Origin of the sequence: Shinella sp. BE166, assembly GCF_051201095.1 — a bacterium.
Classification (GTDB): domain Bacteria; phylum Pseudomonadota; class Alphaproteobacteria; order Rhizobiales; family Rhizobiaceae; genus Shinella; species Shinella lacus.
Map to the genome: position 1 here is coordinate 1 of NZ_JBPEHL010000022.1, position 56,084 is coordinate 56,084.

The following is a 56,084-nucleotide window of genomic DNA, read 5'->3' on the forward strand; positions in this document are numbered from 1 at the left end:
TCACATTCGAAAGCTCGACACCCGAACCATCCGCCTTCACGCGAATTTTGACGTTGTAATCAACGACCCGCTTTACAGGGACCAAGATCTTCATGCGTTTGAACACTCCTATGCTCATGAATTCCGCTGACCGGCACCGCTTCCTTCAACCGGGATCAGGCGACCCAAAGACCCTTTGCAAGAGGTCGAGCACGCCGTACCGGGTCAGCAGCGCGTAATAGTGCGAGGCCAGGCTGTTGACGAGGATGCCACGCACGACCTGAAACCCGACGACGGTCGGAACGGCGAGGTGCAGGATTTCAGCCGTGACCGTCATTTCGGACAGGCCGCCCGGCGAGCTCGCCAGGATCGCGGCCGGATAGGTCAAGCCGGTCGCAAAAGACAAAAGCAGGGCGAAACCGACCATCACGGTGCCCAGCCCGAAAATGGAGATGACGCTGAAGAACGCCACCCGCGGGAGCTTCGCCAGGATATCCCGGCGAAAGCGGCAACCCACAGCAAAACCGATCATCAACTGGGCAACGGCAAAGAGCGGGTGATACATCTTGCCCGCGACGAGGCCCCTGGAGGCAAAGATTGCGGTGAACAGGATCGCACCGATCATATAGGGGTTGTTGAGCCGGATGCGCCCGAGAAAATAGGCAAAGGCCGCCCCTCCGACGATCAGGCCCACCGTCCAGTATGGATCGACGATCCGGGTGCCGGGCGCCACCGCGAAATCGGGCGTGCCGAATGCGAGCAGGATCGACGGGATGGTGAGGGCGACGATCGTGACGCGCAATGTATGGACGATGGCGATTGGCTCGGCCTGGGCGCCCATCTGCACGCCGATGTTCCCCATCTCCGCAAGACCGCCCGGCAGGCTGGCAAAAAACGCCGTTTTCTGGTCGAGCCGGGCCTGCCGCGCAAGAATGACCCCCGCCACGCAAGACATCATTACGGAAACAAGCGCACTCAGCACCATGAGCGGCAGCCAGCCGCCGAGTTCCGCCAGAACACTCGCCGTCATCGTCAGGCCAACGGCCGTTCCGATCGTGAGCTGGCCGAATTTGCGCACATTCTCGTTGGGCCGCAGATCGAACCCGGCAGCCGAGAGGCAGGCCGCCACGAGCAGCGGCCCCAGCATCCAGGCCAGGGGAATATGATAGGCCGCACCCGAAAAGCCCGCGAGCGCTGCGAGCGCGAAGGCCAGGGTGGTCGTGCTCAGCCTTTTCCAGGCTTTCAACGATGGAATTGCACCACTCCTTGAGATGTGCGGAATGTTTTCAGAATGCGCGCCACGGACCCCATTGGAAAAGGCCCGCGACGCCCAATACCTTGGGCGCTACTTGGAATCCAGTTCCTTCAGCACCTCGCGGCCAATCCGGAAGCTGTCGACCATCGCGGGCACGCCGCAATAGATGCCGACCTGAAGAAAGACCTCCTTGATCTCGTCCCGGGTCAGGCCATTGTTTATGGCGCCGCGCACGTGCGCTGCAAGCTCATGCGGACGGTTGAGCGCGCTGATCATCGCCAGATTGATGATCGAGCGGGTTTTCCGGTCCAGTCCCTCGCGGCCCCAGACTTCGCCCCAGCAATAGGTGGTGACGAGCTGCTGCAGGTCCTGCGTGAAATCGTCGGCCTGGGCGAGCGCCTTGTCCACATAGGCGTCCCCGAGCGTTGCACGGCGGATGGCGAGACCCTTGTCGTAGGTTTCCTGGTCCATGTACATGTCCTTTCATGAGGCAGTTGGTTTTAGGTCGGGCCGTCAGGAGGCAGCGCGCATGCGCTCCGCCTCGATCGTCAGTTCGCTGAGGATGTAGGGCATGACCCCGCCGCTGCGCGCATATTCGACCTCGACAGGCGTATCGAGGCGCAGGATCAACGGCACTTGCGTGCTCGTTCCATCGGCCCGGTGGATGACGAGCGTCAGGGACTGGCCGAGTTCCACGTCATCGCCGAGACCGAGGATATCGAAGCGTTCCGAGCCATCGAGGTCGAGGTCGGCGGTCCGGGTTCCCCCGGCGAGCTGGCACGGAAGCACGCCCATGCCGACGAGGTTGCTGCGGTGGATGCGCTCGAAGCTTTCGGCCACGATGGCGCGCACGCCCAGAAGCCGCGTGGCCTTCGCCGCCCAGTCCCGCGCGCTGCCGGTGCCATACTCCTGGCCAGCCACCACAATCAGCGGCACGTCGTCGGCCTTGTAGCGAAGCGAGGCGTCGTAGATGCTCATCATCTCGCCGCCGGGCTGGTGTGCGGTCACGCCGCCCTCCACGCCGGGAACCATGCGGTTGCTGAGCCGCTGGTTGCCGAACCCGCCACGCACCATCACCTCATGGTTCATCCGCCGTGCACCAAAATTGTTGAAATCGAGCGGCGCGACGCCGAGGCTGCCGAGATAAGTCCCGGCTGGGGAACTCGCCTTTATGTTGCCGATCGGGCTGATGTGATCGGTGGTAACCGAATCCCCCAGGATCGCCAGCGCCCTTGCGCCGATGATCGGCGTCAGGACGGAGACCAGGAATTCGGGCGCCAGGAAGGGCGGCTCCTTCAGGTAGGTTGATTGCTCGTCCCATGCATAGAGCTTGCCCGTCGTCTGCGGAATGGTCTTCCAGTTCGGATCGCGCGCGGCAATATCGCCCGCATAGGTCTCGCGGTAGAATTCCGGATTGGCCGCAATCGCCTGGGCTTCCGCGAGCTCTTCGGAGGATGGCCAGATATCGCTGAGATAGACGGGCTTGCCATTCGTCCCCGTTCCGAGCGGCTCGTTCAGCAGGTCGATATCCATCCGCCCCGTCAGCGCGAACGCCACCACGAGGGGCGGGCTTGCGAGGAAGGAAGCACGCACGGCCGGGTGGATGCGCGCCTCGAAATTGCGGTTTCCCGACAGCACGGCACAGGCGACGACGTCGCGCGCGGCAATCTGTTCCTCCAGCTCGGGATCAATCGGCCCGGAGGCGCCGACGCAGGTGGCACAACTGTAGCCGGCGACGGCGAAGCCGAGCGTGTCGAGCGCGCCCTGAAGGCCGGTCGCTTCGAGATAGCGGCTGACCACCATCGAGCCCGGCGTCAGCGACGCCTTCACCCAGGGCTTGGTGCGAAGGCCGAGGGCGACGGCATTGCGGGCGACGAGCCCCGCCGTCAGCATGACAACCGGATTGGACGTGTTGGTGCAGGAGGTGATGGCCGCGATCACGACGTCGCCGTCGCGCACCTTGCGCGCGGTCTCGTCCGCATCGGCGGGAGCGGCCGGCGTCTTTCCGTAGCCGCCTTGCGCAACCGGCGCCGCGAGCACATCCGCGAACCGTTCCTTCAATCCGTCGAGCGGGATGCGGTCCTGCGGCCGCTTCGGGCCGGCAAGATTGGGCACGACGATCGACAGGTCGAGCTCGATCACCCCGGAATAATCGATGTCGCCGGATTTCGGCGCGCCGAAGAACCCTTGCGCGCGGTAGAGCTTTTCGGCCGCCTGCACGGTCTCCTCCGAGCGTCCCGTCTGGCGAAGATAGGAGCAGGTCTGCTCGTCGACGGGGAAATATCCGATGGTCGCGCCGTATTCGACGGCCATGTTGGCGATGGTTGCGCGATCGGGCACGCTCAGCGTCGCGACGCCTTCGCCGAAGAACTCGACGAACTTGCCGACGACCTTCGCCTTGCGCAGCATTTCGGTGACATGCAGGACGAGATCGGTGGCCGTCACGCCCTCGCGCAGCCTGTTGGAAACGTGCACGCCCACCACGTCCGGCGTGAGGAAGAAGAGCGGTTGCCCCAGCACGGCGGCCTGCGCCTCGATGCCCCCGACGCCCCAGCCGACAGTGCCGAGGCCTGCAATCATGCAGGTGTGGGAATCCGTCCCGACGAGGGTGTCGGGATAACAGATGCCGTCCTTTTCGAGGTAGCCGGGCGCCAGAAGTTCGAGATTGAGTTGGTGCAGGATGCCGGCACCCGGCGGGAAAAGACGAACGCCACCATAGGCCTGCATGGCCCATTTGACGAAACGATAGCGCTCTGCGTTGCGACGGATGTCGAGTGCGGTATTGAGCTTCAGCGCGTCCGGCCGGGCGTTGTAGTCGACCGTCAGCGTATGATCGAGCGCCATGTCGACCGGCACCTTGGGGCCGACGATTTCTGCAGGATAACCACGACGCATCATCGCGCTGCGAATGGCCGTCAGGTCGCCAAGCAGCGGAATGCCGGCCGCGCAGTTCAGCACGATACGCCCGACCGTGAAGGGAATTTCCGTCTCGCGCGGCGCATTCGGCTGCCAGTTGGCGAGAGATTCGACGTGGCTGCGCAGGACCTTCTTGCCGTCGCAATTGCGCAGGACCGATTCCAGCACGATGCGCAGCGAAACGGGCATACGCGAGACCTTGCCGATGCCGTTTTCCTCCAGCGCGGGCACGGAAAAGTATTTGCGGCCGGACCCAAGGTTGATGTCGCGACAGGTCTTATCCTTGAGATCGGATGTCATTGGGAACTCGCTGATGAAAGGGTTTCCATGAACGTGCGAACCGACGCGAGGTCGGCCAGGGTTCGAACATGCTCCGTAAGGGTTTCGGCATGCGCCTCGGACAGCCGTCCACGCGTCAAAAGCTTGAACTTTTCACGGCTTTCGGCCTGCGTGCAGGGATCGACCGGCGTGCCGTGGCAATCCAGCACCGTGCCTTCGAACGATCGTCCGTCGGCAAGTGTCAGCGAGACGCAGGCGCCGTACTGGCTGGGATAGACGGCATCGATGCGGGGATCTACGACGATCTCGATGCGCGCTGCCAGCTCCCGGATATCCGCGCGGTTGACCACGGCGGCGGAGAACATGTCCGGGTCGCGCGGGTCGCCCATCAGGGAGAGCGCGGCGCAATAGGGAATGCTGTACTGGGCGCCCATCGTGTCGATCGGCGCCGGCTCGCTGTTGTTCTGGGCGGCATATTTGCTGACGCCGACGCGCACATGGGCGATATCGGCGGATGTGAGCGGCTGGGGGCCGCGCATTTGCGAAAGCAGCTGCACGGTGGACTGGATCCATCCGCAGATCGGGTAGACCTTGAACCAGGTCTTCGAGATCGCCCATTGCGAGCCCAGCCCCTCGCTCAGCCGGGCCGCATCCGCGCTGCTGCCGCCGAACACTTCGACGAGGCCGAAGCGGCTGTCGATGGCGAAGGGCGGGCCGAGGAAGCCGCGCCGGGCAAGCTGGGCGGCACGCACGCCGGCCTCTGCCGCGCGGCCAAGATGCAGCCGCTTCACCATGCCGCCGCCCTTGCCGATGGCAAAACTCTTGACGCCGCCCGCGGCCGAGCAGCTGAGCCCGATGGCAGAGAGAAGCTCGTCACGCGTCAGGCCCATGACGATGCCGGCAGCAATCGCACAGCCGGCCGGAGCCGAAAGGCTCGCGACATGAAACCCGCGCCGGGACGGTTCGGCGCCGAGCGCCAGGCCGATACGGTGCGTCACCTCGTAACCGGCGACGATGGCTTCCAGAAGCCTGGCGCCGCTGGCTTCGACGGCCTCGGCGGCGGCAAGGGCTGCCGGTATGACCGCCGCACCGGGATGCACGACGGATTCGGCGATCAGGTCGTCAAGCTCGTAGCCGTGGATTGCCGTGCCATTGCAAAGGGCGGCGGCGGGTGCCGCGAGCCTTCCCCGGCCGATGACGGTGCTGAAGCCCTGCGTTCCTTCCGCGATCATCTCGTCGGCCAGGATGCGCGACCATGGCTGCGAGGCGCCGAAGACACCGCAACCCAGCGCTTCCAGAAGGCAGATCCTGGCCTGTTCCACGACGGCCGGCGGCAGCGTATCAACGGATATCTGGCGGACGAGGTCGATCAAGTCGTGGGCGTGGCTGTTCGTCGTCATGGTGTCCATGGGTATTCCTCTGCTGGCGTATGGGATGCGGCGTGTCCGTCAGAGCCGGATGATGCCGACACCCTTCTCGATGTCGATCCGTGTGCCAAGCGGCTCGGACAGGGATTTGAGGCGTTGAAGAACCGCCTCGCCGGTTTCCTTGTCGGCCAGGAAGGGGCGGCCTTCCGTCAGGGCATGCGCGCCCTTGCCCGTCTGGCGCGTGATGACCGTTCCGTCCGGCGTCGTGCGGCGCCCCATCTCGACCGGGTGCAGCCGGATCTCCTTCAGGGCGTCGCCATCGTACTCCAGCTCGAACACGGCGGAACTCCACCAGGGTGCGAGATCGAGGCCGGGATGGAGCGGATAGGCGGCGGCGTTCAATGTCGTCAGGCGATCGACATCGTGATCCCAGGCCTCGTAGCTGTCATAGGGCACACGGCGGACGAATTCCGACTGCGCGATGAAATTGCCGACGCCGTAGAAGATCGGCTTGCCGTCATGGATCTCGATGCCGAGCGTCTTGTGCCAGCCGTGGCCGATATAGATGTCCGCGCCCGCGTCGATGGCGGCATGGGCGAACTGGCGGGCGAAGCGCGGAGGATTGTCGCTGCGCGGGCCTTCCGAGACGTTGTAATGATGGGCGACCATGACGAGGTCGGCCATCGTCGCCGCCTCTTTGATCGATCGCAGATTGCCTTCGAGATCGCGCGGATGGCACTCGCTGAACACACCGAACTTCTCGCCGGCGACGAAGGCGGGCGACGTGCGGGTCGACTGGTCGCCGGGGAAATTCAGCGCGATTTCTTCGGCACCCGCGGCGTTTTTGCGCCGGCTGCCGATGCCGAGCCGGCTGGCGAGCCTTTCCAGTTCGGCGGCGGCAGCACCATCGACCTCGTATTTCATCGACACGCGCAGGGGATTGACGCCGGGCCGGCCGCGCAGCTGCGCCTTGGGATGGCTTGCCCATTCGTAGGCCTTGTTGCCCGAACTCGTCGAAACGAGCGCCACGCGGCCCTTCCGCGTCTCGAAGAAGGCCGGCTCGCGCGCCTCCTCCAGATCGCGGCCCGTGCCGGCGCAGGCGAATCCCGCGTCCCGGCAATGGCGGGCGGTTGACAGGAGGCCGGACGGGCCGAAATCGAAACTGTGGTTATGGGCGAGCGACAGAATATCGATCCCGGCCGACTTCAGTTCCGCGGCAAGGTCCGGCTCCGCAATCATGTAGCTTGCAACCCAGTCGCCGCGCGACGCCCATTCCAGATCGTCCGCATCGCCGAAGTTCATTTCGAGATGGGCATAGGTGACATCGGAGTTCGCGAGCAGATCGAGCACTGCAAGAAATTCCGGCTCCTTATAGGCGGTGAAGGGCCGGGCAATCATGCACTCGCCTGCCAGGACGACTTTCCAATCCCGCTTGCGAGACATGTTTTCTCCCCCGATTCTTTCGATTGATTGGCATGGCCGGCGCCCACCCCTCTCGATGGGCGCCCTTGGGACGCCGTGGCGTCCGGTGTCGCGCTCAGTAATAGGCGCGTTCGGCTCCGAGAAGGTTTTCGCGGAAGCGGTCCTTCAGGTGCACGCCGTCGCGCACGCGGATCGACATGGGATAGCGCTGCGTGTTCACCTTGATGGCCGCAAAGAATGGGCCATCGCCTTCGAAGAGCTTCGGCACGACCGCGTTGAGCTCGGCCTCTGTGTAGACCGTCTCGGCACCGGCGAAGCCGCATTCGCGCGCAACGCCGGCCAGGCTGACGCCCCGCCGCGTATGGGTCGGCTGCATGCCGGTCTCGCTGTAGTGCTCGTTGTCGATGACGGCGATGGCGAGGTTCTTAGGACGCTGCGCGCCGATCGTCGCAAAGGCGCCGATGCCCATCAGCATTTCACCGTCGCCGGTCATGACAAGCACGCGGCGGTCGGGCTGGGCAAGCGCAAGGCCGAGGCCCATCATCGCGGCAGCACCCATCCCGCCCCACAGGCAGAACGTGTTGAGGTGGTCGACCGTGCCGGCATCGTAGGTCGCCGACCCGAGGCCCGTGACCATCAGCGCGTCTCCACGCTGTGCGACGATCGCTCTCAACACCTCGCGGCGATCCATCGTACCTTTTTTCGTGTCGCTCATTGTTACTTGCTCCAGTCCTTGAAGCCGAGAAGCCGCTGGCTGAGGAGCACTGCGACGACGCAATTGGAAGAAAAGGCGAGCTGCGCGCCGGCGTAGACGATCTGTCCCACCTCTTCGGCATGGCTCGCGCGCTGAACGTAGACGCCCATGTCCTGCAGGACGCGCTCGGCATTCTGCCCCATCGGCAGCTGCCAGGGATTGAACTCGCCCCACTCGCCGCGCATGGTGACGACCATCAGCAGCGGCATGCGGCAGTGGAGCGGAACGCTCAGCATGTTGATACAGTTGCCGACACCGGACGATTGCATGAGGAGCGCGCCGCGATCACCCCCGAGCCATGCACCGGAAAGCATGGCAACGCCCTCTTCCTCGGTCGTCAGCGAGACTGCGGTCATGTCGGCGTCCGCCTCGCAGTTCGAGATCAGCTCGATATGGCCGGCATCCGGAACGTAGGCGACTTGTTTGACATCGCTCCGCTTGAGTGCCTGGAATATCTCGCCGGGCCAAAGTCGGGGGGTAGGTTCTTGTTTCACGTCGACTCCCATTGAAAGGCTTGAACAGAATTTGGAAAAGGCGGGGCCTGGCTGCGCGGCCACAGGCCGCGCAGAGGATGGTTTTCAGGTTGGTTTTCAGCGATCAGAGCTGTTCGGCTACGCCGGATTCCTTGACGACCGTGGCCCATTTCTTGATGTCACTGGCCACCTGCTTGGCGAACTCGTCGGGCTTGTTGCCCACGAGCACGGCACCGGTCGGCTCGAAGCGGCCGCGGAAGCCGGGATCGTCGATGAGCGCCTTGACGCCCTCGTAGACCTTCTGGACGATCTTCGGATCCGTGCCGGTGGGAACGAGAAGACCATACCAGAGATCGGATTCGAACCCGTCGAGGCCCGGCAGTTCGGCGACCGCCGGAACGTCCGGCAGGGACGAGTTGCGGTCGAGGCTGCTCACGGCCAGAGCGCGCAGCTGACCCTGCTTGATATAGGGCGACGCGCTGAGGATGGAGACGAAGAGGCAGTCGATATGGTCGCCGAGAAGGGCGGTGATCGACGAGCCCGTTCCCTTGTAGGGAATGTGCGTGATGTCGACGCCCGCGCGTGACTTCAGCATTTCGAGCGCCAGATGCGCACCGCCGCCGACGCCCGACGAGCCGCAGCTCAGCGTGCCCGGGCTTTTCTTCGCAAGTTCGAGGAACTCTTCCATGGTCTTTGCCGGCGATGCCGGCGGCACCAGGAAGACGAAGGGCAGGCTCGACAGCATCGAGACCGGCGTAAAGTCCTTGATCGGATCATACTTCACGCGGTCGCCGAAGAGCTGCGGATTGATGGCGATCGTGGCATTGGTCGTCAGAAGCAGCGAGTAGCCGTCCGGCTTCGATTTCGCGACGATGTCCGTTCCCAGATTGCCGTTTGCACCCGGCTTGTTTTCGACGATCACCGCGTTGTTGTTCCAGAGACCCTGCAGCTTGTTGGCGAGTTCGCGCGAAACGATGTCCGTGCCCCCGCCCGCCTCGAAGGGCGTGATGATCCGAACCGTCTGGTTCGGATAGTCCTCCGCGGACTGCGCAAAGGCCGGAACGCTTTGCAGGGCGAGTAAGGATATTGCTAGTCCGGCAATCTTCTGACGATATGAAAACATGACTTTCCTCCCTTTATGCTGGGGAGTTTAGTAAGCGGGTCATGCAGGCGCAAAGCGTCATTTTCGATAGTAGTATGCGATACAGGCATACTGGGATCTGACGCGCAAACAAGCGCTCTCCCCTCGCGCGAGGGCGCGCTTTATCGCTCAACCAGGCGGATTGGCTCTACTTCGCAGCGCGCTCGCGCTCACGCGCCCGCAGCGTCGCGCGAACATGGTCCGGCGTCAGCGTCGGCGTCAGAAGTTCGATGAAATCGAAGATGAAGCGGCGGATATAGGTGTCGGTCCGCAGGGTGACATAACTGGTGCTCGCCTCGAAGAGATGGCTGGCATCGCGCGCGCGCAACGCCCTGTCATGAGCCGGGTCAAAGGCATCGGTCGCCATGACGGCGATGCCGATGCCCATCTCGACATAGGTCTTGCCGACATCCGCATCCACGGCATTGAACAGGATGGTCGGCGTAATGCCCTTTTTCTCGAAGGCGTCGAGGATCTTCCATCGGCCGCTGCGGTGCGGATCATGCGCGATCATCGGATATTTTGCGATGGCCTCCAGCGTCAGCGTCTTCACCCGGAAAATGGGGTGGCCCTTCGGAGCGATCAGGCTTCGGGTGATCTGGTAGCAGGGCAGGCGCAGCAGGTGGGGAAAGGGCCGCATCGTCTCCGTGCCGACGGCAATGTCGGCCTTGCCGGTCTCCACCGCCTCGCAGATTTCCGTCGGATTGCCCTGCAAGAGCCCGATCCGCACATGCGGATGGCGCTGGACGAAGCTCTTGATGACGCGGGGCAGGATATATCTGGCATGGGTATGGGTGGTCGCGATCGTCAGCGTGCCGCCTTCCTGGGCGCCGTAGTCCTCGCGGATGTTCTTGAGGCTCTGGACTTCGTTGAGGATGCGCTGGGCGATTTCGACGACTTCGCGGCCCGGATCCGTCAGGCCGGTCACCCGGTTCCTGCTGCGCTGGAAGATCGAGAAGCCGAGTTCGAGCTCCAGTTCCTGGATCTGCTTGCTCATGCCGGGCTGGGAGGTGTTCAACGCATCGGCGGCGGCGGAAATATGGTTGCCCTGCCGGTTGACCTCGATGACATAGCGGAGTTGGCGAAGCTGGACCATGGGCATTTCCTGCGGTGATGACCTCAGGCCTAGTCTATGCGGCTTATGTCCGCTTCGTCATGAAAAATATCAGGTTTTCCGTAAAACAGCGATCATCGGGCAATCGCGGCAAGGTCGCTTTCATCCTGCGGCCAGAATTCGCCGGGCGTGCAGACCCATCCCTCCATCAGCCGCCGTGCCGAGCGGCTCATGGCGAGCCGATCGGCGGTGAACGTTCCCGCCGTTTGAGAAACGTCCGCTTCGACCGTCAGGATACCCGATGCGTGGCCGAGCCTGACTTTCGGACTGCGGGTTTGCGCGAGGCGATAAGGCACCGTGCCCGGCACCTGCAAGGCCGCCGCAATCGCGGCAGCGCCCGTGCCGGTGATCGCGTGGTGCAGTTTTCCCATCGATATGATCCGCGCCACCAGATCGATCGAGGATGCGCCGATGACCTGTCCGTTCGATGCCCGGTAGTCGATCGAAGGAGAGACGAAGGCGAGTTTCGGCATGTGCGGTCGCGTCTGTGTCGCTTCCTGCGGTGTTTTCGCCAGCCCCATGGCGACGGCGCAGGCGGCGCGGATCATCTCCAGGCGCTCCAGCAGTTCGTCATCGCCGTTGATGTGCTCGGGCAGCTCCGTTCCGGCCAGTCCGAGCACGCGCGCCTCGACGATTGCCGTTGCCATTCCGGCCTGGACGAGCGTGACATCGAACCGTCCGATGCCCGGCACCTCCACCCTGTCCAGAACTCGGCCCGTGGGGAAAAGCCCGCCGTCCGCGTTGTCCTGCGGCGGATATTCGATCAGGATTTCGGCGCCGGCAAATGCGACCCCATCCATCTCGAACGAACCGGTCTCGGCGGTCTGGCCGGCCTGCACGGGCACGCGGGCTACGATCTGCTGGCCGAGATTGACCTGCCAGATCCGGACGGTCGCAAGGCCTTCGGACGGCACGTCGACGAAGCCTTCGTCGATGGCGAAGGATGCAGCCGCACTCAGGAGATTGCCGCAGCTTCCGGACCAGTCGATCAGGGCGCGATCAACCGCGACCTGACCGAAGAGATAGTCGATATCGCAGCCGGGGCGCGTCGACCGGGAGATGACCGCGACCTTGCTTGCGCTGGAATGGCCGCCGCCGACGCCGTCCATCTGGCGACCATAGGGGTCAGGGCTCCCAAAGGCCCGCAGCAGCACGCGGTCACGCACCGCCAGGTCCGAAGGCAAGTCCTCCAGCCGGACGAACAGGCCCTTGCTGGTGCCGCCCCTCATGAGGACGGCGGGGATACGGCGTCGCGTCATGGCTCAGCCTTCCGCGATCGCCTGATCCTTCTGCTTGCGAACCAGAGGAACAACCATCAGGATCATGAGGCCAAGCGCGATCGCCAGGAAAACGGCGCTGAGCGGCGACGAGACGAAGACCTCAAGGTTGCCGTGCGACTGCAACATGGCGCGGCGGAAGTTCTCCTCGATCATCGGGCCGAGCAGGAAGCCGAGGATGAACGGCGCCGGCTCACAGTCGAGCTTGAGGAAGACATAGCCGAGCAAGCCGAAGAAGGCGGCAAAGGCGATGTCGCTGGCGCTCATATTGACCGTGTAGATGCCGATGCACGAGAAGACGAGGATGAGCGGATAGAGCCAGCGATAGGGAACCTTGAGAAAGGCCACCCAGAGGCCGACCAGCGGCAGGTTGAGGATGACGAGCATCACATTGCCGATCCACATGCTGGCGACCAGGCCCCAGAAGAGTTCCGGATGCGACGTCATCACCTGGGGACCGGGCGTGATGCCGTGGATCATCAGCGCGCCGAGCAGCAGCGCCATGGTCGCGCTGCTGGGAATGCCGAGGGTCAGCGTGGGGATGAAGTGCGTCTGCGCGGCCGCATTGTTGGCCGATTCCGGGCCGGCAACGCCTTCGATCGCGCCCTTGCCGAAGCGGGACGGATCCTTGGCGAGCTTCCGTTCAAGCGCGTAGGACGCGAAGGAGGCGATGGTCTGCCCCGTTCCCGGCAGGACGCCCAGGATGGAGCCGATGCCGGTGCCGCGCAAAATGGGTTTCCAGGATGCCTTCAGGTCTTCGCGGGTCGGCATGAGGTTGGTCACGCGCCCGGTCAGGACTTCGCGCTTCAGCGAGACGCCGAGATTGACGACGATTTCCGAGAAGGCAAACAGGCCGGCGGCAACGACGACGAAATCAAAACCCTCGGCAAGGCCATCCATGCCGAAGGTGAAGCGGTCGATGCCGGAATTGACGTCCGTGCCCGCCAGACCGAAGATCGCGCCGCAAAACGCCATGCCCATGCCCTTGACGAGAGACCCGCGCACGAGGGCGGATGAACAGATCAGGGCCATGAACATCAGGGAGAAATATTCCGCCGCGCCGAACTTCAGCGCCACGGCGCCAAGCGGCGGCCCGACGAAGGCGATGAGCAGCGTGCCGATGCAGCCGGCAATGACCGAGCCGATGGCGGCGATGGCCAGAGCCGGTCCCGCCCGCCCCTGCCGCGCCATCTGATATCCATCGATGCAGGTGACCGCCGAGGAGGATTCGCCCGGAAGATTGACCAGGATCGCGGTGGTCGAGCCGCCATAGGCCGCACCGTAGTAGATGCCGGCAAGCATGATCATCGCGCCTTCGGGCGGAAGACCGAAGGTCAGCGGCAAGAGCACGGCGATCGTCACCAGCGGCCCGACGCCCGGCAGCACGCCGATGAAGGTGCCGAGCAGCACGCCGGCAAAACAATAGGCAAGGTTCATCGGCGACAGGGCGACGCCGAAACCCAGCGAAAGATGCTGAATAAGTTCCATCACCAGGGCCTCAGTTTGAGGGGAATGTTCAGTCCGTAGACGAAGATGCCCACCGCGATCAGCGTCATCGCGAGAACCATGATGGCGAGTTCGCGCATGCTGCCTTCGCGTCCTGCCAGCCGGCTGATCAACACGAGGGCCACCACCGCGACGATGAGGCCGCGCGATTCGATGAGCAGGCTGAAGGTGAAGACGGCGACGAGGATGAAGACGAGCGGCCGGATTTCCCAGCTCGTCACGCTTTCGGAGGTCTCCGGATGCAGGCTCGAGCGGACGACCATCGTGAGCCCGATCAGCGTCATGATGGTTCCCAGGATGACCGGGAAATAACCCGGACCCATATTGCCCGCCGTTCCCATGTCGTAGCTCTGGCCCAACACAATGGTGCCAAGCCCGATCGCGCCGAAAAGAGCTCCGCTCAGGAAATCTTTTGTGATGTGAATCTTCATTCTTCCTCCCCGTCCTCCGACATGTCGATGCCGGTGCGTCCTCCCGCCCGGCGCCGCTGTCATACAGCGCTTTGTCCGCATCCTGCGCCGGCCTTTGGCCGCCACGGGACGATTCAGCTCATTTTCCGGCGGCTGTCACCGCTGCACGAACGGATTGGCCGACGGCGCACCGTAGTTCATCCAGACGCTCTTCACCTGCAAGTATTCTTTGATCATTTCCGCACCGTTCTCCCGGCCGACGCCGCTCTGGCGGTAACCGCCGAACGGCGACATGTAGCTCGTTGCGCGATAGGTATTCACCCAGACGGTGCCGGCTTTCAACACCTCCGTCATGCGCACCGCCCGGCCGATATCCCGTGTCCAGACGCCGGCGGCAAGCCCGTACATCGTATCGTTGGCAATCCGCACGGCATCCGCCTCGTCCTTGAAGCGGATGACGGAAAGGATCGGGCCGAACACCTCTTCCTGCGCGATGCGCATGCCGTTGTGCACGTCCTTGAAGATCGTCGGCTCGACGAACCAGCCGTCGCCGCATTCCGGCCGCTTGCCGGGCTCTCCGCCCATCACAAGCGTCGCCCCCTCGCCGCGGGCGACGTCGATATAGTTCAGCACCTTCTCGTATTGCGGCATGGTCGTGATGGGGCCGACCTGCGTCTGCATATCGGCGGGATCACCCATGCGGGCCGCCTTCACCGTCTCGACAAGGCGCTCAAGGAAAGCATCGTGGATGGAATCCTCGACCAGAAGGCGGGAGCCTGCGAGACAGGTCTGGCCGGTCGCCGCAAAGATACCCGCGATCGCGCCGTTCACCGCTTCGTCCAGGTCCGCATCGGCAAAGACGATATTGGGCGATTTTCCGCCGAGCTCCATCGTCACATGTTTCATGGTCTGCGCCGCCGAGGCATAGATCCGCTTTCCGGTCGCATCCGATCCCGTGAAGGCGACCTTGGCGACCTTTGGATGCTCCACCAGCGGCGTGCCGACCTCGTTGCCAAACCCCGTGACGACATTGACGAGGCCGCTCGGCGCGCCGGCTTCCTCGATGATCTTGACGAATTCCAGCACGGAGGCGGATGTGAATTCGGACGGCTTGATGACCACCGCATTGCCGGCCGCCAGCGCCGGCGCCAGCTTCCACGCCGTCAGCATGAGCGGCGAATTCCAGGGCGTGATGACGGCCACGACACCGAGCGGCTCATAGCGCGTATAGTTGAGATATCCGCGTTTATCGAGCGGGATGACGGAGCCTTCGACCTTGTCGGCGAGCCCGCCATAATAGTGATACCAGTTCGGCATGTAGCGCATCTGCGCCAGCATCTCGGCCATCAGCTTGCCGTTGTCGCGCACCTCGATGGCTGCCAGCTGTTCGGCGCGCTGCGCGGCAAGATCACCGATGCGACGCAACAGCGCGCCGCGCTCGCTTGCCGTGCTGGCGGCCCAGGGGCCGGTGGTCACCGCCGCGTGGGCGGCTTCGACGGCGCGCTCCACATCCGCAGCATTGCCTCGTGCGACCCGCGCCCAGGGCTTGCCGGTGAAGGGATTGAACGTGTCGAACCATTCTCCGCCATTGGGACCAACGAACTTGCCGTCTATATAGTGCTGAAAATCCTGCATTCCGGTCTCTCCCGTCATCGTCATGCGCCCGGCTCGTTCGGCGAAATCCACGTCGCGTGCTCCACGACCTTGCCCTTGAGCAGCCTGTCCATATCGAGCGCTCCGTGGGCAGGATCGGGCAGCAATTCGTTCAGATTGCCGTTCTCCATCGACAAGGCTTCCGCGCCCTCGCGCTGCATCGCCTTGGCGATAATCTGCTCGGCCAGCAGGCGCGGCACCACGGTAATGCCGTCATCATCGCCGACCACGATATCGCCGGGCGAAACGACGACCCCGCCGACCTGCACCGGAACGTTGATCGAGCCGGGCGTGTTCTTCTGCGGCGCGCGCGGCGACACGCCCCTGGAAAAGACGGGAAACCGGTCGCGGCGTAACAGGGCCACGTCGCGCACCGTTCCGCTAGCAACGACACCGACGCCACCGCGACCGCGCACCTGCAAGGCGCTGCGATGGCCGAAACAACCGCTGTCGGAATCGCCAGCGTCAATGACGAGCACATCGCCCGGCTGCATCATCTGTACCGCCTTGTGCGTCATGATGTTGTCGCCGGGGAAACAAAGCACCGTGAAGGCGGACCCCACCATGGTGATGTTCTCGAAGATCGGGCGGATATCGGCTTTCATCGCGCCATGGCGGCCCATCGCGTCGCTCAGGGTGGATGTCGGCACACCCTTGAACGCCTCGATCAACTCGGACGGCGCCCGCTGGAAATCGTGATAGATATGGCCGTACATGGCCTCTCCTCCTAAAAGTCCTTCATGTCGTTCGCTCAGGCGCGCTCCACCACGCGCGTTTCGCGAACACCATCGAGAAAGGTCCGCGCCGGACCGGCGACGAACGTCTTGACGTGAACGTTGATCCAGCGCAGCCCCAGGCGGCGGTAATGCTCGACCATGTGCAGATCGCCCTGGACATTCATCCCCGCCACGCGCCCGGCCCGTTCGATCATGCCGATGGCATCCTCGACCGCCTGCCGCACCTTGGGATGTTCAGGTTGCCCCTTCAGGCCCATCGACTGGGCGAGGTCCAGCGCGCCGATATAGAAGACGTCGACCGCCTCGGATGTCAGCATCTTCGGCAGATTGACCAGCGCAGCCTTCGACTCGATCATCGCCACGAAAAGCTTCTTGGTATGGTCGCCTTCCCATTGGGTGATGCCATGGGCGATCGCCGCAAGTTCGACGGGCGTGTCGACATGGGGCGCCTGGATGCCGTCCACGCCGCAGCTCAGATAGCGGTTGATCAACCCGATCTCGTTGGACCAGGGACGCACGATGGACGCCATTCCCGACGCGCGCGCCGCCCGGGCCAAATCCTCTACCTCTTTGAAATCGGTGCTCGCATGTTCGCAATCGATGAAAACCGCATCGAAGCCGAGACCGCCGACAAACTCGACGAGGCGCGGCGTCGGAAAGTCCGTGTTGCAGACCGCAACCGTCCCGCCACTCTTCAGCCGGTTTTTCAGGTCGTGGCTCATCGGCTTGCCTTGGCAGGGCTTGCGGTCGCCGCACTTTCGGTGACGAAGCGCGCAAATTCCGTGTGGTCGGCATTGGGGCCGTTCCACGCGCGCGCGTCCTCCCAGAGATGAAGGCAGGCATGACCGAGCGTGGCGGGAACCTCGCAGGCATCGGCCACGTCCATGGCGAGCTTCAGGTCCTTGACCATCAGCTCCAGCGCGAAGCCGGAATCATAGGCATTGTTGAGAACATACTGCTTGAACTTGTTTTCCGTGCTGTTGTTTCGCCCGGTCGAGGCATTCAGCACATCGATGAGAACCTCGCCGTCGACGCCGAAGCGTTGCGCGACGAGAAGCGCTTCGGCCGCCGCCGCCAGACCGGCGGCCGAAACGTAATTGTTGAGAACCTTGACCGCATGGCCCGAGCCGAGCGGCCCGATGTGGAAGCGCTTGCCCATCGTCGCGAGAAGCGGATCGAGGTGATCGGCCAGCGCCCGATCGCCACCGACCATGATCGACAACTTGGCGGCAATCGCGCCCTTCATGCCGCCGGAGACCGGAGCATCGAGCAGGGCAACGCCGAGCGCATGGAGATCCTCTCCAAGTGCGCGCGTGCCCACCGGTGCGGACGAACTCATGTCGACGATCGTCGTGCCCGCCCGCAAACCGCGCACCAGGCAATCGCTCCCGGCACCGTCGCCGAGCGCGACGTTGCGCACGATCCTGCCATCCGGCAGCATCAACACGACCACGTCCGACCGCTCGCCAAGCTCGGCGAGCGAATGGGCGCTGCCGCATCCGTGCTCCGCCGCGAAGGCATCCGCCTTCTCACGGTCCACGTCATAAACCGTGAGCTGCCAGCCGCCGGCAATCTGATTGGCCGCCATAGGCCGGCCCATGTTTCCGATGCCGACGAAACCAACCTTCGTCGTGCCCTTTGAAGCGGTCAACGTTTTCCTCCCTTTCACAAGCTTTTGCCGGCGGGCCAATGCCGGAATTACATGGCCGAGACCTTTGCTGCCCTGATGCTTTCCTTGCTGGCCTGCGCCGCGATGGCGGCGTTGCGCCCCGCGATGCGGCCGAAGACCGCGCCGCTCATGAGGCCCGTCGCGCCGGGATAGTTGAAGTAGAACAGGCCGCCGACCAGCTCGCCCGCCACATAGAGGCCGGGGATCACCTGCTCGCCGCCATCGATCGCCTGGGCGTCGGTGGAGATGCGCAGGCCGCCGAAGGTGAAGGTGATGCCGCAGGTCACGGCATAGGCTTCGAACGGGCCGGTCTCGATGGGGTTCGCCCAGTTGGACTTGGGAATATCCAGGCCGTCGGTGCGCCGCCCATCCTTCACGGTCGGATCGAACGGCACGTCGCGCGTGATCGACGCATTATAGTCGCGCACCGTCTTCAGGAAGGTTTCCCGATCGACATCCCCCATCTTGTCGACCAGTTCCTCCAGCGTATTGGCGACCACGCGGGTCACGCGGCGGGTCTTGTATTCCGGCCGCAGGAGATGAACGACGGTGGAATCGAAGATCTGCCAGGCAAACTGCCCGGGCTGTTCGAGAATAACCTTGCCGTATTTGGCATAGGTGTAGTTGCGGATGTCCGCGCCCTCGTCGAGGAAGCGCTTGCCGGTGGCGTTCACCATGATCGACCAGGGATAGCTGTCGCGCTCATAGTCTCCTGTGACGGAGAGGTCGCCGAAATCCTCGGCATAACGCTCCCAGCCGACGGCATGGCAGCCGGACCAGTTGCCCTTGGGCTGCGCGCCGACCTTCAGCGCCATGTCGAGCCCGTCGCCGGTGTTGAACTTGCTGCCGCGCACCTTGGCGAGATCCCAGCCCGGGCCGAGATATTTGGTGCGCCATTCGCTGTTCGCCTCGAAGCCGCCGCAGGCCAGAACCACCGACTTCGCCCGTACCTGCTGCGTCACGCCGTCGAGCTTGACGACGACGCCCTCGACGCCGGCATCCGAGCTGATGAGTTCGCGGACCCACGCATTGTAGCGCACGTCGATGCCCGCCTTCTTCACCGCCGCATAGAGCGAGTCGACGAGCCCCTGCCCGCCGCCCCAGGCCGCAAGCGTCGCGCCGCCCCAGAACTTGAACTTTCCATCGACCTTGAAGGACTGGCGGCCGAACTGCGGATAGAATTTCACCCCCTGCTTCGCCATCCAGTGCATGGTGGCGTTGCTCTGGCGCACGAGGATTTCGCAAAGATCGGGATCGGTGCGATTGTGCGTGATGCGCGCCATGTCGTCGAAGAACATGTCTTCGGTGTAGCTGCCGAAATCGCTGTCCATCTCCTCGGGCGTCAGGTCCGGTGACAAGGCCCGGATGTCATCCGAACCCGTATAGGCAAAGCGCATCAGGCCTTCGGTATAGGAACTGTTGCCGCCGCGCTCGCCTTCGGGAGCACGTTCCAGAACGAGCACGCTGGCGCCAGTCTCCCGCGCCGACAAAGCCGCGCACAGCGCCGCGTTGCCCCCTCCCACAACCAAAACGTCATACTCAATCTCACTCATCGGCCGCTCCATGACTCCATCCTCGCGAACTTTCGTGCTGGGTCATTCCTAGCAAAGACGCTGCCGGAATTATCAGACTATCTGGTGCTTCTAGTATTCCGGAGGAGCATAGTGAGAGGAGGAGCGGCCAGGATGGCCGGGACAAACGAAGCTTGACGGAGGGCGGCTTTCTTGCCGGAGCGCGTGGGACGGCGCACCGAACATCACGCGCCGCAGCGTGCCTTCAATGCTGGAGGCCGAGGACAGCGCCGCTCACGGCCCTGATCCTCTTTGCCACGGTGTGCTGCCGATGCGGCTTCTCCACATCACCGGCCGTCGCGCGTTGAAAATCGAAAAAACTTCGTCGCACGATCATCCCTACCCCAGCCAGACGGTTCGATCCCAGACCGGAACCGTCCCGGCGATTTCCACGATGATCGTGCGGATGCGCAGAACCACGCTGGGCGGAATGCGCCCCTGAATGATGATGGCCTGCGGCTCGAACTTGATTTCGGGCCGGTATTGAGCGCAGAGCTCGTCATATGCGACCGCGGCGTTTATCGAGGCGCGCAAGCCGTAGGCCTGCGCGCCGAACCCGCCGCCGAGAGATGCCTGAAACATCTCACCCTCCCTTGTTTTCGATATTTATGGGAAACAAAGATACGGTCCCGATGTTCCGCAAAGGCAGGACTTCGGCCTATTATATTTTAAGGGTCCGCGTTGAGCCCGTTTTGCAAGGCTTGCGAAGCCGTGCCTGCTGAAAGCCGCAAGGCAAAGTCCGGCTTCGCCTAAGCCGGTCTCCTTGAGGAACATTTTCCCCGCCCCGTCCGTGCAACGCACCATAATACCTTTATTCTATAGATTTAGTAGATAATATCGGCGTCGATCAATTGCCGATACTCACGGCGTCATCCCTGGGTTCGCAAGCTCGATAACCTGCTTCAAGCGCCGATAGGAGACAGACATTATGGCATTTCCGTACACCGTCGCGACAAACGTTCCCACCGCATCACTCGAACTCGACGCCGATGTTCTCGTGATCGGCGGCGGCCCGGCAGGGACGTGGGCTGCCATCGCGGCCGCGTCGAAAGGCGCCCGGGTCGTTCTCGTCGACAAGGGGTTCTGTGGTTCCTCCGGCGCCACCGCCCCGTCGGGCACGGGTGTCTGGTATGTGCCGCCGGATCCCGCCCGCCGCGCGAAAGCGATGAACAGCCGCTGGGACCTCGGTGGCCGCCTGGCGGACCCGGCCTGGATGCGTCGCGTGCTGGACCGGACCTACGACAACGTCAACCAGCTCGCGCAATGGGGTTATCCTTTCAGCGACGACGGCGAAGGCAGGTCGATCAGGACCAGTCTCGATGGTCCGGACTACATGCGGCTGATGCGAAAACGCACGAAATCCGCAGGCGTCAAGATTCTCGACCATAGCCCGGCGCTTGAATTGCTGCGCGACGAAAGCGGCGCCGTGGCAGGTGCGGCGGGTATCCGTCGGCAAAGGGGCGACAGCTGGCTGGTCCGGGCCGGCGCCGTGGTCATCGCGACCGGCGGCTGCGCCTTCCTCAGCAAGGCGCTCGGGTGCAACGTCCTGACCGGTGACGGACTGCTGCTGGCAGCCGAGCTCGGCGCCGAGCTTTCGGGGATGGAATTCTCGACTGCCTATGCGATGGCGCTCGAAGGCGGCTCGGTCACCAAGACGCGCTTCTACGATTGGGCGACCTTTACCTTCGAGGACGGCTCGCCAATTCCCGGCGCTGCCTCGAAGGGCGGCCGGTCCGTGATCGCGCGCGTGCTCCAGTCGCAGCGCGTCTTTGCGCAGCTCGACAAGGCCGATGCGGAGACCGAGCAGGCGATGCGCTACGCCCAGCCGAACTTCTTCCTGCCGCTCGACCGGGTGGGCATCGATCCCTTCAAACAACGCTTCCCTGTCACCTTGCTGCTGGAAGGCACGGTCCGCGGCACCGGTGGCCTGAGGATCGTCGACCATAGCTGTGCCACGACCGTTGCCGGTCTTTACGCAGCAGGCGATGCGGCGACGCGCGAGCTCGTTTGCGGCGCCTTCACGGGCGGCGGCAGCCACAATGCCGCTTGGGCGATGTCCTCCGGCTTCTGGGCCGGCAGTGCTGCGGGAGATCATGGCCGCCACCTGCACGGCCGCGCCCGCAAATTCGTACGGGCCGGCGGCGTCGGCATCGTCGACGGGTCGAGCAGGGCGATCGATGCGGCTGCCTTGACGCGCACGGTGCAGGACGAGGTCTGGCCCTACGACCGCAACTATCTCCGCTCCGGCGAACGGCTGACGGATTCGCTCGGCCGGCTCGACGGCCTGTGGTCCGGCATCCGCACGGCGCAGTCCGCCACGATCGACGAGGCGCAGCGAACCCGTGAAGGGGTCGCGATGCTGGCCACCGCACGCTGGATGTATCGCAGCGCCCTGTCGCGAACGGAAAGCCGCGGCATGCACAAGCGCGAGGATTTCCCCCAGAAGGACGACAGCCAGCTTCACTACACGACCACCGGCGGTCTCGACGAAGTCTGGATCGGGCATGAGCGCGCGCCCTCGCCGGAGCTGGAGGTTCTCGCGGCATGATCGAGGTCATCAGTGAGGATCGTTGCACCGGCTGCAACATTTGCGTCAACGTCTGTCCGACCAATGTCTTCGATCCGGTCCCCGGCGGCATTCCGACGATCACCCGCCAGGACGATTGCCAGACCTGCTTCATGTGCGAGGTCTATTGCCCCGAAGATGCGCTCTACGTGGCACCGCTGACGACGGCTCTCACCGGCGTCACCTCCGCGGAGCTGGAGGCGAAGGACATCTTCGGCAGCTATCGCAAGTCGATCGGCTGGATCAGGGGCGGCCGGCCCCGGCCGACGCCGGAGATCATGAAACGTCTCGATCATCATTGACGACCGAGCCGGCCGCCGGTCGCGGCGGCTCGGCCCCGTAAAAGTTTGAACAGGATTTTGGCAATGCAACCGACACGCAGGACTTTTCTGGGATTGGCTGCGGCAACGGCCGTGTTTCCCGCCACATTCTCCATCACCCGCGCGCAATCCAAGCCGGATGTCATCCGGCTCGCGGGTCCGGGCAATGCGGCCGGCCGGCCCTATGGCAACGGCTCGATCGGCGTGCTGCGCGGGCTTGAGCTGCTTGAGAAGGAATTCGAGCCCGACGGCATTCGCATCGAATGGCAGTTCCCGCGTGGCACCGGCCCAGCGATCAACGAGGCCTTCGCCAACCGCCAGCTCGAATTCGCGAGCTACGGCGGCCTGCCGAACGTCGTCGGCCGCGGCGCGGGCGTGCGCACCACGGTGCTCGCCGCCTCCGGCATTTCGCCGACCTATGTCGGCGTGCGCCCCGCGGCTGGAATCAAGACGCTTGCCGATCTCAAGGGCAAGAAGGTCGCCTTCCAGCGCGGCACGATCTTCGAACTCTCGCTCTCGCTCATCCTGGCCGGCGTTGGCCTCAAGAACGAGGACGTCCAGATCTTCGACCTCCAGGGCGCCGACCAGACCGCGGCGATCCAGTCGGGCGACGTGGACGCGCTGCTTGGCCAGGGCAACCAGGTTCTGGCGCTGGTGAAGAGCGGGCTGGTCGAGGTTCTCTACAGCACCAAGGGCAGCCCTGCCCCGGGCTCCACCTTCGGCTCCTTCACCGTGCTTGACAGCTTTGCCGAGGCCAATCCCGAGATCGTCGCGCGGGTCCTGCGTGGCTACGTGCAGGCCTCGCATTTCGCGAGCCTCGATGAGAACCGGGACAAGCTCTACGACATCTTCGCCCTCACCGGCTCCCCGCGCGAGAGCTATGTCGCCGACTATGCGGGCGATGATCTGCGCGACCGCAACAGCCCGCTGCTCGACGATTTCTACCGCGCGAACATCAAGGCCGGGCTCGACTTCACGCTGGAGCAGAAGCTGGTGCGCAAGCCGTTCGACGTCGACGAATGGATCAAGGACAGCCTGCTGACCAAGACGCTTGCCGATCTCGGCTATGAGGCCTTCTGGACCCCGCGCGCGGCCGACGGCAAGGCCGTCCAGTTCTGACGAACCCGTTCATCCCGCGCCCCGGACTTGACGCCTCGGCCGGCTGTGCCGGTGGAAGAAAGGAGAAAGAATGTCCGATGTGACTTTCAAAACCGCAGGATCGATCGCCGCAGCACCTTTCAACAGGGCGGCCGGCAAAGCTTCCTCGCATCCTGCCGCAGCCTTCCGGCTGCCGCGATGGGCCAAGCTGTTTCTGCTGGGGATCGTGCCGCCGATCGCACTTCTGGCGCTCTGGTCCTATGCCGTCCATCAGGAATGGCTGGCCGAACAGATCCTTCCCGATCCTCGGCTGGTCTACGAAACCACGCTCGACCTTCTGGTGACGGGGCAACTCCCGGCCGAGTTGCTCGTCAGCCTGGGGCGCGTCGCAGCCGGCCTGGCGCTCGGTGGCGGGCTCGGCCTACTCTTCGGGTTCGGCTTCGGGCTTTTCCGCACGCTGGACATCTATGTGGCCCCGACGGTGCGGGCCATCTGCCTGGTGCCGTCGCTCGGCTGGCTTCCCTTCTTCATGCTGGTTTTCGGCATCGGTGAAGGGCTGAAGATCGTTCTCATCGCCAAGACATGCTTCCTGCCCTTGATGGTGGGCGCCTATGAGGGCATCCGCAACCGCCCGCGCAAATACGATGACGTCTCCCGCGCGCTGGAATTCTCCTGGTTTGCCCGCGTCCGGCTGGTGGTGTGGCCCTCCATCCTGCCGTCGATCCTCACCGGTGTGCGCCAGGCGATGAGCCGCGGCTGGAAGGTGCTGATCCTTATCGAGATGATCTCTTCGGCCGCAGGCCTCGGTTATCTGATGATGTGGGGGCGCAAGGCCTTCCAGCTCGACGTGGTCTTTGCCACCATGATCGTCATCGGTCTCGTCGGCTGGGCGCTCGATCATGCCCTGACACGCTTCCAGCATCGCACGACGCTCTGGTCGTTCAAGACAGCGGTCTAGGAGCACGGCGATGACGACGTCCACCTCCCCCATCTCGCGCCCGGGACTGATCTGGCGGGCGCTCGTGTTGCCGGCGGCCCTGATTGTCCTCTGGGCTTTGCTCGATGCCTTCGGTGCGCTGAACAGTGATATTCTCGTCTCGCCCGGCAAGGTCCTCGTCACGGCTTACGAAGGTTTTGCCGACGGCTCCCTTCCGGGCGCCGCGCTTGCGACGCTGCTCCGCGCGCTCACCGGCTGGGTGATCGGCGCTACGCTGGGGCTGGCTGCCGGCGTGCTGCTCGGATTGTCCGGCGTCGCGCGCGGCCTTTTCGACCCGTCGATTTCCAGCCTACGGCAGATCGCCCTCTTTGCCTGGATCCCGCTGCTCAGCGCCTGGCTCGGCAACGGCGAGGCGATGAAGATCACGCTGATCGCCCTCGGCGCGTTTTTCCCGATGGCGCTCGGCGCGCAGGCGGGCTGCCAGAACGTGCCGGCGCCCTACCGTGAAGTGGGCCGCGTGGTGGAACTCGACCGCCGCGCGATGTTGACCAAGATCATCTTCCCCACCGCCGTGCCCTCCATTCTTGCCGGAACGGAACTCTCGCTCAACATCGCATGGCTCGGCACGTTCGGCGCCGAATATCTGATCGGCACCGGCTATATTAACGGCATGGGAGACGGACTTGGCGCCTATCTCGCTGCCGCGCGCGAATATGCGCGCATGGACCAGGTCCTGATCGGGGTACTTTTCCTTGCCCTCATAGGGATCACGCTCGACCGGTTCGTCCTCGGCCTCTCAAGGAGACTCGTACCATGGCGGATGCCCTGACTCTTTCGCGACCCAAGGCGGCACAGGCCGGCTCGGTCAGTATCCTGGATGTTTCGAAGACGTTCCATGTCGACGACCGCACCGTGCATGCGCTGGACAATGTGTCGCTTTCCATCGAACCCGGCGAGTTCATCAGCATCGTCGGCCCCAGCGGCTGCGGCAAGTCCACGCTCCTGCGCTTCCTGGCCGGTCTCGACCTGCCGGACAGCGGCCGGATATTGGTCGACGGCGAAAAGATCGACCGGCCGAGCCTCAAACGCGGCATCGTTTTCCAGGATCATCGCCTGCTGCCCTGGTTCGACGTGGAGACGAACATCGCCGTCAGCCTTCACAGCGTCGCAGGCCCTGAGGCGGAAAAGCGGAAGCGCGTGCAGTATCTGATCGATCTCGTCGGCCTCACCGGCTTCGAAAAAGCGCTGCCGCATGAACTGTCAGGCGGCATGTCGCAGCGCGCGGCGATCGCCCGCGGGCTGGCGCCGCGGCCGCCGCTGATGCTGCTGGACGAACCGCTGGGCGCACTCGATTCCCTGACGCGCAGCCATCTGCAAGACGAGCTTCTCGCCATATGGGAGCGCGAAAAGAGCACTGTCGTCATGGTGACGCATGACGTGGAAGAGGCGATCTACCTGTCCGATCGCGTGGTGGTGATGGAACCCCGTCCCGGGCGCATCGCCAGCATCTTCGACATCACCAGCGAGCGGCCACGCTATCGCGACGATCCCGATTTTGTCGCCGTCCGGCGCGAGATCACGAACCTCCTCGCGAAACGCTAGGCGAGATTGCCCTAAGGAAGCTCGCGCGGATAAGGCTCGATATCGGCCCCCCAATAGTGTTTCGCGATGTTCTGGCTGTTTCGGATGACGTCGATAGCGATGCGAGGATCGCCGCCTTCAAGAGTATCCGGATTTGCGCCGCACATCACACAGTACATGTGTTGGTGCAGGACGGCGGCGAAATACTCATAGGGCGGCGCGTGTTCCGGAGATCCGACGCGCTGCATCTCTTCGGCGGCCTGTTTGGTGGCAGCCTCCAGGGCTTTGAGAACCATATCGGTCATGGACTGCTTGGCGCGTTCGATGATATCGACGACTTGCCGTTCGGCAGGCGTCAGGACGGGGCAACTCTTCGTCATGCGGCGTCTCTCCTTAAATTCTCACGGTGCGCCTCTCCAGCGACCACTTGAGGTCCCTGGAGAGGTCAGCATTGCTCTTCGGCCGAATTCTGTCGAAACCGGTTACGTGCGCGTCTCTATTTCAAGTCCTGTCCATCGGGCCGCGAAGGCCCACATGTCGGCAAATTCCTCGATCATCTTGTCGGTCGGTTTTCCGGCGCCGTGGCCGGCGCGGGTATCGACGCGCAACAGGCGCGGGCGAGCGCCGAGATCGGCGGCCTGCAGGGCAGCAACATATTTGAAGCTATGACCCGGGATGACGCGGTCGTCGGTATCTGCCGTCGTCACGAGGATCGCCGGATATGCTCCGGTCGACTGGATAGTGTGATAGGGCGAGTAGGACAGGAGGTTGCGGAAATCGCGCTCTTTCGCCGGGTCTCCGAAGTCCTGCATCCACAATTGCCCGCCGGTGAAGCGATGGAAGCGCAGCATGTCCATGACACCGACGCCGGGAAGGGCCACCGCGAAGAGGTCCGGCCGCTGGTTGACCACAGCGCCGACCAGAAGACCGCCGTTCGACTCGCCCTGGATGGCGAGACCGTCAGGCGACGTTATGCCTTCAGCCTTCAGATATTCGCCGGCCGCGATGAAATCGTCGAAGACGTTCTGCTTGTTCTCGCGACGCCCCGCATCGTGCCAGGACTTGCCGTACTCTCCACCGCCCCGGATGCTCGCGACGGCGAAAACGCCGCCTTGCTCCACCCAGGCCAACGAGGCGGGCGAGTAGAAGGGGATCATGCTGATCGCAAAACCCCCGTAGCCATACAGCAAGGTCGGGGCCGGACCGGTGACGTCTTTGCGCCGGACGATGAACACGGGCACCTTCGTGCCGTCCTTCGAGGCATAGAAGCGCTGCTCGACGACGATGCGATCGAGGTCGATTGCCACTTTCGGCTCCGCCCAGGCAGACTTTGTATTCGTGGCCACGTCGTAGCGGTAGATCGTGGTGGGCGCATTGTGGCTGGTGAAGACGAAGAAGGCTTCGTCATCCGCCGCGCGTCCATGAAACCCTCCGGCGCTGCCAATGCCGGGAAGGTCGATGACGCCATCCGGCGTTCCGTCGAGCTTGAAACGCTCGATCTTCGTCTTGGCATCGACGAAATAGCAGACGATAAGCCGACCGCCGAGCAGGGATGCGCTGCTGAGGACCGCGTCGTTCTCCGCGACAATGTCGGTAAATTGGGGCTGTGTGTCACCGAGGTCCAGCGCCACGATCTTCCCGCGCTCCGCGCCCTTCTGCGTGGTGAGAAAGAGCTTCGTCCCGACATTTCCGACAACGGACCAGTAGTGCTCGAAATCCTCCACGATGGCATGGGGCTTCCAATCCTTGTCCGCCAGGTCCAACACCGTCAGCGCACTGCCGCCGGAACCGGGCGAGGAATAAATGATGACATAGCGGCCATCCTCGGTGACACCGGCAAAATGAAGGAGATGCGGCTGCTCGGGCGTGGCATAGACGAGCTGGTCCTGGGATTGGGGCGTTCCGAGCGCATGGAAATAGACCGCATGCCTCGCGACGGTCGCCTCGAAGACCCTTCCCTTTTCCGGTTCGGGAAAGCGGGAATAGAAGAAGCCCGTTCCGTCCGTCGCCCAGGAAATCGACGTAAACCGAACCCACGCGACCTCGTCCTCCAGCACCGCGCCGGTTTCGACGTCCAGGACGCGGATGGTTCGCCAGTCCGTTCCGCCCTCCTGCGCCGCGAAGGCGACACGCGCGCCGTCCTCCGACGCCGACCACTCCGCCAGCGCGTTTGCGCCATCCTCCGACCAGCTATTGGGATCGATCAGCACACGGTCCTGCCCGTCCAAGCCTTCGCGCACGACGAGGGTCTCCTGGTTGGCGAGGCCGGAATTGCGGGTAAAGAAATAGCGGTTGCCTTTCTTGTCCGGAGCGGTGAGACGTTCGAAATCGAACAGTTCGGTCAGCCGCGCACGAAAAACCTCCCGTCCAGGCAGGTCCGCAACATGCGACCGGGTGATGCGGTTCTGTGCATCGATCCAGGCGGCGACGTCCGGATCGCGGCGGACGTCGTTCTCCAGCCAGCGGTAGGGATCGGCTATTGTCGTGCCGAAGTGATTGTCGACGACATCGACACGTTTGGTTTCGGGGTAGGTCAAAAGCGTATCCTCTTTAACAAATTCAGAGCTGGTCGATGGAGGCCCACGGAAGTGTGGGCGGTCTTGCACCTGTTTCATCCAGGCAGCCGGAAGCGAGCCCGAAATGCCGGGCTTGATGGATCTTCAGCGTTGTTTCTCCGTTTTTCGGTGGTTTCGCGTCAGCCGTGGCGATGCGAAACGGGTAAGCGCGCCAGGTATTTCACTCGACGGGGTCGCAGATCGGCAGAGTGCTGGCCGCACGGATGGCGGAAGCGATCCTTTCGGTCACTTCATCCAGTTCGAATTTCTGGCCCTTGTTGACTGCGGCCGAACTGATGTCTTCATCGACCAGCCGCATGGCGGCCATGGCAGTCGCCGCGCAGAGCTTCACCTCGAAGTCGTCGGGCGACCGGCCGATGCGCTTGGCGACGATCTGTGTAAACTCCACTTCCGCCTGGCTGCACGCCATCAACCAGGCCGATCTCAACGCCGGCTCCTTTGGAAGAAGCGCGACGATCCGTGCGGCCGCAACGCCGTCGCGAACGGCCTGTTCGCCCTCGATAAACGACTTCATCGCACCATAGAGGAAGGTCTCTATCGAAACATTGCGGGGCCAATCCCGAAACAACGCGACAAATCGCAATTCCGTCACCAGAAGCAGCGGCTCGACGCAGGCTTCCTTCGAGCGGAAATAGCGCCAGACCGTGCGTTTCGACACGCCCGATGCCGCAGCGATGTCATCCCCGCTCGTGCCGTCCACACCGTGCCGCCAGAAAAGATCCGCAGCATGGCGTGAGACCAGTAGCCGAGCTTCTTCCGTTTTCGAACGTTCGATCGCCGCCTCCCTGTCACTTAGTGCCAGATCGTTATGTCACTAAGTGACAGATCGCGCAAGAGAGGGCCGGGCTTTTTTTACGCAGGCCCGACGGCGATCTGGTCGGCCATCAACTGAAATCGGCGCGTGTCAGGACATAGATCGGCTTGCGAGCGCCGGAATAGGCACGGCGCGCCGCCTGGTAGATGGAGACGCGGGCATCGTCGAAAGCCCTCAGGCAGCCGGCTTCGGAGGTCGCGCCCGGAAAAAGGTCGGACCCGGCGAAAAACGAGATTTCGAACATGCCGTCGTGGCCGATGAAGCGGATGCGCTTGCCGGCCTCTTCGTAGCTGCGGCTTTGGTTTGGGAAACTGAGACTCATGAAAGCTCCTTGCGATAGGTGAATGGGCCATCTCCTCGACACGCAATTTGCGCGTCGATCTGCGAAGAGGCTCCCAATCACCAAGTTGAGGGAAAGCGAAAAATCCGGATTTCTTCTCGGACACAAAGAAATCGGCGAGTATTTTGGAAATCGAGGGAAAAAATGAAGCTCAGAATTGCAGAATCCCATCGATACCGTGCGGCATCCGGAGCTTTGAAACTGAATTCAGCATACCACGGAAACAAAAATCCTGATTTTTATTTTTGAGAAAAGGGTCCACGCGACGGGTTCATCAAGAGCGTTGCCCCGCTTCACTTTTCCAGGCGACCGAACGCGCTTCCCACGGCTGAACGAGCGCGTGCTCCACGATCAGCATGACACCCACGAAAGCGAGAGAATAGGCGATCACATGCGCGGTCTGGAATTGCTGGAAATAGAGGTGGATACGAAAGCCGATGCCGTTGGACCGGCCGAGGAATTCGACGACGAGGACGATCTTCCAGATGACGGCGATCCCGTTGCGCGCGGCGACGGCCAGCCATGGAGCGAGTTGCGGCAGGATGAGGTGCCGAAGCCGCTCCCGGGGCGAAAGACGGGCGACGAACGCCAGGTCGTCGAGGGCCGGATCGAAGGACTTCACGCCCTGGCGCACGGTGACCATGACCATTGCCGTCTTGTTGAGGGTCACCGCGACGATCGCCGCTAGCTCGTTGAGGCCGATCCACAGATAGCAGAGCACGATCAGGACCAGCGCCGGCAGGTTCATGAAGATCGTCACCCACGGATCGGCCCAGCGGTCGAGCGCCCTGTGCCGGCCGAGCAGGAAACCCAGCAGCGAGCCCGCAGCCATGGCGAGCCCGAAGGAGACGGCCACGCGCAAAAGCGTCGCCAGCAGTTCTTTCGGCAACCGTCCGGCAGTCGTTTCCGACCAGAAGACCCGCGCGACCTCGACAGGCCCCGGCAGGACGGTCGGATCGGCCTTCAGCGCGGCGAGCGCTGCCCAGAAAAGACCGAACAGGCCGAGGGAAAGAAGGAACACGCTCCCCTGCAAGCGATCGTCCATGCTCTTCTCAGACATGCGAATTCTCCCGAACCGAATATAGCCGCCGGGGCGTTCGCTCGATCCGCGACCTTGGTCGTATGGCGGCCTTTCGCCTGGCGCGTAGAGATCGGGCTGGAAGGATCGCGCCATGAGACGACGCTTTGCCCTGCTGAGCATTCTCGTTTTCAGCCTGCTCGCCTGCGCCGGGATGGCCAGCGCGGCACCGCTCGATCGTGACGCGCTTGCAGGCCTGATCGTACCGCCCTACGCGCTCGGCGAGCCGGTGAATGACAAGGGCGTCTGGACCCTGCTGAATTCCGGTGGCGCGGAGGCAGGTTATGTTTTCGAGACCGGTCCGCTGGCGCCGCTTCCGGGCTTTTCCGGCGCTCCCATCAACATGCTCGTGACGATCGACCGCGACGGCCGCTTTCTCGATGTACGCCTGATCGCGCACAACGAGCCGATCTTCGTTTCCGGCCTGGGCGAAGCGCCGCTGCGCGCGTTCCTCGAACAATATCGCGGCCATTCGATCCGGGAAGCGCTCGTCGTCGGCACTCCGTATGGCGAGGCCGGCGGCGGCTCCGACCTCGTCTATCTCGATGGGGTGACGAAGGCCACGGCCTCCGTTCGCATCGCACACGAATCGATCCTCGCCGCAACGCTCGCCGTCGCGCGGGAGAAGATGCAGGGCGTGGCGAGCGGCCCGCCGGTGCACCCCGATCCATCGATAGACGAAAAGCTCGACTGGGCGGAACTGATCAAGCGAGGGCTGGCACGGAACCTGAAGGTGTCGAACGCCGAACTCGACGACGGCTTCAAGACGACGATCTGGGCGCGCGACGATCCCGAGGCGGCAGATGATCCGCAAGGCCTGTTCCTTGATCTGTGGGCCGTCGACATCGGTCCGCCGTCCATCGCCCGGGCCGTCCTGAGCGAGGAGAGTTTCGCCGATCTTCAACGCCTACTGCGCGTATCGCCAGACGACGAGCCCATGCTCGTCATCGATGGCGGTCGCCACGGGCTGGTGTCGGCGGACTTCGTACGCAACACCGCGCCGGACCGGCTTGCGGCCGTGCAGGACGGCCTGCCGGTCGCCCTTCGCGATGCCGACATGATGGTCGAGACAAGGCGGGACGTGCCGCAGGGCACGACGATGATCCTGAGGATCGACCGGCGCCTCGGTTTCGACCCCACGCGCGACTGGACGCTCTCCGCCCAGGCCGTGCGCGCCCACGGCATGCTGAAGCCGGAAATGGGCTCGGTCCATTTTCCGCTCGCCTTGAAGGCTGACCCCGCTTTCTTCCTGCGCCCGCAAACGTCAAAGGCGCTGCCGCCATGGCAGGCCGCCATCGTCGATCGAAAATGGGATGTTGCCGGGCTCGGCATCCTGCTTGCGGGATTGATCGGCGCCGTCGGCCCCGGCATGCACCGGCTCGCCGCGCCGACGGTGCTGCGTCCGGCACGGCTGGCCTTTCTGGGCCTGATGATCGGCTTCGTGGGCTGGTGGGGCCAGGGCCAGCTTTCGATCGTCACGCCGCTCGCGGCACTCCGGGCCGCAAACGGCGGCGGCAGCCTGGCGGTCCTGCTCTACGATCCCTTCTCCCTGATCATCTGGGGCGCCGCCATACTCGGATTTGTCCTGTGGGGACGCGGCCTCTTCTGCGGATGGCTCTGCCCGTTCGGCGCCATGCAGGAATTCGCCCACCATGCCGGCCGCCTGCTTCGGCTGCCGCAATGGAACCCCTCACCCCTCTGGGACAAACGCTTGAAGGCCGGCGCATGGATTTCGCTCGCCGGCCTGGTCGCCGTCACCTTTCTCGCACCCGAAAAGATTGAAACCGCCGCCGAGATCGAGCCCTTCAAGACGGCGGTCACCACGCTTTTCCAGCGCGAATGGTACTATGTCGCCTATGCCGTCTTCTGGCTGCTCCTCGCGGCAACGACCTTCAAGGGCTTCTGCCGCTATGTCTGCCCTCTCGGCGCGGTCATGGTGCTCGGCGGCCTGTTGCGCACCCGCTCCTGGATACCCCGCCGCGCCGAATGCGGCTCGCCCTGCCAGCTCTGCCGCGTGCGCTGCCCCTACGGCGCCATCCGCAAGACGGGCGAGATCGCCTACAGCGAATGTTTCCAATGTCTCGACTGCGTTTCGATCCACGATGACGCGCGGCAATGCGTACCGTTGGTGCTGGCGCAACGAAAGCGCCCGCCAATCCAAGCGCTTGCCAAAGTGGAGGCATCGGTATGAAGCGACGACGGTTCCTGTTCATCGCCGCGGCGGCTGCGTTTTCCGGCGCCGCGCGCGCTGAAAACACGACCTGGCAGGCGGATATGCTTGGCGGCACGGTACGGGTGGATCTGCGCGGCCCGCGTTGCCTTGCGCAGGGTATCGCCGGACGGATCGGCAGCACGATTGCCGAGGTCGAGGCCGCGGCCAGTCTATTCAACGCCAACTCTGCCCTCAACAGATTGAATGCCTTAGGCCATCTGGAAGATCCGCCGCCAGCCCTTCTCGATCTCCTCCGCCTGGCCAACCACGTCCATCGGGCAACGGCCGGTCGTTTCGACCCGACGGTGCAGCCGCTCTGGCGTGCGCTTGCCGAGGGGCGCGACACCACCGAAGCACAGGCCGCGATCGGTTGGGAGCGGGTGCGCATCGGACCATCTGTCCAGCTTGCTCGCGGCCAAGCGCTGACCTTGAACGGCATCGCGCAGGGCTACGCGGCTGATCGGGTCCGCCGCCTGCTGCTGGCGGAAGCCTATGCGCAGGCCCTCGTGGACATGGGGGAGTTTGCCGCCATTGGCGGCCCGTTCAGCGTAGCCGTGGAAGATCCGGCCCTGGGCCAGATCGCCACACGTCGCCTCGCCGGCAACGCCATCGCGACATCAAGCCCTTCGGCCATGATGCTCGGCACGGGCTTCCACATTCTCGGACCCCATGGTGAGCGACCCTGCTGGTCGACCATCTCGGTGGAGGCAGAAAGTGCCGCCATGGCGGACGGCTTTTCGACCGCCTTCTGCCTGATGACACGCGATGAGATCCGCGCGACCCTGCGCGGTGTTCACGGCATTACGCGCGTCACCGCCGTCGATGAGGCGGACGATGTTTCAACCTTCTGAGACTATCGTTCCGGCGGCGTGAAGGTCAGGCCATGCGCCTCGAAAACCCGCGCGATTTCCCCGTCGGCAAGCGCTTTTTCGATCGCCTCGTCGATGGCATAGGCGAGGTCCTTGTGCTGGAAATTCACACCCACGCCGATCGTCCAGCTTCCACGCGCAAAGCCGACAAGCGGTGGAGAATGGACCTTCAGCCCGGCATCCGGATGGCGCAAGAGCCCGGCTTCCAGCTCCGCCCGAGGCCCCATCGCCGCCTTGGTGTCGCCTTCCGCCAGGCCGTCCATCGCCGCGGCGGTCGAGCGATAGCGATGGATCTTGTCCACCGGGCCGATCAGAGACGTGAGGTAAAAGTCCGAGATCGCGTCGTTTTCGACCGCGACCGCGTCGAACCGGAAGAAGGGCGGCGTCGGCGCCTTCTCTTCGTAGTCGGACGCGCGATAGGCGATGGCGATGTTTTCCTTGGCGTATTTGCCGGTAAAGCTCACCTGCTCGATGCGGCAGACGAGCGCGCTATCATAGGGCACGTGCAGCATCACGTCACTGACGCGACCGCCAACGGCAGCGCCCTTCCAGACATAGTTCAGCAGATCAGCTTCGAGATTCTCGCCGGCCGCGACCAAGCGGAACTTCGCTTCTACGCCAAGGGCCTTCGCAACCAGCCGGCCGATCTCGACATCCACGCCGACAGCCTTGCCCTTCTCTTCGTAGGACCAGGGGGCATAGTTCTCGTAGACGGCGAACTCGATCCAGCCGTCCTCGATGATCCGGTCGAATTCGCGCCCAACATCCTGCGCGAAGGTGTTCTGCGGCTTGGCTTGGGGCACATAATCCTCGCAACGCGCGAAAGCGCCGCCCGGAAGGGCGACGCCGAGGGCCATGGCCAGAAGTGCACGGCGCAGCATGGCGGGTTACTGCGTGGCCGAAAGGCCGACCGTCAGCACCTCGGCCGCCTTTTTCCAGCTTTCCGGCTGGTCCGACAGGATGCGCGCAGCCTCATAGGTGACGCTGTCTGCGACCGGCGCGCCGGATGCGGTCTTCACTTCGGTCGCGATCGTCTCCAGTTCCTTCTTGATCGCGCCCGTATCGGCCACCTTGCCGCTGCCGAGTTCGTCGCGGATTTCATGGAGGCGCTTGGCATGGGCATCGAGCGCGCCGTCCTCCGGCCGTGTCTCCACATAGGTGCGGATCGCCCAGGCCGCTTTCTGGCCCAGGATGTCGCCGAAGGCCGGCATCTTGGTCGTGCCGTCCTGCGTATAGCCGTGCCGGAAGCGCTCCACGAACCACTCGTCACCGACTTCTTCCGCTTCCAGAAAGCGCAGGTCCGGCGCAAGCCCGCCGGACACCGCGCCCAAGCCATGACAGCGCGCGCAGTTCTGGGTATAGCCGGAGGCACCGATCTCGACGGCCTTCAACCAGGCCTCATGGCCGATCTTCGCCTCGCGATAGGGGTTTTCGGTCAGCCACTCCTCGCCCACCTCGGGCAGCGCATCGGTATTGACCGGTTGCGGCGCGACGTCGCCATGCGCAATCACCAGGCTCGTCGTCGCCATGAGAATGAATGCGGCGACCCCGCCGCGAATGATGTTGGCCGACATGCCGTCCTCCTTCGCATTTCCAACTGCGCATTTTGTAAGGCAGCACGGACGCGGCGCGATATGCGACCTAGGTCGCGGCGGCGCATGGCACCAAGGTCGTATTTCTAGCTCTCCCCCATCGCGACATGGTTGTTGCGGGAGGATGCGACATGCGGGAATGCTTCAAAGGGAGCCGGAAAGGCTTGTGGCTTGCGGCCGCGGCTTTCTGCTGGGCGTCCTCTGCCGCAGCCGACATTGCCATATCGATGACCTACCTCCGCCAGGAGATGCAGGCGCCGCCGGTGCTTTCCAATCTCGATCCGATTCCGGAAGACCGCGGCATTGCAGGCGCCGAGGTGGCGCTGACCGACACGAAGACCACCGGCAGCTTCATGGGCCACGACTACAGCCTCGCATTGCTCTCGGTCGAACCCGATGGCGACTTCCTCGACGCTGCCCGCAAGGCGCTTGCCACGTCGAAGATCCTGTTCATCGACGCGCCGCCCGAAGGCATTCTCGCCGTGGCCGACCTGCCGGAAGCCAAGGGCGCCCTGCTCTTCAACGTGTCATCCGGCGCGCGGCGGCTGCGGGACGCCGACTGCCGCGCGAATGTGCTGCACACCATGGCGGAGGATGCCATGCGCACGGACGCGCTGATGCAGGTGCTGAAGGCGCGGCGCTGGACCCGCACGGTGCTGATCGCCGGACCGAAACCGGAGGACCGCACCTTCGCCGACACGCTGCGCGCCTCCGCGCAAAAATTCGGCGTCGAAATCCTCGCCGCGAAGGACTGGACGTTCGACACGGACCTGCGGCGCGCTGCCGGCCAGGAAATCCCCCTCTTCACCCAGGATTTTCCCGACCACGACATCCTGCTGATTGCCGACGAGCCCGACGATTTTGCGCGTTACGTTCAGGACAATACCTGGCTGCCGCGCCCGGTCGCCGGTTCGGATGGCCTGCGCGGCGAAGGCTGGGCGCCGGTGCTGGAGCAATGGGCCGCAGTGCAACTCCAGAATCGCTTCGAAAAGGCGGCCGGCCGCGAGATGGGCTCGCGCGATTACGCCGCCTGGACGGCGCTGCGCACCATCGGCGAGGCCGTCACACGAACCAATTCCGCCGATCCCGCCGTGCTGCGCACGTTCATCCTGTCCGAAAAATTCGCCCTCGACGGCTTCAAGGGCCGCAGCCTCACCTATCGCGACTGGGATGGCCAGTTGCGCCAGCCGATGGCGGTGGTCAACGCCCGCGCGCTGGTCGAACTCGCGCCACTCGACGGCTACCTGCACCAGACCAACGAAATGGACACGCTGGGCCTCGACCGGCCCGAAAGCACCTGCACTGCCTTTGGAGGATGAGATGAAATTTCCGGCCCTGCTGATCGCGCCCATGCTGGCCGCCATGCCGCTTCCGGCGCTTGCCGGCGAAATCTGGGTGACGAACGAGAAGGACGACACGATTTCCGTGATCGACACGCAGACGCTGGAAATGGTGCGCACCATCAAGACCGGCGAGCGGCCGCGCGGCATCACCTTCAATTCCGACCACAGCCGCGTCTATATCTGCGCCTCCGATAGCGACACGGTGCAGGTCATGGACCCCGCGACCGGCGAGATTTTGCACGACCTGCCCTCCGGCGAGGACCCCGAGCAGTTCGTGCTCGCCCCGGACGACAAGCATTTATGGATCGCCAATGAGGATGATGCGGTGACGACGGTCGTCGATGTCGAGACACGACAGGTCGTGGCGCAGGTCAATGTCGGCATCGAGCCGGAAGGCATGGCGGTCTCGCCGGATGGCAAGATCGTCATCACCACGTCGGAAACGACGAACATGGCGCACTGGATCGACACCGGCAAGAAGACGATCTTCGCCAACACGCTCGTCGATTCCCGTCCACGCCATGCCGAGTTTGCCAAGGGCGGAACGGAGCTCTGGGTCTCATCCGAAATCGGCGGCACGATCACCGTCTTCGACGTGGCCACGCAGGCGGAAAAAGCCAAGATCCGCTTCGAGATCACCGGCGTCAATGCCGACCTCGTCCAGCCCGTCGGCTTCGAGTTCACGCCGGACGGCAAGATGGCCTTCGTCGCCCTTGGCCCTGCCAACCATGTCGCGGTGATCGATGCCGATACGTTCGCGGTCAAGTCCTACGTCCTCGTCGGCCGTCGGGTCTGGCACCTCGCCTTCTCGCCGGACCACACGCAGCTTTTCACCACCAACGGCGTCTCCGGCGACGTGACCGTCATCGACGTCGCCTCGCTGGAACCCGTGAAATCCATCAAGGTTGGCCGCTTCCCCTGGGGCGCGGCGAGCCGGCCATAACAGTCGAAGAGGGAGGACATCATGAAAAGAGCAATCCTGACCGCCATCGCGCTTGTCGCCGTGCCGTTCGTGGCGCTGGCGGACGACGACGACAACAAGGCCGAAGCCGGCATGGGCCTTGCCGGCATCCTGTCCAAATCCAATCGCGAAGCGTTGCCCGAACTCACCCTCTCGGCAGGCCAGCCGGTTGCCAAGGGCGCGCTGACGCTGAAATCCGGCAAATATTACACGCTGGAAATCAAGGCGGACGGCAGCCAGGAACTGGCGCTGGAGGGCGCCGGTTTCTTCCGCGCCGTCTGGGTCAACGAGATCGTCATCGAGGGCATCGAGATCCGGCCGCTCGGCGTCGATTCCATCGAATTCGACGAGGCGGGCGAAGCGGAGATCAGCTTCATCGCGATCAAGCCGGGGAGTTATCACCTCAAGGTGCCCGGCAGCACGGGCGATACGCAACAGGTCTCGATCACCATAGAATGAGCAACACATGAGCGGCTTGACGGTAGAGGACATCAGCCACGACTGGGGCGCCCGGCGCGCCCTCGACGGTGTGTCCTTTACCGTCGAACGCGGCCGCTTCTGCGCGCTGCTCGGGCCGAACGGCGCCGGAAAATCGACACTGTTCGGTATGCTCACGCGGCTCTTCACGCCGCACACCGGCCGCATCGCGATCGCCGGCCATGACATGGCCCGCGCGCCGCGCGCCGCCCTTGCCCGCATGGGCGTCGTGTTCCAGGCCTCCACGCTCGATCCGGACCTGACCGTCAGGCGCAACCTGCTCTACTTCGCAGCCTTGCACGGGCTCTTCGGACGGGAGGCGGAGACGCGCGCCATGGCAGCGCTGGAGCGGCTCGGCATGGCGGAGCGGGCGGAGGAGAAGGCCGCAAGGCTGAACGGCGGGCACCGCCGGCGCATGGAAATCGCGCGTGCCCTCATCCACCGGCCCGACGTGCTGCTACTGGACGAGCCGACGGTGGGGCTGGATGCAGCCTCGCGCGCCGCCATCACGCAGCACGTGCACGATCTTGCTTCCGGAGGGCTGACGGTGCTGTGGGCGACCCATCTGGTGGACGAGGTGCGCCCGCAGGACCGGCTCGTCATCCTGCACCACGGCCGGGTGCTGGCCGATGGCGAAGCCGGAGACATTGGCGGTACGGATTTGACCGGCCGATTTCTTGCGCTCACCGGAGATCGGCCATGACGGCGGGGGCATTTCCAAGCGTGAACTCGGCACCCACCGTGTTCTCCAGATCGCACCCCTTCATTGCGCTGCGCGCGATCATCCACCGCGAGGCGCTGCGGTTTCTCGGCCAGCGCGGGCGGTTGATTGCAGCGCTTGTGCGGCCGCTCGTCTGGCTCTTCGTCTTCGCCGCCGGTTTCCGGGCGGCGCTCGGTCTTTCGATCACCCCGCCCTACCAGACCTACATCACCTACGAGATCTATATCGTGCCCGGGCTGGTGGGCATGATCCTGCTGTTCAGCGGCATGCAATCCTCGTTGAGCCTCGTCTATGACCGGGAGATGGGATCGATGCGGCTGTTGCTGACGGCGCCCTTGCCGCGCTGGTGGCTGCTGTTCTGCCGGCTTCTCGCCGGCAGCCTGATCGCCATGTTGCAGGCCTATGCCTTCCTGGCGATCGCCGCACTTTATGGCATCCGCTTTCCATTGCTCGGCTACCTGGCCGCAGCGCCAGCGATGGCCGCCAGCGCGATGATGCTGGGCGCGCTCGGGCTGCTCCTCTCCTCCTTCATCCGGCAGCTGGAAAACTTTGCCGGCGTGATGAACTTCGTCATCTTCCCGATGTTCTTCCTGTCCTCCGCGCTCTATCCGCTGTGGAAAATGGCCGAGGCCTCTCCGAGGCTGCGGGACCTGTGCGCGCTGAACCCCTTCACCCATGCCGTCGAACTCATCCGCTTCGCGCTCTATGCGAAGGGCAACCTGACAGCGCTGGCCGTCACGCTCGCCGCTTTCGCCGTCTTCGGGCTCGTCGCCGTCTGGGGCTACGATCCCGCCCGCGGGCTCACCGCGCGAAAGGCCTGACCAAGGCCGCAAAGGAGAACTGCCATGCGCCTTGCCACCCTTGCCGCCGGCCTTCTGCTGATATCCGCCAACACCGCCTTGTCTCAGACGGAGACCGATGCGGGCGGCACGCTCAATCCGGAAGAGCTGACGCTCAACCGCGTCATGAAGGACGTGGCGGAAGGGCAGACCAGCATGACCATCTGCGCGACCGGCTATTACATCACCAAGTCGGGCCGCCACGAAATGGCGCGCGAACTTTTCGAGCGTTGCGCCGCAGCCGGCTGGACGCACGCCATGACCTGGATGTCCCAGCTTGACGACAACGGCCTTGGCGGCCCGGAAGATCCTGACACTGCGGCCGAGTGGGACCGCCGGGCCGCGGAGGCCGGCGATCCGATCGGCAAGCTGAACTACGGGCTTGACCTGATGCGAGGCCGCGGCGTGATGGAAAACCGCGCACTCGGCCGCCAATATATCGACGAAGCGGCCCGCAGCGGCCTTCCCACCGCAAAGCGCCTGCGCGCCGCCGATTACGACCTCGATGTCGTGACGCCGGACGCCGACAACTGGAAATACGCCCCGGCCTTCTGATCCTCCTCGACGATCCGCGCGGGACGACCTTCAAGCCGGAGGATGCGCCCGGCGAGCCGCTCCGCTTCCGCGCGGACATGGGTGACCAGCAGCGTCGCGCAGGGCCGCTTGGCGATCAGCCGTTCGAAAAGACCCATCATTTCGCCGGCAAGCGCCGGGTCCAGGCTGACAAAAGGCTCGTCCATCAGGAGAAGATCGGGCGCAGACGCGAAGGCGCGCGCCAGCGACAGGCGCCGCTGCTGGCCAAGGGAAAGCATGCCGGGAAAACGTTCGCCGAGACCGCCGAGCTCCACGGCCTCAAGCCAATGCAGCGCCTCTTGCCGGGAGATGCGCGCGACGATGGTGAGGTTTTCGATCGCGTTCCGCCAGGGCAGCAGCACCGGTTCCTGAAACACCATGGCAAGCCGCGCCGTGGCCTCCCGTCGCCCGCGAAAATCGCGATCGAGACCCGCGACAACGCGCAGCAGCGAGGTTTTCCCGACGCCGGAGGGTCCGGTCAAAGCCACAGTCTCGCCCGGGGCAAGCGAAAGTCTCATCGGGCCGAGCACACCGCCCGGCCCGCCGCGTTGAATGTCGAGCGTGAGGACGGGCTCAACTGCCGGGGTGGTGGAAGACGCCATCGGGCAGCTCTTTCAGGTCGCCGACCAGATCGGCACCGCCAAGTTCGGTCATGATGGCCAGCATGCGTGCGGCCGCCTTTTCATCCACCGCGCGCCTTACCGGCGTGCCCGCAAGGAAACCCGCCTTCAGCGCCTCGAATTCAGCATCCGTCTCCGCCCGCATCATCGGTCGGATACGCTCCCAGGCCGCCGGATCGGCGGCAAGCTTGTCCTTCGCCTGGCGCGAGGCGGTGGCGATCGCTTCGCCCAGTCCGGGATGGCTCTTCAGGATGTCGCCCCGCACCACGTAGCCGATCAGCGGTGTCTCCGGATCGAGGCCGACGGCTCGCGCGGCCTCGTCGACGCCGACCAGCGTGCGCATGCCCGCCGCCTGCATGCGTGCGCCAAAATTCCAGAAGTTCAGGGCGCCCTGCACCTCGCCGTCGAGGGCGGCCTTGTAGATCAGCGGCGGCGCGCCGAAGACCTGCTCGGTCGTGCCGGAAAGATCGAAATGCTCCACTTTCTGCGCATAGGCGCGCAGGATCAGCCAGCTCTTGTCGATCGGGCTGCCGGCGACGCCGATCTTCTGGCCTTTCAGGTCGGCAAGGCTTTTTGCCGTGCTGTCCGCCGGCACCATCAGGCCGCCGACCGCGCGCGAATAGGGAATGAACACGACGTCGCGGCCGGCGGCCCGCTCCCGCGCCACCCAAAGCCAGTCGGAGACGATGACGTCCACCTCGCCCCCGACAAGCGCAATCTGGGCCGCGGGAGCGCCGGCAATGTCCATCACCTCCATGGTAAAGCCGTTCGCCGTGTCGAAGCCGTAGTGACGGATCGTATCGACTTCCCAGTTCACGGTGCCCGAAAGCTGGAGCGCGGCGCGTACGACAGCCGGCTCGGCGCGCGCCGGCAGGCTGGACAGAACCGCGGCAAACGCCGCTCCGACAAGCGATTTCAGGACTGTCATGGGCTCTCCTCCCCTGCTTTCGCGATGCTATCCGCTGCCGCCACCGCCCGATATACGACCTATTGGGGGTCCCCAAAGACATCGGGGTCTCGGCATTACGACCAAGGTCCAATTCATCCGTTGCAAGAGTGAGCAGATGATCCACGCCATGAAGCCCGCATCGATCTGCGGGCAGGGATTGGGAGGATGCCATGAGGAGTCTCGTTCTGGCCGCGGTTGCGGCCATTGCCTGTGCGGGTGCCGTGCAGGCCGGCGTAACGGAGGAGGATCTCGCAAAGGACGCCGAAACCGCCGCCGACGTGCTGACCAACGGCATGGGGCGCGGCCTGCAGCGCTTCTCGCCGATGGAGACGCTGAACACGAAGAACGTCAAGAACCTGCTGCCGGCCTGGGCATTTTCGCTCGGCGGCGAAAAGCAGCGCGGCCAGGAAAGCCAGCCGATCATCTATGACGGCATGATGTACATTACCGGCTCCTACAGCCGCCTCTACGCCATCGACATCAAGACCGGCAAGGAAGTCTGGCAGTACGATGCCCGCCTGCCGGAAGGCATCCTGCCCTGTTGCGACGTGGTCAATCGCGGCGCGGCGATCTTCGGCGACAACATCTTTTTCGGCACGCTCGATGCCCGCCTCGTGGCGCTCAATCGCAAGACGGGCGATGTCGTCTGGAACAAGAAGATCGCCGACTACAAGGAAGGCTACAGCTATACCGCAGCCCCGCTGATCGTGAACGGCCTCGTCGTCACGGGCAATTCCGGCGGCGAATTCGGCGTCGTCGGCGAGGTGCAGGCGCGCAATGCCGAGACCGGCGAGCTTGTATGGACCCGGCCCGTGATCGAAGGCCACATGGGCACCTTCAAGGGCAAGGAAAGCACGATGACCGGGACGCTCAACGCGACCTGGCCCGGCGACATGTGGAAGACCGGCGGTGGTGCGACCTGGCTCGGAGGCTCCTATGACGAAGACACCAAGACGCTCGTCTTCGGCGCCGGAAACCCCTCGCCCTGGAACAGCCACCTGCGCGGCGCCGGCAAGCCGGTGGACGGCAACAAGGGCGACAACCTTTATGCCGCATCGCGCATCGGCATCGATCCGGAAAACGGCGAGATCAAGTGGCACTTCCAGACCACGCCGCGCGAAGGCTGGGATTTCGACGGCGTCAACGAGGTCGTGCCCTTCGTCGACAAGGACGGCAACAAGCGCTTTGCGACGGCCGACCGCAACGGCTTCTTCTACGTGCTGAACCGCGAGGACGGCAAGTTCGTCTCCGCCCATCCCTTCGTGAAGAACATCAGTTGGGCGAAGGGCATCGATGAGACGGGCCGCCCGATCTACAACGAGGACAACCGTCCGGGCGATGCCGCTGCCGCCGCCGATGGCGCCAAGGGCCAGCAGGTCTTCGCCGTACCGTCGTTCCTCGGCGGCAAGAACTGGATGCCGATGGCCTACAGCCCGAAGACCGGCCTGTTCTACGTCCCCTCCAACGAATGGGGCATGGACATCTGGAACGAGCCGATCAGCTACAAGAAGGGTGCCGCCTATCTCGGCGCTGGCTTCACGATCAAGCCGCTCTTCGAGGACCATATCGGCAGCCTGAAGGCGATCGACCCCAATACCGGCGAGATCAAGTGGGAATACAAGAACGGCGCTCCGCTCTGGGGCGGCGCGATGACCACCGCCGGCGGCCTCGTCTTCTTCGGCACGCCCGAAGGCGATTTCGTCGCCCTCAACAACGAGACCGGCGAAGAGCTCTGGAAGTTCCAGACCGGCTCCGGGATCGTCGGACAGCCGGTGACCTGGGAGCAGGACGGCGAGCAATATGTGTCGGTGATTTCCGGCTGGGGCGGCGCGGTCCCCTTGTGGGGCGGCGAAGTGGCCAAGAAGGTCAACTACCTCAACCAGGGCGGCATGGTCTGGACCTTCCGCCTGCCAAAACAACTCGCAGCGCTGGACTGAGACGACAAGCCGGGCGGAAACGCCCGGCTTCCTGCTTTCTGCACGGGCCAACAAGGCCGATGAAGACGGACGAAATCAATGCTAAGCTATCGCCAGCCCTTTCGGGAATTTCGCATGATGCCAGTCCCAGCCCCCGACAAACCCGTGCGCACGCTGAAATCGGCGCTGATCGTCGATGATCACCCGCTGTTCTGCGATGCGCTGGCGATGACCTTGACTGGTCCGGTCGGCATTCCGGACGTCGAGGCCGTCGGTGCGCTTGAGGCAGCACTTGCGAGGCTGGAGACCGGCCCGCTGCCCGACGTGGTGGTGCTGGACCTCAACCTTCCCGACGTCAACGGGCTCGACGGGGTGGTGCGCCTGCGCCGCGCCCTGCCGGACACGCCGATCGTCGTCGTCTCCTCGCTCGACGAGATCCGCGTCGTGCGGGCAGCACTCAAGGCAGGCGTCAATGCCTTCGTCCCCAAGCACGCCTCCCGCGAGGAGTTCCGCGAGGCGTTCGCCGTCATTGCGCGCGGCGAAATCCATGCCAGCCGCATGGCGCTCGAAGCATCTGCTCCAACGCCATCGGAAGAGGCGGTAAAGAGGCTGGCATTGCTGACCCGCCAGCAGGCACGCATCCTGCAACTCGTCTGCGCCGGCCGCATGAACAAGCACATCGCCTATGAGCTTTCCATCGCGGAAACCACCGTGAAGGCCCATGTCACCGCCATCATGCGCAAGCTCGGCGTGCAGACGCGCATGCAGGCCGTGCTTTTCGCCCAGGAGGCGAGTTTCAGCGTCATGGCGACCGATATCTGACACCGAACTGCGTGCTGGCGTCCGGTCATCATGGATGCTCTAAGCTTTAAGGCGGGGGAAACGGCGGAGGAGGCCATCACCCGTGGAGGAACAGTTCATCACGCGTGCGCTCGCATCGGCGCATGACGCCCATGCGGTCGAGAGACTGGCGTCAAGCCTCGGTCCCGGCCCGTTTTCGCTCGTCCTGTTGTTCGTGTCGCCGGAGGCCGACGTGCCCGGCATCGTTTCGGGCGCGGCAAAGGCCTGGCCGGATGCGCGCATCGCCGGCTGTACCACCGCCGGAGAAATCTCCGGCGCCGGCTATGAGGACGGAAGCATCGTCGCCATCGGTTTCCGCGCACGCCATTTTGCGGCCGAAACGCTGCTCATTCCGGATCTGTCGCAGCTCGCAGCAAGCGAGCTTTCGGAGGCGCTGCTGCATGTAAGGCAATCGCTCGCCCGCGATCACGGACACCTGCCGGAAGAGTTCGCGCTGCTGTTCGTCGATGGGTTGTCGGCGCGCGAGGACGAACTTGCTTCGGTGCTTGCCGCCGGCACGGGCGCGATGCCGCTCATCGGCGGATCGGCCGGCGACGGCACGAATTTCCGCGAAACCCTCGTCTTCGACGGCAGGCAGCTTCTGGCGAATGCCGCGGTGATTTCCGTCATGCGCGGCGCCTGCCCGCTGCGGGCCTTCAAGATGGACCATATCAGGCCGACGGAGCGGCGCATGGTCGTAACCGAAGCCGACCCCGCCGCCCGCATCGTGCGAAAGATCAACGCCGAACCTGCCGTGCAGGAATATGCCCGTCTCATCGGCATGCAGCCGGAAAGCGTCGATACCCTCACCTTCGCGATTCATCCGCTTACCGTGCGCATGGGCGAGCGGCACCATGTACGCGCCATCCAACGCGTTCTGCCGTCCGGCGAACTCCTGTTCTTTTCGGCGATCGACGAGGGAATGGTTCTCACCATCGCCGAACCGCACGATCTCGTGGACCACCTGGCGGGCGAGTTGCAGGCCCTGAAGCAGCCGGGAACCCCCGTCGCCGTGCTTGCCTTCGACTGCATCCTGCGGCGTGTCGAAGCGCAGGAAAAGCAGATGACCGGCCGCGTTTCGGAGCTTCTGCGGCATCATGGCGTGATCGGCTTTTCGACCTATGGCGAGCAGATCGGCCCGATGCACATCAACCATACCATGACCGGTTTTGCCTTCTACCCGCCCGGCACGATCCTTTCGGGAAGCGATCCATGAACACACGCCTGTCCGAAGGATTGCTCGACCCCGCCGATGGCGAGACGAAAAACCTCGAAAAGATGCTCGTCATCGCCGATGCCCTCATCCGCCATGTCGAGCAGAATTCCGGCGACAGGGGGGCTGCCTTCGAGCAGTTCCGCCGCGCCGCGGTTCTGGAGGACCGGGTGCGCCAGCGCACGCGCGACCTCGAAACCACGCTCAAGCAGCTCAACGACGCCAACAGCGCCGCCGAGCGGGCGAGACGCGACCTGTCCCAGGCGATCGAGGCGGTCGATGAAGGTTTCGCCCTTTTCGACCCCGCCGACATCCTCGTGCTCTGCAATTCCCGCTTCTGTCGCGACCTCACCGACGTCCGCCCGAAGCTCTTTCCCGGCATTGCCTTTGCCGACTATGTGGAAATCGTCAGCCGTTCCACGATGCTGGCCTTTCCCAAAGGCGTGACGGTCAAGGCATGGGCTGCGGAACGCATGCGCCTGCACCGGACCCGGCAGGTCTTCAATGTCGGGCTGACCGGCGACCGCTGGCTTCAGGTCAGCGAGCAGCGCACCGCCGATGGCGGCACCGTCATCCTCCAGACCGATATCACCGACATCATCCGCATGGAGCGCTCGGAACGCGGCAAACTGCTGGACGATCAGGCCCGCATGATCCGCGCGACGCTGGAACATATCAACCAGGGCGTCGGCATCTTCGACGCAAACCGCCGGCTGGCCGGCTGGAACGGTCGCGTCGCGCAACTTCTCGACATCCCGCCGCGGCTGCTGCGGCGGGGAACGCCGTTCGAGCTGCTGGCCGACCGCATTGCCCGCTCGATCACCCTCAGCGACGGTTTTTCCGCCGACATGCTGCGCCAATGGATCGACGGCCGCCTGCCGCGCGAACCCCTGTCCTTCGAACTCCAGCACGTCTCGGGCATCATCCTCGACGTCTTTGCGCAGGAAATGCCGGGGCGCGGCTTCGTCATGTCGTTTGCCGACGTGACGCGCGAGCGCCTTGCCATCCACGCCATGATCCGCGCCAACAGCTCGCTCGAAGCGCGCGTGGCGGCACGCACCGGGGATCTCGCGGCGGCGCTTGCCGAGGCCGAGCGCGCCAATTCCGCCCGCGTCCGCTTCGTCGCGGCGGCGAGCCACGATCTGCTGCAACCGCTGTCCGCCGCCAAACTCTTCGTCGCGGCGGCGCGTGACGACGCGGGCGCCACGCCGATGTGCGGGACGCTGGAGAAGGCACACAATGCCCTTGTCAGCGTGGAGGGGATCCTCGGCGCCTTGCTCGACATCTCCCGCCTGGAAGCCGGCGGCGCTGCGGTCGATATCGGCCCGGTTCCCCTTTCCGTTCTCCTCAACCAATTGACCGACGAGTTCGCCCCCATCGCCGCCCGCAAGGGCCTGCGGCTCGACATCCTGCACTGCGGCCTCACCGTCTCGAGCGATCCAACCTACCTGCGCCGCATCCTTCAGAACCTGATCAGCAACGCCATCCGCTACACGAGCAGCGGCCGCGTCCTCGTCGGGCCGCGGCGGGTGAAAGGGCATGTTCGCATCGAGGTGCATGATACGGGACCGGGCATCGCGGCAGACCAGCAGCAGTCGATCTTCCGCGAGTTCCACCGCATCCAGGGTTCCGCCTCTGCATCCGAAGGGATGGGGCTCGGCCTTGCGATCGTGGAAAGGGCCTGCGGCCTGCTTGGCCACCGGCTGGCGCTTCATTCGGAGCCGGGGCGCGGCACCTGTTTCGCCGTCGATCTGGCCGTCGTCCCGCACCACGCCAAACCAGCCTACCGGGAGACCGCACCAGCGATACCCGAGGAGCCGGGCGACAACTCCGATCGCATCGCGCTTCTCGTGGAGAACGACGAGGACCTGCGCCGCGCCATCTCGCTGCTCCTGGAGCGGCGCGGGGTGAGCGTGCTCGAAGCGGCAAGCGGCGAGGAAGCGCTCTCCCTGCTGGAGGAAATCGGCATCGTGCCCGACCTCTACCTGATCGACCAGCAGCTCGATGGCACGCTCACCGGCATCGAAACCGTGCTGGCGCTGCACGCGGAATATGGCGAGCGCCCCACCCGCCTCCTCACCGCCAACCGCACGCCGCAGACGCGGCTTGCCGCGGACGCCGCGGGCATCGAGGTCATGTACAAGCCAATCGCCGCGGACGCGCTGGAGGCCTTCGTGCTGCACGCCAGCTGACCCGGCACCAAGGTCGCATTGCGACACGGCGTGCCAGATGGGACATCCCTTCCACCCGAATTGGAGGAGGAAGGACATGAAGAAGCTACTCGCGGCAACCGCCCTGATGATCCTTGCGAGCGGTGCGGCACAGGCGGCCGAACACGCCGTCAAGATGATGAACAAGGGAGAAAGCGGCGCCATGGTCTTCGAACCGGCCGCCATCGCAGCGGCTCCCGGCGATACGATCCGCTTCATCCCAACGGACAAGAGCCACAATGTCGAGGGCATCAAGGGCATGCTTCCCGAGGGCGTAAAACCCTTCAAGAGCAAGGTGAACCAGGAATATGTCCTGACGGTCAGCGAGCCCGGCTTCTACGGCGTGAAGTGCTCGCCGCACTACAGCATGGGCATGGTCGCCCTCATCCGGGTCGGCGACGGTTCCCCCAATCTTGACGCTGCAAAAGCGGTGAAGCTGCCGAAGAAGGCGGCGGAGCGCATGACGGCTGCCTTCGATGCGCTGGCGGCAGCGGCGGTGAACTGACCCGATCGAGAGACCCGAGACCTTGGTCGCATTGTGAAGCCGACCGGACGAGCGCAGCCTGACAGGGTGAACTGTCCACATTCTGGAGGAGAGACAAATGGCCTGGAAGAAACCCGTCGTCAAAGACATTGCCTGCGGCATGGAAATCAACATGTACGGCCCGTCGGAAGATGATCCGCGTCCCGAACATCCCTTCTGAACGGGACGCTATGCGCATCACCGTTCTCGGGGCAGGCGCCGGTGGCGGCCTGCCCCAATGGAACTGCGGCTGTGTGCAATGTGCCGCGGCGCGCGAAGGCCTGATCCCCGCGATGACGCAGAGCACGCTGGCCGTCAGCCTCGACGGTGTCGACTGGATGCTGCTCAATGCCTCCCCGGATCTGCGCCAACAGCTTGCCGCCTGTGCATCGCTGCACCCGACGAGCCTGCGTGGCAGCCCCATCAAAGCGGTGGTGCTGACCAATGGCGATGTCGATCATATTGCCGGCCTTCTCACGCTGCGGGAAAAAACCGCCCTGGCCGTCTACGCGACCGAAGCCACGCATCGGGTTCTGTCGGAAAACACGGTCTTCGGCGTTCTCGATCCGGCGCTGGTCGAGCGGAAAACCATTGTCCTCGACCGGCCCTTCAATCCGTTGCCGGGTTTGACCATCACGGCCTATGCGGTGCCCGGAAAGATCCCGCTTTATCTGGAAGGTGAGGCGCCGGACCTGGAAATGATGGGAGAGCAGACCGTAGGCCTGCGCTTACAATCGTCGGAACACGACGTGCACTACATTCCGGGTTGCGCGGCCCTGCACGACTGGCTCGTCGCGTCGCTGGAGCACGCCGATGTCGTGCTGTTCGACGGGACGATCTGGAGCGACGACGAAATGCCGGCCTCCGGCACCGGCTCCAAGACCGGAGCCCGTATGGGGCATGTGGCGATGAGCGGAGCGGATGGCTCGCTCGAACGCCTCTCCAGGCTTCGAGGACGGCGCATCTACACGCATGTAAACAATACCAATCCAGCGCTGATGCCCGAAAGCGATGCCCGCGCGGCGATCACGGCCGCCGGATGGGAGATTGCGAAGGATGGCATGGAGATAATCCTGTGAACATCAGCCCGAGGCACGAAGACTGGCCCTTGAGCCGCGCGGAATTCGAGGCGCGCCTGCGCGAGGTCGGCGAGGCGCGCTATCACGACAAACACCGGTTTCATGATCGCCTGCATGGCGGCCAATGCACTATGGACGAGGTGCAGGCCTGGGTGATCAATCGCTGGCAGTACCAGTCCTCCATCCCCATGAAGGACGCGGCTTTCCTGTCGCGCTGTCGCGACCCGGATCTGCGCCGCATCTGGCGCTCCCGCATCGAGGATCATGACGGCGCGGTCGAAAACGGCGGCGGCATTCGCCGCTGGCTGCGGCTCGCGCAGGGTGTCGGGCTCGATCCCGCCTATGTCGCGTCCGGGCGCGGTGTGATGCCGGCCACGCGCTTCATCGTCGATGCCTATATCCGCTTCGTGCGCGACGAGCCGCTCATCGCCGCCATGGCAAGCTCGCTGACCGAGATGTTCGCGCCCGCCATCCACACACAGCGCATCGCCGGCCTGCTGGCGCATTACGACTTCGCCGACCCGGAAACGATCGCCTATTTCGGCCACCGCCTGACGGAAGCGCCAAAGGATGTGCAGTTCACGCTCGACTGGGTGCTGACTCATGCCGTGACCCGTGCGGACCAGGAAGCGGCGATCGCCGCGCTGACGTTCAAGACGGACGTGCTCTGGGCCCAGCTCGACGCGCTCTGGAGTGGCTATGTCGAAGGCCACATACCGCCGGGCGCCTGGAAACCGGGCGAAGGACAGATGGCGGATCGTCCATGAACGCCGATCCCGTTCCCCTTCTGCCGCGCGGCACGCGCCTGCATCACGACCGGGTCCGCGATACCATGGTGCTGCTTGTCCCGGAACGCGCACTGCTGCTCGACGAGATCGGCACCGCCATCCTCCAGGAGGTGGACGGCAAATCGACACTTGCGGCGATATCGGCCCGGCTGGCAGAGCGCTATGGCGCGCCGGAGCCGGATGTGACAGCCGACATCCGCGCCTTTCTCGACGGGCTGGTCGCCCAGCGTCTGGTGGACTACCAATGACGGAGCGCCCCGGCGCGCCGATCGCCATGCTTGCGGAACTCACGCATCGCTGTCCGCTGTCCTGCTCCTACTGCTCCAATCCGCTTGAATTGACGGCACGCGAAAAGGAGCTTCCGACGGACGTCTGGGCGCGCGTGTTTCGCGAGGCTGCCGATCTCGGCGTGCTGCAACTGCATCTTTCCGGCGGAGAACCCGCATCGCGGCGTGATCTTCAGGATCTCGTCAAGGCGGCCCGCGACGCGAACCTCTATGTGAACCTGATCACCTCCGGCATCGGCCTGACCCCGGCGCGGCTCGACGCGCTAGAGGCAGCCGGGCTCGATCATGTGCAGCTCTCGCTGCAAGCGATTGACGCCGAAAAGGCCGACTGGATCGGCGGCTACAGCGGCGGCTTCGCCCGCAAGCTTGCTTTCGCGGGTGAAGTCCGCCAGCGCGGCATTCCCCTCACGGTCAATGCCGTCATGCACCGTCATACGATCGACGATATCGACGCGGCGATTGCCTTTGCCGCGGATTTGGGAGCGCGCCGGATCGAGGTTGCCTGCGTCCAGTTCTATGGCTGGGCATTGGCGAACCGCGCCGCACTCCTGCCCTCCCGTGATCAGGTCACGCGCGCGAAAAGCGCGGTGGCCGAGGCAAGGCGAGCCTATGCCGGTCGCATGACGATCGACTTCGTTCCGCCGGATTATTACGCGGACTATCCCAAGGCCTGCATGGGCGGCTGGGGCTCGACCGGCATCAACATCGCCCCCGACGGCACTGCCCTGCCCTGCCACGCCGCCGCGACGATACCGGGCCTTCAGTTCGACCGGGTGACAGACCGCAGCCTCGCCGAGATCTGGTATGACGGTTCGGCCTTCAACGCGTTTCGCGGCCACGAATGGATGCAGGAGCCCTGCCGCAGCTGCGCGCGCCGCGACCGGGACCACGGCGGCTGCCGCTGCCAGGCCATGGCCCTGGCCTCCGATCCCAACGCTGCCGACCCCGTCTGCCACCACGCACCGGCCCGACCCATCGTGGATCACATCATTTCCGAGCAAGCCGCGGCATCGCCACAGTTCATTTATCGCACCCACAAGCACCAATGAACCGTCGGAGCGTCCCCGGATCGGAAGCGATCACCCTCAAGCCTGCGATTCCGTCCGCAGCATCGAAAGGCCCGTTGCGCGATCGAAAAGGTGCAGGCTCTCGACGCTGGCTGAAAAGGCAACCGGTGCCCCGGTCTTCGGCCGGCCGCTTGCAGGAACGAGGGCGCCGATTTCCTTGCCGCCGACAAGGAACGAAACAAGCGCGCTGTCACCGTGGAACTCCACGAGATCGGTGATGCCCGCGAGCGTGTTCTCCCTGTTGTCTTGTAGAGGCGCGGCCGACAGCGACGATGGCCTCACACCAAGTGTATAGGCATGTCCCTCCTTCAGAGCGAACCGGTTTCGGTCGACCCTGAAGCGCAGGCCGTCGCCTTCGAGCAGCCAGTCTTGACCGTCGGAACGGGCTGTGACGTCAAGGAAATTCATGTTGGGCGTGCCGATGAAACCGGCGACGAAGAGCGTGCGCGGACGCTCGTAGATTTCCGCCGGCGTACCGACCTGCTCGATCGCACCACCCTTCATGAGAACGATACGGTCGGCCAGCGTCATGGCTTCAAGCTGGTCGTGCGTAACGTAGATCGTGGTGGTCTTGAGATTCTGGTGCAGGCGGGCGATCTCGACGCGCATGTGGTTGCGCAGCTTGGCATCGAGGTTGGAAAGCGGCTCGTCGAAGAGGAAGACGCGCGGCGTCTTGATCATGGCACGGGCGATGGCCACGCGCTGCTGCTGGCCGCCGGACAATTCGGTCGGCTTGCGGGAAAGGTATGGCTCCAGTCCAAGCGTGGCAGCGACGGTCTTTATGCGGCTGTCGATCTCCGCCTTGTCTACCTTCATGCGTTTCAGACCGAAGGCGATGTTGTCGTAGATCGTCATATGCGGATAGAGCGCATAGTTCTGAAAGACCATCGCGACGCCGCGGTCGCGCGGCTCAAGATCGTTGACGGTGCGTCCTGCAATCGATACTTCGCCGCCGGAAATGTCTTCCAGTCCCGCGATCATGCGCAGGAGCGTGGACTTCCCGCAGCCCGACGGGCCGAGGAAAACGACGAATTCATGGTCGTCGATCTCCAAGTTGAAGTCCTTGATGACATTGACGGCCCCGTAGGCCTTGTCGACATGGGAGCAGACGATGTGGGCCATGGTCAGTTCTCCTCCTGCACACGGATCTGGAGTTTCACGTCGGTCGCTCGCGCCTCGACGGCGCGCTCAAAGGCAGTGATGCTTTCGCCAAAGGCATAGGTGCCGGTGATCAACGGTTTCAGATCGACCTTGCCGGAGGCGATGAGTTCGAGCGCACGGTCGAAGACATTGGCGTAGCGGAAGACCGTCTCGATGCGCACTTCCTTGGAAATGGCGCCCGGCACGTCGAAGCGCACGGCATCGACCGGCAGGCCGACCAGCACGACGGCACCGCCCGGCCGCACGAGATCGAAAAGGCCGTCAAAGGCTTTGGCACTGCCGCTCGCCTCGAAGACCACGTCGGCGCCCCAGCCTTCCGTCGCCTTGGCGAGGGCGGCGGCGAAGGTGGTCTCGGTGAGCTTCACCGGCTCGATGCCGGGATAGGCGGCGGCAATTGCCAGCTTCTCCGCGGAAAAATCCGAGATGAGCACACGGCTGCAACCGCCAGCAAGGGCGGCAAGCGCCACCATGATGCCGATCGGGCCTGCGCCGATGACCGCGGCGACATCGCCAGGAACAATGCGGGCCCGCGCCGCCGCCTGCATGCCGATGGCGAAGGGTTCGACCATCGCACCCTCGGCGAACGAGACGTTGTCCGGCAGGCGATAGGTGAAGGCGGCGGGGTGCACCGCATAGGGCGCAAGAATGCCGTGCACCGGTGGCGTCGCCCAGAAGCGGACGGCCGGATCGACATTGTAGAGCCCGAGCTTGGAGGCGCGGGAGGAAGGATCAGGAATGCCCGGCTCCATGCAGACCCGATCGCCGACCGAGAGGGAGCGTACATTCTCGCCGACCTCGACAATGGTGCCCGCCGCCTCGTGGCCGAGCACCATGGGCGCCCGCACCACGTACGGACCGATTGCGCCATGCGTATAGTAGTGCACATCGCTGCCGCAGATGCCGACGGTGTGGATGGCGATCTTCACGTCATCCGGCCCGACAGCCAGCGGGAGATCGATGTCGCGCAGGGCAAGCACACCCTTTTCTTCAAGAACCAAGGCTTGCATGAAATTTTCCTGTCATCACTTGCTGTTGCGCCGGAACGCATTGTTGAGAAGGCCGCTCAGAATGCCGACGAGCAGGAGCGGTGGAATGGAGAGCAGCACCACCGAGGCATTGAGGATGCCCCACGGCACGTCGCGGCCGAGCTGGGTGAGTTCCGAAGCGACGATCGGCAGCGTCTTGGCATCCGAGGTCGTCAGCATCAGCGCGATCAGGAACTCGTTCCAGACCAGCACGAAAGCGAAGGCGACGGCGCCGATGAGCGAGCGCGCGGCGATCGGAAGTGCGACGCGCAGGAAGACGGCATAGGGGCCGTAGCCATCGACGCGCGCGGCTTCTTCGACCTCTTTCGGCACCTGGGCAAAGGCGGGCACGCCGAGCCAGATGACGGTTGCGAGCGTCAACAAAGTATAGGTCAGGATCAGCGACAGACGCGTGTCGTAGAAGCCGAGATCGAGCCAGATGACCATCAGCGGGATCGCAACCGCGACCGGCGGCAGGAAGCGCAACGACAGAACGAAGAACTGGATGTCCGCCGACCAGCGGTTCGGGTAACGGGCGATGGCATAGGCTGCCGGCAGGCCCAGCAGCGCACCGATCAGCACCGAGCCGCCGGCTGCGATCAGCGAGTTGACGAGGCCGGTCGCCACGCTCTCCCGACCCAGCACATAGGCAAAGTTATCGAGCGTCGGCGTGAAGATGAAGAGCGGCGTGGGGGTGACGATATCCACCCGGTTCTTGAAGGCGTTGATGACGGTCCACACCATGGGGAAGACCGCGGAAAAGGCCGCAAGATAGAGCACGGACCTGCCGAGGAAACGGGAGACATTCATGGCTTCACCCTCTTCCAGATCACCGTGAAGATCACGGTCGTCGCCAGCATCATCAGCACCGCCATGCCGGACGCATAGGAGATACGCCCCGATTCGATGAAGCCCTGCGAAAAGGCGTACATGTCGAGCGTTTCCGTCGCGATGCCGGGGCCGCCGCGGGTCATGACATAGATGAGATCGAAGGCGCGCAGGGACTCGATCATCTTGATGAAGGCAAGCGAGATGAGCGGCGCCTTGAGCATGGGCAGCGCGACATAGGCATAGACTTCCCAGGGGCGTGCATGATCGAGCCTTGCGGCCTCGAAGGGCTGCGGCGGCAGGGTTTCGAGCAGCTTCAGCACGATGACCGCGAAGAACAGGCCCCATTGCCAGACATCGACCAAGGCCACCGTCATCAGCGCTGTGGCGGGGCTTGAAAGCAGGTCCAGCGGCTGGCCGGTGATCGCCTTGTAAGGATAGGTGACGATGCCATAGAGCGGATGGAAGGCGAACTTCCAGACGAAGGCGGCCGAGACGCGCGGCAGGATGACCGGCACCAGAAACAACAGCGTCAGGACGGCCCGCATGCGCGACGATGCAAACTCGAAAAGCAGGATCCCGAGAGCGATCGCGACCAAAAGCGTCAGCGTGACGGTGAGGACCTCCCAGGTCAGCGACACGCCGACCGCATTGATGAAGCGGCGATCGGAAAACAAGTCGAGATAGTTCTGGAGCCCGACGAAGCTGCCATCGGGACGGCTGAGTTCGCGGTTGCGGAAGGAAATATAGATGGCATAGGCCGTCGGCACGAAGGCGAGCACCGCGAGGATGGCAAGCGGCGGCGCCAGAAAGACGGCGGGCAGGCTGGTTCTGGATTTCATGGATTTTTCCTCAAGATCGCGCGGCCGCCGTCTCGGGAGGCGAAGCGGCCGCGCGGCTCAAAGGCTCACTGGTTGCGGGCGACGAGGTCCTTGGCAAAGCCTTCGAGTTCGTTCAGGCCATCCTTTATGTCCGTGCGCGAACCGGCGATCAGCTCTTCCAGGATGATGCCCCAGCGGTCGCCGAGATCGGGCCAGAGCGGGCTCTGCCAGAAGTTGACGGCCGTGACCTTGCCCGTATCGGCCAGCGCCTGGCCGAGATCGGGGCCGTAGAGCTTGGCGAAGGTCTCGCTGGTCATGATGCTCGTGCGGTTGAGTT

The 56,084-nt window shown here is 64.2% G+C and carries 56 protein-coding genes and 1 pseudogene (1 of these 57 running past the window's edge); 24 read left to right on the forward strand and 33 right to left on the reverse strand.

What is annotated here, in order from left to right:
- From J2Y63_RS31405 to J2Y63_RS31495, 19 genes and pseudogenes are all read right to left on the reverse strand, one after another.
- Positions 1–94, reverse strand: a pseudogene (locus J2Y63_RS31405) (electron transfer flavoprotein subunit beta/FixA family protein); the annotation flags it as partial.
- Positions 95–145: 51 nt separating this feature from the next.
- Complete coding sequence (locus tag J2Y63_RS31410; RefSeq protein WP_435269228.1) at positions 146–1,225, reverse strand: AbrB family transcriptional regulator; 1,080 nt, start codon at positions 1,223–1,225, stop codon at positions 146–148.
- A 99-nt stretch (positions 1,226–1,324) separates the two neighbouring features.
- Entirely contained in the window at positions 1,325–1,705 is a 381-nt protein-coding gene (gene pcaC / locus J2Y63_RS31415) for a 4-carboxymuconolactone decarboxylase (RefSeq protein WP_100674842.1), read from the reverse strand.
- A 42-nt stretch (positions 1,706–1,747) separates the two neighbouring features.
- Complete coding sequence (gene acnA / locus J2Y63_RS31420; RefSeq protein WP_435269229.1) at positions 1,748–4,450, reverse strand: aconitate hydratase AcnA; 2,703 nt, start codon at positions 4,448–4,450, stop codon at positions 1,748–1,750.
- A complete protein-coding gene (locus J2Y63_RS31425; protein ID WP_435269230.1) occupies positions 4,447–5,838 on the reverse strand; it encodes an MmgE/PrpD family protein in 1,392 nt (463 codons plus the stop codon). Before J2Y63_RS31425 ends, acnA begins: the two co-directional genes overlap by 4 nt.
- 39 nt (positions 5,839–5,877) lie before the next feature.
- The gene (locus J2Y63_RS31430) at positions 5,878–7,239 is read right to left on the reverse strand and encodes a CapA family protein (RefSeq protein WP_435269231.1); all 1,362 of its coding nucleotides are present in this window, start codon (positions 7,237–7,239) and stop codon (positions 5,878–5,880) included.
- A gap of 94 nt (positions 7,240–7,333) precedes the next feature.
- Complete coding sequence (locus tag J2Y63_RS31435) at positions 7,334–7,933, reverse strand: thiamine pyrophosphate-dependent enzyme (RefSeq protein WP_435269232.1); 600 nt, start codon at positions 7,931–7,933, stop codon at positions 7,334–7,336.
- A gap of 2 nt (positions 7,934–7,935) precedes the next feature.
- A complete protein-coding gene (locus J2Y63_RS31440; protein ID WP_256115290.1) occupies positions 7,936–8,478 on the reverse strand; it encodes a thiamine pyrophosphate-binding protein in 543 nt (180 codons plus the stop codon).
- Positions 8,479–8,569: 91 nt separating this feature from the next.
- Positions 8,570–9,568 (reverse strand): Bug family tripartite tricarboxylate transporter substrate binding protein, encoded by a 999-nt coding sequence (locus J2Y63_RS31445; RefSeq protein ID WP_435269233.1) that lies wholly within the window; start codon positions 9,566–9,568, stop codon positions 8,570–8,572.
- 166 nt (positions 9,569–9,734) lie between these two features.
- Positions 9,735–10,682, reverse strand: coding sequence for a LysR substrate-binding domain-containing protein (locus tag J2Y63_RS31450; protein WP_435269234.1), 948 nt, complete (start codon positions 10,680–10,682; stop codon positions 9,735–9,737).
- A 92-nt stretch (positions 10,683–10,774) separates the two neighbouring features.
- Positions 10,775–11,959, reverse strand: coding sequence for a 2-methylaconitate cis-trans isomerase PrpF (prpF, locus tag J2Y63_RS31455; RefSeq protein ID WP_435269235.1), 1,185 nt, complete (start codon positions 11,957–11,959; stop codon positions 10,775–10,777).
- A 3-nt stretch (positions 11,960–11,962) separates the two neighbouring features.
- On the reverse strand, positions 11,963–13,465 hold the full coding sequence (locus J2Y63_RS31460; protein ID WP_435269291.1) for a tripartite tricarboxylate transporter permease: 1,503 nt from the start codon (positions 13,463–13,465) through the stop codon (positions 11,963–11,965).
- Positions 13,465–13,914 (reverse strand): tripartite tricarboxylate transporter TctB family protein, encoded by a 450-nt coding sequence (locus tag J2Y63_RS31465; RefSeq protein WP_435269236.1) that lies wholly within the window; start codon positions 13,912–13,914, stop codon positions 13,465–13,467. The genes J2Y63_RS31460 and J2Y63_RS31465 overlap by 1 nt, the downstream gene beginning before the upstream one ends.
- Positions 13,915–14,049: 135 nt before the next feature.
- Complete coding sequence (locus J2Y63_RS31470; protein ID WP_435269237.1) at positions 14,050–15,528, reverse strand: aldehyde dehydrogenase; 1,479 nt, start codon at positions 15,526–15,528, stop codon at positions 14,050–14,052.
- Positions 15,529–15,548: 20 nt separating this feature from the next.
- Positions 15,549–16,262 (reverse strand): 4-carboxy-4-hydroxy-2-oxoadipate aldolase/oxaloacetate decarboxylase, encoded by a 714-nt coding sequence (locus J2Y63_RS31475; protein WP_435269238.1) that lies wholly within the window; start codon positions 16,260–16,262, stop codon positions 15,549–15,551.
- Positions 16,263–16,297: 35 nt separating this feature from the next.
- On the reverse strand, positions 16,298–17,005 hold the full coding sequence (locus J2Y63_RS31480; RefSeq protein WP_435269239.1) for an HpcH/HpaI aldolase family protein: 708 nt from the start codon (positions 17,003–17,005) through the stop codon (positions 16,298–16,300).
- A complete protein-coding gene (locus J2Y63_RS31485) occupies positions 17,002–17,934 on the reverse strand; it encodes an NAD(P)-dependent oxidoreductase (RefSeq protein ID WP_435269240.1) in 933 nt (310 codons plus the stop codon). The genes J2Y63_RS31480 and J2Y63_RS31485 overlap by 4 nt, the downstream gene beginning before the upstream one ends.
- A gap of 47 nt (positions 17,935–17,981) precedes the next feature.
- Positions 17,982–19,505 (reverse strand): FAD-dependent tricarballylate dehydrogenase TcuA, encoded by a 1,524-nt coding sequence (tcuA, locus tag J2Y63_RS31490; protein ID WP_435269241.1) that lies wholly within the window; start codon positions 19,503–19,505, stop codon positions 17,982–17,984.
- Positions 19,506–19,862: 357 nt separating this feature from the next.
- The gene (locus tag J2Y63_RS31495; protein WP_435269242.1) at positions 19,863–20,105 is read right to left on the reverse strand and encodes a hypothetical protein; all 243 of its coding nucleotides are present in this window, start codon (positions 20,103–20,105) and stop codon (positions 19,863–19,865) included.
- A 346-nt stretch (positions 20,106–20,451) separates the two neighbouring features.
- On the opposite strand from J2Y63_RS31495, the gene J2Y63_RS31500 reads away from it, so the two are divergent.
- The 6 genes from J2Y63_RS31500 (at position 20,452) to J2Y63_RS31525 (ending at position 26,046) form a co-directional block, all read left to right on the forward strand.
- Positions 20,452–22,071 (forward strand): FAD-dependent oxidoreductase, encoded by a 1,620-nt coding sequence (locus tag J2Y63_RS31500; protein ID WP_435269243.1) that lies wholly within the window; start codon positions 20,452–20,454, stop codon positions 22,069–22,071.
- The gene (locus J2Y63_RS31505; protein WP_435269244.1) at positions 22,068–22,391 is read left to right on the forward strand and encodes a 4Fe-4S binding protein; all 324 of its coding nucleotides are present in this window, start codon (positions 22,068–22,070) and stop codon (positions 22,389–22,391) included. The genes J2Y63_RS31500 and J2Y63_RS31505 overlap by 4 nt, the downstream gene beginning before the upstream one ends.
- Positions 22,392–22,454: 63 nt before the next feature.
- Positions 22,455–23,528: an ABC transporter substrate-binding protein gene (locus J2Y63_RS31510; RefSeq protein ID WP_435269245.1), complete on the forward strand. Its 1,074-nt coding sequence runs from the start codon at positions 22,455–22,457 to the stop codon at positions 23,526–23,528.
- Between the two features lie 70 nt (positions 23,529–23,598).
- The gene (locus tag J2Y63_RS31515; protein ID WP_435269246.1) at positions 23,599–24,465 is read left to right on the forward strand and encodes an ABC transporter permease; all 867 of its coding nucleotides are present in this window, start codon (positions 23,599–23,601) and stop codon (positions 24,463–24,465) included.
- Positions 24,466–24,475: 10 nt separating this feature from the next.
- Complete coding sequence (locus tag J2Y63_RS31520) at positions 24,476–25,273, forward strand: ABC transporter permease (RefSeq protein WP_435269247.1); 798 nt, start codon at positions 24,476–24,478, stop codon at positions 25,271–25,273.
- Positions 25,258–26,046 carry an ABC transporter ATP-binding protein gene (locus J2Y63_RS31525; protein WP_435269248.1) on the forward strand — a complete coding sequence of 263 codons (789 nt, stop codon included), beginning with the start codon at positions 25,258–25,260 and terminating at the stop codon, positions 26,044–26,046. The genes J2Y63_RS31520 and J2Y63_RS31525 overlap by 16 nt, the downstream gene beginning before the upstream one ends.
- Before the next feature lie 11 nt (positions 26,047–26,057).
- Here J2Y63_RS31525 and J2Y63_RS31530 read toward each other — a convergent pair whose 3' ends face one another.
- The 5 genes from J2Y63_RS31530 to J2Y63_RS31550 form a co-directional block, all read right to left on the reverse strand.
- Positions 26,058–26,405, reverse strand: a complete 348-nt coding sequence (locus J2Y63_RS31530; RefSeq protein WP_435269249.1) for a hypothetical protein — start codon at positions 26,403–26,405, stop codon at positions 26,058–26,060.
- Positions 26,406–26,507: 102 nt separating this feature from the next.
- Positions 26,508–28,562 (reverse strand): prolyl oligopeptidase family serine peptidase, encoded by a 2,055-nt coding sequence (locus J2Y63_RS31535; protein WP_435269250.1) that lies wholly within the window; start codon positions 28,560–28,562, stop codon positions 26,508–26,510.
- Positions 28,563–28,761: 199 nt separating this feature from the next.
- Positions 28,762–29,403: a TetR/AcrR family transcriptional regulator gene (locus tag J2Y63_RS31540; protein ID WP_435269292.1), complete on the reverse strand. Its 642-nt coding sequence runs from the start codon at positions 29,401–29,403 to the stop codon at positions 28,762–28,764.
- 82 nt (positions 29,404–29,485) lie between these two features.
- A complete protein-coding gene (locus J2Y63_RS31545; RefSeq protein ID WP_435269251.1) occupies positions 29,486–29,737 on the reverse strand; it encodes a DUF1488 family protein in 252 nt (83 codons plus the stop codon).
- Between the two features lie 292 nt (positions 29,738–30,029).
- The gene (locus J2Y63_RS31550; RefSeq protein ID WP_435269252.1) at positions 30,030–30,815 is read right to left on the reverse strand and encodes an ABC transporter permease; all 786 of its coding nucleotides are present in this window, start codon (positions 30,813–30,815) and stop codon (positions 30,030–30,032) included.
- 112 nt (positions 30,816–30,927) lie between these two features.
- Between J2Y63_RS31550 and J2Y63_RS31555 the strand changes: the two genes are divergently transcribed.
- Positions 30,928–33,024 carry a 4Fe-4S binding protein gene (locus J2Y63_RS31555; protein WP_435269253.1) on the forward strand — a complete coding sequence of 699 codons (2,097 nt, stop codon included), beginning with the start codon at positions 30,928–30,930 and terminating at the stop codon, positions 33,022–33,024.
- Entirely contained in the window at positions 33,021–33,896 is an 876-nt protein-coding gene (locus J2Y63_RS31560) for an FAD:protein FMN transferase (protein WP_435269254.1), read from the forward strand. The genes J2Y63_RS31555 and J2Y63_RS31560 overlap by 4 nt, the downstream gene beginning before the upstream one ends.
- Before the next feature lie 2 nt (positions 33,897–33,898).
- Here the strand turns inward: J2Y63_RS31560 and J2Y63_RS31565 are convergent, their stop codons facing one another.
- Positions 33,899–34,795: a transporter substrate-binding domain-containing protein gene (locus J2Y63_RS31565; protein ID WP_435269255.1), complete on the reverse strand. Its 897-nt coding sequence runs from the start codon at positions 34,793–34,795 to the stop codon at positions 33,899–33,901.
- 6 nt (positions 34,796–34,801) lie between these two features.
- Positions 34,802–35,488, reverse strand: coding sequence for a cytochrome c-550 PedF (gene pedF / locus J2Y63_RS31570; RefSeq protein ID WP_435269256.1), 687 nt, complete (start codon positions 35,486–35,488; stop codon positions 34,802–34,804).
- Between the two features lie 245 nt (positions 35,489–35,733).
- Here pedF and J2Y63_RS31575 point away from each other — a divergent pair, with 245 nt between their 5' ends.
- The 6 genes from J2Y63_RS31575 to J2Y63_RS31600 are packed head-to-tail and all read left to right on the forward strand — an operon-like array spanning position 35,734 to position 40,402.
- Positions 35,734–36,825: an ABC transporter substrate-binding protein gene (locus J2Y63_RS31575; RefSeq protein WP_435269257.1), complete on the forward strand. Its 1,092-nt coding sequence runs from the start codon at positions 35,734–35,736 to the stop codon at positions 36,823–36,825.
- Between the two features lies 1 nt (position 36,826).
- Positions 36,827–37,792, forward strand: coding sequence for a YVTN family beta-propeller repeat protein (locus J2Y63_RS31580; protein WP_435269258.1), 966 nt, complete (start codon positions 36,827–36,829; stop codon positions 37,790–37,792).
- A gap of 21 nt (positions 37,793–37,813) precedes the next feature.
- Positions 37,814–38,269 carry a hypothetical protein gene (locus tag J2Y63_RS31585; protein WP_160862044.1) on the forward strand — a complete coding sequence of 152 codons (456 nt, stop codon included), beginning with the start codon at positions 37,814–37,816 and terminating at the stop codon, positions 38,267–38,269.
- Between the two features lie 7 nt (positions 38,270–38,276).
- Positions 38,277–38,990, forward strand: coding sequence for an ABC transporter ATP-binding protein (locus tag J2Y63_RS31590; protein WP_256115320.1), 714 nt, complete (start codon positions 38,277–38,279; stop codon positions 38,988–38,990).
- Positions 38,987–39,829 carry an ABC transporter permease gene (locus J2Y63_RS31595; protein WP_435269259.1) on the forward strand — a complete coding sequence of 281 codons (843 nt, stop codon included), beginning with the start codon at positions 38,987–38,989 and terminating at the stop codon, positions 39,827–39,829. The genes J2Y63_RS31590 and J2Y63_RS31595 overlap by 4 nt, the downstream gene beginning before the upstream one ends.
- Before the next feature lie 24 nt (positions 39,830–39,853).
- Positions 39,854–40,402, forward strand: a complete 549-nt coding sequence (locus J2Y63_RS31600) for a tetratricopeptide repeat protein (RefSeq protein WP_435269260.1) — start codon at positions 39,854–39,856, stop codon at positions 40,400–40,402.
- Here J2Y63_RS31600 and J2Y63_RS31605 read toward each other — a convergent pair.
- The gene (locus tag J2Y63_RS31605) at positions 40,342–41,022 is read right to left on the reverse strand and encodes an ABC transporter ATP-binding protein (protein WP_435269261.1); all 681 of its coding nucleotides are present in this window, start codon (positions 41,020–41,022) and stop codon (positions 40,342–40,344) included. The genes J2Y63_RS31600 and J2Y63_RS31605 overlap by 61 nt on opposite strands.
- Entirely contained in the window at positions 40,994–41,968 is a 975-nt protein-coding gene (locus J2Y63_RS31610) for an ABC transporter substrate-binding protein (RefSeq protein ID WP_435269262.1), read from the reverse strand. Before J2Y63_RS31610 ends, J2Y63_RS31605 begins: the two co-directional genes overlap by 29 nt.
- Positions 41,969–42,159: 191 nt before the next feature.
- Here J2Y63_RS31610 and J2Y63_RS31615 point away from each other — a divergent pair, with 191 nt between their 5' ends.
- The 10 genes from J2Y63_RS31615 to pqqE all read left to right on the forward strand — a co-directional run bounded on the left by J2Y63_RS31615 (position 42,160) and on the right by pqqE (position 51,894).
- Positions 42,160–43,926 carry a PQQ-dependent methanol/ethanol family dehydrogenase gene (locus tag J2Y63_RS31615; RefSeq protein WP_256115325.1) on the forward strand — a complete coding sequence of 589 codons (1,767 nt, stop codon included), beginning with the start codon at positions 42,160–42,162 and terminating at the stop codon, positions 43,924–43,926.
- A 114-nt stretch (positions 43,927–44,040) separates the two neighbouring features.
- A complete protein-coding gene (locus J2Y63_RS31620) occupies positions 44,041–44,727 on the forward strand; it encodes a response regulator transcription factor (RefSeq protein WP_435269263.1) in 687 nt (228 codons plus the stop codon).
- 82 nt (positions 44,728–44,809) lie between these two features.
- A complete protein-coding gene (locus J2Y63_RS31625) occupies positions 44,810–45,961 on the forward strand; it encodes an FIST N-terminal domain-containing protein (RefSeq protein ID WP_435269264.1) in 1,152 nt (383 codons plus the stop codon).
- A complete protein-coding gene (locus J2Y63_RS31630; protein ID WP_435269265.1) occupies positions 45,958–48,150 on the forward strand; it encodes a PAS-domain containing protein in 2,193 nt (730 codons plus the stop codon). Before J2Y63_RS31625 ends, J2Y63_RS31630 begins: the two co-directional genes overlap by 4 nt.
- Before the next feature lie 76 nt (positions 48,151–48,226).
- Positions 48,227–48,673, forward strand: a complete 447-nt coding sequence (locus J2Y63_RS31635; RefSeq protein ID WP_435269266.1) for a pseudoazurin — start codon at positions 48,227–48,229, stop codon at positions 48,671–48,673.
- A gap of 97 nt (positions 48,674–48,770) precedes the next feature.
- On the forward strand, positions 48,771–48,872 hold the full coding sequence (gene pqqA / locus J2Y63_RS31640) for a pyrroloquinoline quinone precursor peptide PqqA (protein WP_160862034.1): 102 nt from the start codon (positions 48,771–48,773) through the stop codon (positions 48,870–48,872).
- 10 nt (positions 48,873–48,882) lie between these two features.
- Entirely contained in the window at positions 48,883–49,770 is an 888-nt protein-coding gene (gene pqqB / locus J2Y63_RS31645) for a pyrroloquinoline quinone biosynthesis protein PqqB (protein ID WP_435269267.1), read from the forward strand.
- The gene (pqqC, locus tag J2Y63_RS31650; protein ID WP_435269268.1) at positions 49,767–50,537 is read left to right on the forward strand and encodes a pyrroloquinoline-quinone synthase PqqC; all 771 of its coding nucleotides are present in this window, start codon (positions 49,767–49,769) and stop codon (positions 50,535–50,537) included. The genes pqqB and pqqC overlap by 4 nt, the downstream gene beginning before the upstream one ends.
- Positions 50,534–50,806 (forward strand): pyrroloquinoline quinone biosynthesis peptide chaperone PqqD, encoded by a 273-nt coding sequence (gene pqqD / locus J2Y63_RS31655; RefSeq protein WP_435269269.1) that lies wholly within the window; start codon positions 50,534–50,536, stop codon positions 50,804–50,806. Before pqqC ends, pqqD begins: the two co-directional genes overlap by 4 nt.
- A complete protein-coding gene (gene pqqE, locus J2Y63_RS31660; protein WP_435269270.1) occupies positions 50,803–51,894 on the forward strand; it encodes a pyrroloquinoline quinone biosynthesis protein PqqE in 1,092 nt (363 codons plus the stop codon). The genes pqqD and pqqE overlap by 4 nt, the downstream gene beginning before the upstream one ends.
- A gap of 36 nt (positions 51,895–51,930) precedes the next feature.
- Here pqqE and J2Y63_RS31665 read toward each other — a convergent pair whose 3' ends face one another.
- The 5 genes from J2Y63_RS31665 to J2Y63_RS31685 form a co-directional block, all read right to left on the reverse strand.
- On the reverse strand, positions 51,931–53,034 hold the full coding sequence (locus J2Y63_RS31665) for an ABC transporter ATP-binding protein (protein WP_435269271.1): 1,104 nt from the start codon (positions 53,032–53,034) through the stop codon (positions 51,931–51,933).
- Between the two features lie 2 nt (positions 53,035–53,036).
- Positions 53,037–54,080: an NAD(P)-dependent alcohol dehydrogenase gene (locus J2Y63_RS31670; RefSeq protein WP_435269272.1), complete on the reverse strand. Its 1,044-nt coding sequence runs from the start codon at positions 54,078–54,080 to the stop codon at positions 53,037–53,039.
- A gap of 15 nt (positions 54,081–54,095) precedes the next feature.
- Positions 54,096–54,908, reverse strand: coding sequence for a carbohydrate ABC transporter permease (locus tag J2Y63_RS31675; RefSeq protein ID WP_435269273.1), 813 nt, complete (start codon positions 54,906–54,908; stop codon positions 54,096–54,098).
- The gene (locus tag J2Y63_RS31680; RefSeq protein WP_435269274.1) at positions 54,905–55,768 is read right to left on the reverse strand and encodes a carbohydrate ABC transporter permease; all 864 of its coding nucleotides are present in this window, start codon (positions 55,766–55,768) and stop codon (positions 54,905–54,907) included. The genes J2Y63_RS31675 and J2Y63_RS31680 overlap by 4 nt, the downstream gene beginning before the upstream one ends.
- A gap of 65 nt (positions 55,769–55,833) precedes the next feature.
- Positions 55,834–56,084, reverse strand: partial view of an ABC transporter substrate-binding protein gene (locus tag J2Y63_RS31685; protein WP_435269275.1) — the 3' portion only. The gene runs 1,027 nt beyond the window's last position; the window shows 251 of its 1,278 coding nt (coding positions 1,028–1,278); the start codon falls outside the window, past its right edge; the stop codon is at positions 55,834–55,836.

Coding starts and splice junctions, on each gene's coding strand:
- J2Y63_RS31515 (WP_435269246.1), top strand. CDS start 23,599: ATGTCCGATGTGACTTTCAAAACCGCAGGATCGATCGCCGCAGCACCT.
- J2Y63_RS31530 (WP_435269249.1), bottom strand. CDS start 26,405: ATGACGAAGAGTTGCCCCGTCCTGACGCCTGCCGAACGGCAAGTCGTC.
- J2Y63_RS31430 (WP_435269231.1), bottom strand. CDS start 7,239: ATGTCTCGCAAGCGGGATTGGAAAGTCGTCCTGGCAGGCGAGTGCATG.
- J2Y63_RS31675 (WP_435269273.1), bottom strand. CDS start 54,908: ATGAATGTCTCCCGTTTCCTCGGCAGGTCCGTGCTCTATCTTGCGGCC.
- J2Y63_RS31510 (WP_435269245.1), top strand. CDS start 22,455: ATGCAACCGACACGCAGGACTTTTCTGGGATTGGCTGCGGCAACGGCC.
- pqqA (WP_160862034.1), top strand. CDS start 48,771: ATGGCCTGGAAGAAACCCGTCGTCAAAGACATTGCCTGCGGCATGGAA.
- J2Y63_RS31610 (WP_435269262.1), bottom strand. CDS start 41,968: ATGACAGTCCTGAAATCGCTTGTCGGAGCGGCGTTTGCCGCGGTTCTG.
- J2Y63_RS31575 (WP_435269257.1), top strand. CDS start 35,734: ATGACCTACCTCCGCCAGGAGATGCAGGCGCCGCCGGTGCTTTCCAAT.
- J2Y63_RS31425 (WP_435269230.1), bottom strand. CDS start 5,838: ATGGACACCATGACGACGAACAGCCACGCCCACGACTTGATCGACCTC.
- pqqB (WP_435269267.1), top strand. CDS start 48,883: ATGCGCATCACCGTTCTCGGGGCAGGCGCCGGTGGCGGCCTGCCCCAA.
- J2Y63_RS31590 (WP_256115320.1), top strand. CDS start 38,277: ATGAGCGGCTTGACGGTAGAGGACATCAGCCACGACTGGGGCGCCCGG.
- J2Y63_RS31550 (WP_435269252.1), bottom strand. CDS start 30,815: ATGTCTGAGAAGAGCATGGACGATCGCTTGCAGGGGAGCGTGTTCCTT.
- J2Y63_RS31680 (WP_435269274.1), bottom strand. CDS start 55,768: ATGAAATCCAGAACCAGCCTGCCCGCCGTCTTTCTGGCGCCGCCGCTT.
- acnA (WP_435269229.1), bottom strand. CDS start 4,450: ATGACATCCGATCTCAAGGATAAGACCTGTCGCGACATCAACCTTGGG.
- prpF (WP_435269235.1), bottom strand. CDS start 11,959: ATGACGCGACGCCGTATCCCCGCCGTCCTCATGAGGGGCGGCACCAGC.
- pqqE (WP_435269270.1), top strand. CDS start 50,803: ATGACGGAGCGCCCCGGCGCGCCGATCGCCATGCTTGCGGAACTCACG.
- J2Y63_RS31585 (WP_160862044.1), top strand. CDS start 37,814: ATGAAAAGAGCAATCCTGACCGCCATCGCGCTTGTCGCCGTGCCGTTC.
- J2Y63_RS31565 (WP_435269255.1), bottom strand. CDS start 34,795: ATGCTGCGCCGTGCACTTCTGGCCATGGCCCTCGGCGTCGCCCTTCCG.
- J2Y63_RS31505 (WP_435269244.1), top strand. CDS start 22,068: ATGATCGAGGTCATCAGTGAGGATCGTTGCACCGGCTGCAACATTTGC.
- J2Y63_RS31560 (WP_435269254.1), top strand. CDS start 33,021: ATGAAGCGACGACGGTTCCTGTTCATCGCCGCGGCGGCTGCGTTTTCC.
- J2Y63_RS31465 (WP_435269236.1), bottom strand. CDS start 13,914: ATGAAGATTCACATCACAAAAGATTTCCTGAGCGGAGCTCTTTTCGGC.
- pqqD (WP_435269269.1), top strand. CDS start 50,534: ATGAACGCCGATCCCGTTCCCCTTCTGCCGCGCGGCACGCGCCTGCAT.
- J2Y63_RS31630 (WP_435269265.1), top strand. CDS start 45,958: ATGAACACACGCCTGTCCGAAGGATTGCTCGACCCCGCCGATGGCGAG.
- J2Y63_RS31595 (WP_435269259.1), top strand. CDS start 38,987: ATGACGGCGGGGGCATTTCCAAGCGTGAACTCGGCACCCACCGTGTTC.
- J2Y63_RS31635 (WP_435269266.1), top strand. CDS start 48,227: ATGAAGAAGCTACTCGCGGCAACCGCCCTGATGATCCTTGCGAGCGGT.
- J2Y63_RS31500 (WP_435269243.1), top strand. CDS start 20,452: ATGGCATTTCCGTACACCGTCGCGACAAACGTTCCCACCGCATCACTC.
- J2Y63_RS31435 (WP_435269232.1), bottom strand. CDS start 7,933: ATGAGCGACACGAAAAAAGGTACGATGGATCGCCGCGAGGTGTTGAGA.
- pedF (WP_435269256.1), bottom strand. CDS start 35,488: ATGTCGGCCAACATCATTCGCGGCGGGGTCGCCGCATTCATTCTCATG.
- J2Y63_RS31445 (WP_435269233.1), bottom strand. CDS start 9,568: ATGTTTTCATATCGTCAGAAGATTGCCGGACTAGCAATATCCTTACTC.
- J2Y63_RS31480 (WP_435269239.1), bottom strand. CDS start 17,005: ATGAGCCACGACCTGAAAAACCGGCTGAAGAGTGGCGGGACGGTTGCG.
- J2Y63_RS31545 (WP_435269251.1), bottom strand. CDS start 29,737: ATGAGTCTCAGTTTCCCAAACCAAAGCCGCAGCTACGAAGAGGCCGGC.
- pcaC (WP_100674842.1), bottom strand. CDS start 1,705: ATGGACCAGGAAACCTACGACAAGGGTCTCGCCATCCGCCGTGCAACG.
- J2Y63_RS31525 (WP_435269248.1), top strand. CDS start 25,258: ATGGCGGATGCCCTGACTCTTTCGCGACCCAAGGCGGCACAGGCCGGC.
- J2Y63_RS31460 (WP_435269291.1), bottom strand. CDS start 13,465: ATGGAACTTATTCAGCATCTTTCGCTGGGTTTCGGCGTCGCCCTGTCG.
- J2Y63_RS31520 (WP_435269247.1), top strand. CDS start 24,476: ATGACGACGTCCACCTCCCCCATCTCGCGCCCGGGACTGATCTGGCGG.
- J2Y63_RS31470 (WP_435269237.1), bottom strand. CDS start 15,528: ATGCAGGATTTTCAGCACTATATAGACGGCAAGTTCGTTGGTCCCAAT.
- J2Y63_RS31620 (WP_435269263.1), top strand. CDS start 44,041: ATGATGCCAGTCCCAGCCCCCGACAAACCCGTGCGCACGCTGAAATCG.
- J2Y63_RS31495 (WP_435269242.1), bottom strand. CDS start 20,105: ATGTTTCAGGCATCTCTCGGCGGCGGGTTCGGCGCGCAGGCCTACGGC.
- tcuA (WP_435269241.1), bottom strand. CDS start 19,505: ATGAGTGAGATTGAGTATGACGTTTTGGTTGTGGGAGGGGGCAACGCG.
- J2Y63_RS31670 (WP_435269272.1), bottom strand. CDS start 54,080: ATGCAAGCCTTGGTTCTTGAAGAAAAGGGTGTGCTTGCCCTGCGCGAC.
- J2Y63_RS31450 (WP_435269234.1), bottom strand. CDS start 10,682: ATGGTCCAGCTTCGCCAACTCCGCTATGTCATCGAGGTCAACCGGCAG.
- J2Y63_RS31580 (WP_435269258.1), top strand. CDS start 36,827: ATGAAATTTCCGGCCCTGCTGATCGCGCCCATGCTGGCCGCCATGCCG.
- J2Y63_RS31605 (WP_435269261.1), bottom strand. CDS start 41,022: ATGGCGTCTTCCACCACCCCGGCAGTTGAGCCCGTCCTCACGCTCGAC.
- J2Y63_RS31555 (WP_435269253.1), top strand. CDS start 30,928: ATGAGACGACGCTTTGCCCTGCTGAGCATTCTCGTTTTCAGCCTGCTC.
- J2Y63_RS31440 (WP_256115290.1), bottom strand. CDS start 8,478: ATGGGAGTCGACGTGAAACAAGAACCTACCCCCCGACTTTGGCCCGGC.
- J2Y63_RS31665 (WP_435269271.1), bottom strand. CDS start 53,034: ATGGCCCACATCGTCTGCTCCCATGTCGACAAGGCCTACGGGGCCGTC.
- J2Y63_RS31600 (WP_435269260.1), top strand. CDS start 39,854: ATGCGCCTTGCCACCCTTGCCGCCGGCCTTCTGCTGATATCCGCCAAC.
- J2Y63_RS31475 (WP_435269238.1), bottom strand. CDS start 16,262: ATGTACGGCCATATCTATCACGATTTCCAGCGGGCGCCGTCCGAGTTG.
- J2Y63_RS31615 (WP_256115325.1), top strand. CDS start 42,160: ATGAGGAGTCTCGTTCTGGCCGCGGTTGCGGCCATTGCCTGTGCGGGT.